The organism is Ruegeria sp. BHSC026 (genome assembly GCF_059613065.1).
The window spans coordinates 503,230-544,650 of record NZ_JBXWRV010000001.1; the positions used below are offsets into that span (position 1 = coordinate 503,230).

General features: G+C 61.4%; 44 protein-coding genes, 1 tRNA gene and 1 pseudogene (1 of these 46 only partly in view). 25 read left to right on the forward strand and 21 right to left on the reverse strand.

Going from position 1 to position 41,421, the window contains the following annotated elements:
- The 3 genes from AC2FME_RS02525 to AC2FME_RS02535 all read left to right on the forward strand — a co-directional run.
- Window positions 1-1,107, forward strand: partial view of a glutamine synthetase family protein gene (locus AC2FME_RS02525; protein WP_496688905.1) — the 3' portion only. The gene continues 252 nt to the left of window position 1, outside the view; only the last 1,107 of its 1,359 coding nucleotides appear in the window; its start codon lies beyond the left edge, outside the window; it ends in the stop codon at window positions 1,105-1,107.
- Between the two features lie 12 nt (window positions 1,108-1,119).
- Window positions 1,120-2,424 carry an NAD(P)/FAD-dependent oxidoreductase gene (locus AC2FME_RS02530; RefSeq protein ID WP_496799525.1) on the forward strand — a complete coding sequence of 435 codons (1,305 nt, stop codon included), beginning with the start codon at window positions 1,120-1,122 and terminating at the stop codon, window positions 2,422-2,424.
- A 111-nt stretch (window positions 2,425-2,535) separates the two neighbouring features.
- The gene (locus tag AC2FME_RS02535) at window positions 2,536-3,750 is read left to right on the forward strand and encodes a DegT/DnrJ/EryC1/StrS family aminotransferase (protein WP_496799526.1); all 1,215 of its coding nucleotides are present in this window, start codon (window positions 2,536-2,538) and stop codon (window positions 3,748-3,750) included.
- Between the two features lie 48 nt (window positions 3,751-3,798).
- Here AC2FME_RS02535 and phaR read toward each other — a convergent pair whose 3' ends face one another.
- From phaR to AC2FME_RS02550, 3 genes are all read right to left on the reverse strand, one after another.
- The gene (gene phaR / locus AC2FME_RS02540) at window positions 3,799-4,353 is read right to left on the reverse strand and encodes a polyhydroxyalkanoate synthesis repressor PhaR (protein WP_496680260.1); all 555 of its coding nucleotides are present in this window, start codon (window positions 4,351-4,353) and stop codon (window positions 3,799-3,801) included.
- Window positions 4,354-4,488: 135 nt separating this feature from the next.
- Window positions 4,489-4,935 carry a phasin, PhaP gene (locus AC2FME_RS02545; RefSeq protein WP_490361999.1) on the reverse strand — a complete coding sequence of 149 codons (447 nt, stop codon included), beginning with the start codon at window positions 4,933-4,935 and terminating at the stop codon, window positions 4,489-4,491.
- A 130-nt stretch (window positions 4,936-5,065) separates the two neighbouring features.
- On the reverse strand, window positions 5,066-6,868 hold the full coding sequence (locus AC2FME_RS02550) for a PHA/PHB synthase family protein (RefSeq protein ID WP_496711869.1): 1,803 nt from the start codon (window positions 6,866-6,868) through the stop codon (window positions 5,066-5,068).
- A 111-nt stretch (window positions 6,869-6,979) separates the two neighbouring features.
- Here AC2FME_RS02550 and phaZ point away from each other — a divergent pair, with 111 nt between their 5' ends.
- Both phaZ and AC2FME_RS02560 read left to right on the forward strand, forming a co-directional pair.
- A complete protein-coding gene (phaZ, locus tag AC2FME_RS02555) occupies window positions 6,980-8,251 on the forward strand; it encodes a polyhydroxyalkanoate depolymerase (RefSeq protein WP_496688913.1) in 1,272 nt (423 codons plus the stop codon).
- The gene (locus AC2FME_RS02560) at window positions 8,248-8,835 is read left to right on the forward strand and encodes a DUF6151 family protein (RefSeq protein WP_496799527.1); all 588 of its coding nucleotides are present in this window, start codon (window positions 8,248-8,250) and stop codon (window positions 8,833-8,835) included. Before phaZ ends, AC2FME_RS02560 begins: the two co-directional genes overlap by 4 nt.
- Here AC2FME_RS02560 and AC2FME_RS02565 read toward each other — a convergent pair.
- The 4 genes from AC2FME_RS02565 to AC2FME_RS02580 form a co-directional block, all read right to left on the reverse strand.
- Window positions 8,832-9,542, reverse strand: coding sequence for an alpha/beta fold hydrolase (locus AC2FME_RS02565; protein WP_496688917.1), 711 nt, complete (start codon window positions 9,540-9,542; stop codon window positions 8,832-8,834). The two genes, AC2FME_RS02560 and AC2FME_RS02565, sit on opposite strands and share 4 nt — an antisense overlap.
- Window positions 9,543-9,623: 81 nt before the next feature.
- On the reverse strand, window positions 9,624-10,256 hold the full coding sequence (locus tag AC2FME_RS02570; protein ID WP_496799528.1) for a hypothetical protein: 633 nt from the start codon (window positions 10,254-10,256) through the stop codon (window positions 9,624-9,626).
- Between the two features lie 28 nt (window positions 10,257-10,284).
- Complete coding sequence (locus AC2FME_RS02575) at window positions 10,285-11,277, reverse strand: alpha/beta hydrolase (protein WP_496711872.1); 993 nt, start codon at window positions 11,275-11,277, stop codon at window positions 10,285-10,287.
- Complete coding sequence (locus AC2FME_RS02580) at window positions 11,277-12,026, reverse strand: alpha/beta fold hydrolase (protein ID WP_496799529.1); 750 nt, start codon at window positions 12,024-12,026, stop codon at window positions 11,277-11,279. The genes AC2FME_RS02575 and AC2FME_RS02580 overlap by 1 nt, the downstream gene beginning before the upstream one ends.
- A 220-nt stretch (window positions 12,027-12,246) precedes the next feature.
- Here AC2FME_RS02580 and thrS point away from each other — a divergent pair, with 220 nt between their 5' ends.
- From thrS to AC2FME_RS02605, 5 genes are all read left to right on the forward strand, one after another.
- On the forward strand, window positions 12,247-14,205 hold the full coding sequence (gene thrS / locus AC2FME_RS02585) for a threonine--tRNA ligase (RefSeq protein WP_496799530.1): 1,959 nt from the start codon (window positions 12,247-12,249) through the stop codon (window positions 14,203-14,205).
- 222 nt (window positions 14,206-14,427) lie between these two features.
- Complete coding sequence (locus AC2FME_RS02590) at window positions 14,428-14,730, forward strand: BufA1 family periplasmic bufferin-type metallophore (RefSeq protein WP_496680247.1); 303 nt, start codon at window positions 14,428-14,430, stop codon at window positions 14,728-14,730.
- A 77-nt stretch (window positions 14,731-14,807) separates the two neighbouring features.
- The gene (bufB, locus tag AC2FME_RS02595; protein ID WP_496799551.1) at window positions 14,808-15,662 is read left to right on the forward strand and encodes an MNIO family bufferin maturase; all 855 of its coding nucleotides are present in this window, start codon (window positions 14,808-14,810) and stop codon (window positions 15,660-15,662) included.
- Window positions 15,659-16,423, forward strand: coding sequence for an HvfC/BufC family peptide modification chaperone (locus AC2FME_RS02600; protein ID WP_496799531.1), 765 nt, complete (start codon window positions 15,659-15,661; stop codon window positions 16,421-16,423). The genes bufB and AC2FME_RS02600 overlap by 4 nt, the downstream gene beginning before the upstream one ends.
- The gene (locus AC2FME_RS02605; RefSeq protein ID WP_496711876.1) at window positions 16,420-16,947 is read left to right on the forward strand and encodes a DoxX family protein; all 528 of its coding nucleotides are present in this window, start codon (window positions 16,420-16,422) and stop codon (window positions 16,945-16,947) included. Before AC2FME_RS02600 ends, AC2FME_RS02605 begins: the two co-directional genes overlap by 4 nt.
- A gap of 1 nt (window position 16,948) precedes the next feature.
- Here the strand turns inward: AC2FME_RS02605 and AC2FME_RS02610 are convergent, their stop codons facing one another.
- Window positions 16,949-17,317 carry a hypothetical protein gene (locus AC2FME_RS02610; protein WP_496680243.1) on the reverse strand — a complete coding sequence of 123 codons (369 nt, stop codon included), beginning with the start codon at window positions 17,315-17,317 and terminating at the stop codon, window positions 16,949-16,951.
- A gap of 42 nt (window positions 17,318-17,359) precedes the next feature.
- Window positions 17,360-17,677, reverse strand: coding sequence for an ArsC/Spx/MgsR family protein (locus tag AC2FME_RS02615; RefSeq protein ID WP_496688930.1), 318 nt, complete (start codon window positions 17,675-17,677; stop codon window positions 17,360-17,362).
- A gap of 214 nt (window positions 17,678-17,891) precedes the next feature.
- Between AC2FME_RS02615 and AC2FME_RS02620 the strand changes: the two genes are divergently transcribed.
- Entirely contained in the window at window positions 17,892-18,098 is a 207-nt protein-coding gene (locus tag AC2FME_RS02620) for a cold-shock protein (protein WP_496680240.1), read from the forward strand.
- 157 nt (window positions 18,099-18,255) lie between these two features.
- On the opposite strand, the gene thyX is transcribed toward AC2FME_RS02620, so the two are convergent.
- A complete protein-coding gene (thyX, locus tag AC2FME_RS02625) occupies window positions 18,256-19,167 on the reverse strand; it encodes an FAD-dependent thymidylate synthase (protein ID WP_496680239.1) in 912 nt (303 codons plus the stop codon).
- Window positions 19,168-19,342: 175 nt separating this feature from the next.
- On the opposite strand from thyX, the gene AC2FME_RS02630 reads away from it, so the two are divergent.
- From AC2FME_RS02630 to AC2FME_RS02640, 3 genes are read left to right on the forward strand one after another with little or no spacing between them, the layout of a single operon-like run.
- Window positions 19,343-19,771, forward strand: coding sequence for a VOC family protein (locus AC2FME_RS02630; protein WP_496799532.1), 429 nt, complete (start codon window positions 19,343-19,345; stop codon window positions 19,769-19,771).
- Window positions 19,768-20,469, forward strand: coding sequence for a DUF1194 domain-containing protein (locus AC2FME_RS02635; RefSeq protein ID WP_496680236.1), 702 nt, complete (start codon window positions 19,768-19,770; stop codon window positions 20,467-20,469). The genes AC2FME_RS02630 and AC2FME_RS02635 overlap by 4 nt, the downstream gene beginning before the upstream one ends.
- The gene (locus AC2FME_RS02640) at window positions 20,466-21,191 is read left to right on the forward strand and encodes a DUF1194 domain-containing protein (protein WP_496799533.1); all 726 of its coding nucleotides are present in this window, start codon (window positions 20,466-20,468) and stop codon (window positions 21,189-21,191) included. Before AC2FME_RS02635 ends, AC2FME_RS02640 begins: the two co-directional genes overlap by 4 nt.
- On the opposite strand, the gene AC2FME_RS02645 is transcribed toward AC2FME_RS02640, so the two are convergent.
- The 3 genes from AC2FME_RS02645 to AC2FME_RS02655 form a co-directional block, all read right to left on the reverse strand.
- Complete coding sequence (locus tag AC2FME_RS02645; protein ID WP_496742067.1) at window positions 21,185-21,682, reverse strand: MarR family winged helix-turn-helix transcriptional regulator; 498 nt, start codon at window positions 21,680-21,682, stop codon at window positions 21,185-21,187. The two genes, AC2FME_RS02640 and AC2FME_RS02645, sit on opposite strands and share 7 nt — an antisense overlap.
- A gap of 78 nt (window positions 21,683-21,760) precedes the next feature.
- A complete protein-coding gene (locus tag AC2FME_RS02650; RefSeq protein WP_496680230.1) occupies window positions 21,761-22,018 on the reverse strand; it encodes a succinate dehydrogenase assembly factor 2 in 258 nt (85 codons plus the stop codon).
- Window positions 22,015-22,404, reverse strand: coding sequence for a helix-turn-helix domain-containing protein (locus tag AC2FME_RS02655; RefSeq protein WP_496680228.1), 390 nt, complete (start codon window positions 22,402-22,404; stop codon window positions 22,015-22,017). Before AC2FME_RS02655 ends, AC2FME_RS02650 begins: the two co-directional genes overlap by 4 nt.
- A gap of 91 nt (window positions 22,405-22,495) precedes the next feature.
- Between AC2FME_RS02655 and AC2FME_RS02660 the strand changes: the two genes are divergently transcribed.
- Both AC2FME_RS02660 and AC2FME_RS02665 read left to right on the forward strand, forming a co-directional pair.
- Entirely contained in the window at window positions 22,496-23,698 is a 1,203-nt protein-coding gene (locus tag AC2FME_RS02660; RefSeq protein WP_496688940.1) for a pyridoxal phosphate-dependent aminotransferase, read from the forward strand.
- A 13-nt stretch (window positions 23,699-23,711) separates the two neighbouring features.
- On the forward strand, window positions 23,712-24,113 hold the full coding sequence (locus tag AC2FME_RS02665) for a hypothetical protein (RefSeq protein ID WP_496680225.1): 402 nt from the start codon (window positions 23,712-23,714) through the stop codon (window positions 24,111-24,113).
- Between the two features lie 4 nt (window positions 24,114-24,117).
- On the opposite strand, the gene AC2FME_RS02670 is transcribed toward AC2FME_RS02665, so the two are convergent.
- Both AC2FME_RS02670 and ppk2 read right to left on the reverse strand, forming a co-directional pair.
- On the reverse strand, window positions 24,118-25,470 hold the full coding sequence (locus tag AC2FME_RS02670) for an MATE family efflux transporter (protein WP_496799534.1): 1,353 nt from the start codon (window positions 25,468-25,470) through the stop codon (window positions 24,118-24,120).
- 92 nt (window positions 25,471-25,562) lie between these two features.
- Entirely contained in the window at window positions 25,563-26,492 is a 930-nt protein-coding gene (gene ppk2 / locus AC2FME_RS02675) for a polyphosphate kinase 2 (RefSeq protein WP_496680221.1), read from the reverse strand.
- Window positions 26,493-26,625: 133 nt separating this feature from the next.
- Between ppk2 and AC2FME_RS02680 the strand changes: the two genes are divergently transcribed.
- Both AC2FME_RS02680 and parE read left to right on the forward strand, forming a co-directional pair.
- Complete coding sequence (locus AC2FME_RS02680) at window positions 26,626-27,504, forward strand: alpha/beta fold hydrolase (protein ID WP_496799535.1); 879 nt, start codon at window positions 26,626-26,628, stop codon at window positions 27,502-27,504.
- 166 nt (window positions 27,505-27,670) lie between these two features.
- Window positions 27,671-29,629: a DNA topoisomerase IV subunit B gene (gene parE / locus AC2FME_RS02685; protein ID WP_496799536.1), complete on the forward strand. Its 1,959-nt coding sequence runs from the start codon at window positions 27,671-27,673 to the stop codon at window positions 29,627-29,629.
- Between the two features lie 50 nt (window positions 29,630-29,679).
- Here the strand turns inward: parE and AC2FME_RS02690 are convergent, their stop codons facing one another.
- A complete protein-coding gene (locus tag AC2FME_RS02690) occupies window positions 29,680-30,663 on the reverse strand; it encodes a hypothetical protein (protein WP_496799537.1) in 984 nt (327 codons plus the stop codon).
- A gap of 256 nt (window positions 30,664-30,919) precedes the next feature.
- Here AC2FME_RS02690 and AC2FME_RS02695 point away from each other — a divergent pair, with 256 nt between their 5' ends.
- From AC2FME_RS02695 to AC2FME_RS02705, 3 genes are all read left to right on the forward strand, one after another.
- Window positions 30,920-31,693, forward strand: a complete 774-nt coding sequence (locus AC2FME_RS02695; RefSeq protein WP_496799538.1) for a hypothetical protein — start codon at window positions 30,920-30,922, stop codon at window positions 31,691-31,693.
- A gap of 87 nt (window positions 31,694-31,780) precedes the next feature.
- On the forward strand, window positions 31,781-32,518 hold the full coding sequence (gene ygfZ, locus AC2FME_RS02700; RefSeq protein ID WP_496799539.1) for a CAF17-like 4Fe-4S cluster assembly/insertion protein YgfZ: 738 nt from the start codon (window positions 31,781-31,783) through the stop codon (window positions 32,516-32,518).
- A 106-nt stretch (window positions 32,519-32,624) separates the two neighbouring features.
- A complete protein-coding gene (locus AC2FME_RS02705) occupies window positions 32,625-33,569 on the forward strand; it encodes an ABC transporter transmembrane domain-containing protein (RefSeq protein WP_496799540.1) in 945 nt (314 codons plus the stop codon).
- A 55-nt stretch (window positions 33,570-33,624) separates the two neighbouring features.
- On the opposite strand, the gene efp is transcribed toward AC2FME_RS02705, so the two are convergent.
- Complete coding sequence (gene efp, locus AC2FME_RS02710) at window positions 33,625-34,188, reverse strand: elongation factor P (protein ID WP_490361604.1); 564 nt, start codon at window positions 34,186-34,188, stop codon at window positions 33,625-33,627.
- Between the two features lie 216 nt (window positions 34,189-34,404).
- On the opposite strand from efp, the gene AC2FME_RS02715 reads away from it, so the two are divergent.
- A complete protein-coding gene (locus AC2FME_RS02715) occupies window positions 34,405-34,725 on the forward strand; it encodes a DUF6280 family protein (protein ID WP_005982071.1) in 321 nt (106 codons plus the stop codon).
- A 155-nt stretch (window positions 34,726-34,880) separates the two neighbouring features.
- Window positions 34,881-36,338 carry a cobyric acid synthase gene (locus tag AC2FME_RS02720; protein ID WP_496799541.1) on the forward strand — a complete coding sequence of 486 codons (1,458 nt, stop codon included), beginning with the start codon at window positions 34,881-34,883 and terminating at the stop codon, window positions 36,336-36,338.
- A gap of 3 nt (window positions 36,339-36,341) precedes the next feature.
- Here AC2FME_RS02720 and AC2FME_RS02725 read toward each other — a convergent pair whose 3' ends face one another.
- The 3 genes from AC2FME_RS02725 to AC2FME_RS02735 form a co-directional block, all read right to left on the reverse strand.
- On the reverse strand, window positions 36,342-36,923 hold the full coding sequence (locus AC2FME_RS02725; protein WP_496799542.1) for a hypothetical protein: 582 nt from the start codon (window positions 36,921-36,923) through the stop codon (window positions 36,342-36,344).
- Window positions 36,924-37,225: 302 nt separating this feature from the next.
- A complete protein-coding gene (locus AC2FME_RS02730) occupies window positions 37,226-38,644 on the reverse strand; it encodes a TolC family outer membrane protein (RefSeq protein ID WP_496688960.1) in 1,419 nt (472 codons plus the stop codon).
- A 95-nt stretch (window positions 38,645-38,739) separates the two neighbouring features.
- On the reverse strand, window positions 38,740-39,393 hold the full coding sequence (locus AC2FME_RS02735; protein WP_496799543.1) for a protein-L-isoaspartate O-methyltransferase family protein: 654 nt from the start codon (window positions 39,391-39,393) through the stop codon (window positions 38,740-38,742).
- A gap of 226 nt (window positions 39,394-39,619) precedes the next feature.
- Here AC2FME_RS02735 and AC2FME_RS02740 point away from each other — a divergent pair.
- Together AC2FME_RS02740 and AC2FME_RS02745 are read left to right on the forward strand one after the other, a co-directional pair.
- Window positions 39,620-39,693, forward strand: a tRNA-Cys gene (locus AC2FME_RS02740).
- Between the two features lie 162 nt (window positions 39,694-39,855).
- Window positions 39,856-41,271 carry a tyrosine-type recombinase/integrase gene (locus AC2FME_RS02745; RefSeq protein WP_496799544.1) on the forward strand — a complete coding sequence of 472 codons (1,416 nt, stop codon included), beginning with the start codon at window positions 39,856-39,858 and terminating at the stop codon, window positions 41,269-41,271.
- A 51-nt stretch (window positions 41,272-41,322) separates the two neighbouring features.
- Here AC2FME_RS02745 and AC2FME_RS02750 read toward each other — a convergent pair.
- Window positions 41,323-41,421 (reverse strand): annotated as a pseudogene (locus AC2FME_RS02750) (IS5/IS1182 family transposase); the annotation flags it as partial.

The following is a 41,421-nucleotide window of genomic DNA, read 5'->3' on the forward strand; positions in this document are numbered from 1 at the left end:
GATTTTTCCACCGCCACCGCGGCACCGTGGACGGGCGACTGGACGTTGCAGGTGATCCATGACGCCTACGACCGCGACGGCGATCCGATTCCGTTCAGCCCGCGCAACGTGCTGAAACGCGTGGTCCAGCTGTACAAGGACAAAGGGTGGAAACCGGTTGTCGCGCCCGAGATGGAGTTCTTCCTAGTTGCCCGCAACGTGGACCCGGCCAAAGGGATCGAGCCGATGATGGGCCGCTCGGGCCGCCCGGCGGCCGCGCGGCAGGCCTATTCCATGACCGCGGTCGATGAATTCGGCCCCGTGATCGACGACATCTACGATTTCGCCGAGGCGCAAGGGTTCGAGATCGACGGCATCACCCAGGAGGGCGGCGCTGGTCAGCTTGAGATCAACCTGCGCCACGGCGACCCGGTCAAGCTGGCCGACGAGGTGTTCTATTTCAAACGCCTCATCCGCGAGGCTGCGCTGCGCCACAACTGCTTTGCCACCTTCATGGCCAAACCGATCGAGGATGAGCCGGGATCGGCCATGCATATCCATCACTCGATCATCGACATGGAGACGGGCAAGAACCTGTTCTCGGGGCCTCAGGGCGGCGAGACGGACGCGTTCTACAACTTCATCGCCGGTCTGCAACTGCACCTGCCCGCCGGGCTGGCGGTGATGGCACCCTACGTCAACTCGTACCGACGCTACGTCAAGGACCACGCCGCCCCGATCAACCTGGAATGGGCGCGCGACAACCGCACCACGGGGATCCGCGTGCCGCTGTCGGGTCCCGACAGCCGCCGGGTGGAAAACCGCATTGCCGGGATGGACTGCAACCCCTATCTGGGCATCGCCGTGTCGCTGGCCTGCGGCTATCTTGGCCTTGTCAATCAGGACCGGCCGCGCCGTCAGTTCTATGGCGACGCCTACGAAGGTGACGGCGACATCCCGCAGGTCATGGGCAACGCGCTGGATCTGTTCGACGAGGCCGAAGCCTTGCATCAGGTTCTGGGCCCCGAGTTCGCCCGCGTCTACAGCATCGTGAAACGCGCCGAGTACGAGGAATTCCTGCAGGTGATTTCGCCGTGGGAGCGTGAACACCTGCTGCTGAACGTCTGAGCCATGTGCGCCATGAATCTGCTGTACAGCAATGACAAACGCGGCACTTACCCACCCAGTTGGTATGCCGCCACCGCGCACCCGCGAACCCCAACCGAGTCGCTGCGCGGCGATGTCACAGCCGACGTGTGCATCGTCGGTGGAGGGTATACGGGTCTGTCGACCGCGCTGCATCTGGCCGAGGCCGGGTTCAGGGTGGTCTTGCTTGAGGCGCATCGCGTGGGTTTCGGCGCCTCGGGGCGCAACGGCGGGCAACTGGGCAGCGCCCAGCGCATGGATCAGGAAGATCTGGAAAAACTGGTCGGGCGCGACGACGCGGCCAAGCTGTGGGATCTGGCCGAAGACGCCAAGACGCTGGTCAAATCCTTGATCGAACGCCACTGCATCGATTGCGACCTGAAACCGGGCATCGCCACGCTAGGCTTCAGCGACGGCGAACGGGGCGAATTGCACACTCACGCCAAGCACCTGAAAACCGCCTATGGCTATGACCAGATCGAGCTTCTGGATGCCGAAGCTGGGCGCGCGCTCTGCCCCTCGCCGGCCTATGCGGGCGGCTATCTGGACAGGGGCGCGGCCCATCTGCACCCGCTGAACTTTGCGCTTGGCCTGGCCGAGGCCGCCTTGGCCGCCGGTCTGATGCTGCACGAAAACACCGAGGTTCTGGGCATCGAAGAAGGCCCGCGCGTCACCGTTCGCACCGAACAGGGTTCGGTCACGGCCGACCATCTGGTTCTGGCCTGCAATGGCTATCTGGGCAACCTGAACCGCAAGGTCGCGGCGCGGGTCATGCCGATCAACAATTTCATCGCCGCAACAGAGCCCCTGGGCGCCGAGGCTGCAAAGGTTCTGACGCAGGACGTAGCGGTTGCCGACACGAAATTCGTGGTGAACTATTTCCGGCTCAGCGCCGATGGGCGGCTGTTGTTCGGCGGTGGCGAGAGCTATGGCTATCGCTTTCCATCCGACATCGCCGCCAAAGTCCGCAAACCGATGACCGAGATCTTTCCGCATCTGCGCGACGTTCGGATCGACTATGCCTGGGGCGGCACGCTGGCCATCACAATGCGGCGGATGCCCTACCTGACACGCTTGGCGCCGAACATCCTGTCTGCCTCGGGCTATTCCGGTCACGGGGTCGGCACTGCAACCCATGCCGGTCAGTTGATGGCGCTGGCCATCCAGGGTCAGGCCGAAGGGTTCGACACGATGGCCCGCGTGCCCGCTCTGCCTTTTCCCGGCGGCTCGGCCCTGCGCAGCCCTCTGCTGGTGCTGGCAATGACATGGTATGCCCTGCGTGATCGGCTGGCCCTTTGACCCGAGACTTGTGACAGTTCGGTGAAATTTCGCCCAACAGGCGAATGAAAGCTTGGTTTGCGCGATCTTTCATTTTATCTTTTCCACAGATAACCTTTGGAATTTTCAAATATGACGCTGCCACCCAACGTCCACGACGCCGAACCCATCCCTGCCGCTGCCAAAGACGCGATCGAATCCCTGATGCAATCCGGGGACCTGTTCCGCTATACCGCGCCGCAGGACGCGCCGGTTGCCCTGCTCGAGTCAGAGTTCGCCGAATTGCTCGGCAGCAAATACGCGCTGGCGGTGTCTTCCTGTTCGGCCGCACTGTTCCTGTCGCTCAAGGCGCTGGGGCTGCCGCGGGACGCGCGGGTGCTGATCCCCGGCTTTACCTTTGCGGCGGTGCCCTCGTCGGTGGTGCATGCCGACTGCGTTCCGGTCCTGTGCGAGGTGGGTGAAAATTACCGCATCGACATCGACGATTTCGCGACCAAGCTCGACGGCGTTCAGGCGGTTATCATCAGCCACATGCGCGGCCATACCTCGGACATGGACGCGATCATGGCGCTGTGCGACATGCGCGACATCCCGGTGATAGAGGACGCAGCCCACTCGCTGGGCACGACCTGGCATGGCCGCAACATCGGCACAATCGGCAAGGTGGGCTGTTTCTCGTTCCAGTCCTACAAGATGATCAACGCGGGCGAAGGCGGCATCCTTGTCACCGACGACGCCGACCTCGTCGCCCGCGCCGTGATCATGTCGGGCGCCTACGAGCACAATTGGAAGAAACACAAAGGCCCGCATGGCCAGAATACGCCCGACCTAGAGCAGGCTTTTGCCCGATGGCAGAACAAGCTACCGCTTTACAATCTGCGTATGAGCAACCTCAGCGCGGCAGTGATTCGGCCGCAGTTGCCCGAATTGGCGCGGCGGGTGCGCGACGGGCTGGCCAACCACGACTATGTGGCGCAGCGCCTGAACAGCTCGCCGCATATTCACGTACCCGACCCGCTGACACCGGAACGACGTGCGCCGGATTCGATCCAATTCAACCTGGTCGACCTGAACAAAGACCAGATCAAGGCATTTGCCGCTGCAGCCGAGGGCCGTGGCGTCAAGGTGCAGGTCTTTGGTCTGAGCGAGGACAATGCCCGCGCCTTCTGGAATTGGCAGTTTCTGCCCGAGCAGGTCGAGCTGCCTCGAACGCGCGCAATGCTGATGTCGGCCTGTGATGTGCGCCTTCCCGTGCGCCTGACCCGCGCGGAACTGAATGTAATCGCCGACATCATCCTGGCCTCGGTCGGCGAGGTTACCGCGCCCGAAGTGGCCTTCGGTACCTGAGATCAACGCCAGAGACAAAAGGCGCGGGTCATCCGGGCCTGTCTGGTATCAGCTGAGCTTGGACAGTTTCTGCTGCAGCTCGGCCAGTTGTTTCTTGATGTCGTCCAAGTCCTCTTTGGATTCGGGCTTGGCGTTCTCGTCCTTTTCAGGCCCCGACCATCCGCCTGACAAACCGCCTGTCATGGCCTTCAGAAACGCCTGCTGCTGCGCCTGAAGCGCCTCGAACCCCGGCATGTTGCTCATGGGGTTCATGGCGTTCATGTTCTCCATCATCTTGGTCTGACTTTCGCGAAGCATCTCAAAGCTGGATTGCAGGAATTGCGGCATCATGCCCCCGCCCGGCAGCATGTAGCTGCGCACCAGATCGTTCAGCACGTTCACCGGCAGCACGTTTTCGCCGCGGCTTTCATGTTCGGCAATGATCTGAAGCAGATACTGGCGGGTCAGGTCATCCCCGGTCTTCAGGTCGATGATCTGCACCTCGCGCCCGTCGCGGATAAATCCCGCGATGTCCTCGAGCGTGACATAGTCACTGGTCTCGGTGTTATACAGCCGACGGCTGGCATAGCGCTTGATCAGCAGAGGTTTTTCTTTGTCCGACACCGTTTGCCCTCCCCAAGGATGATGCGTTGCAGCAGAGGTTATGCGACCGCAGCACAAAAAGAAAGGGCAGGTCACAGGACCTGCCCCTAGCGATTGCACCGGTTGGGAGGGATGGGTGCGTTTCGCGGGTCTTGCTTACTTGGCGGCCGTTGCTTTCTTAGCGGCAGCGGTCACTTCGTTGGTGGCTTTCTTGACGGCCGCGGTGGTTTCTTCCGCAGCTTCCTTGCCGGCAGCCATCAGAAGCTCGACGGTTTCCGACTGCAGCTTCTTGGCGATTTCAGCGAAAGCGGCCAGGTTCTCAGCCGCGACTTCGGCCGAAGCGCTGGCGAAGTCGGTTGCGGCTTTTGCGTAGTCAGCCGGCTCGGCCTTGGCTTTCGACATCTCGGCCAGCTTGGCCAGGGTGTCCTTGGTCCACTTGCTCGAGATCTCGGCCGATTTCTCGGCGGCTTCCAGCGCAACGCCGGACAGTTTCTCGTTCAGGGTCGCGGTCGATTTGAACGCGTTTTCCATTGCGGTGGTATCCACCGGGAAAGCACCCATCATTTCCTTCAGGGTCGCGGTAAAGTCTTGGGTCTTTGCCATTGGTCTAATCCTTTCAGCCAGTCCGGGCCCACCCCGGGTTCTTCAGCTTGAGGACAATATGAATGCCGCAACGCAGCATTTCAAGCATTTTTTGCTGCGTCGCAGAAATATTTTAGGTTTCAGAATGAAATCAGACCTTTGGCTTGGCCACGACATAGGTGCCGGGCGCCGGGGCCAGCGGTGGATGGTCCGAATCAGCAGGCGTACGCGCGGGAACCTGCTTGCCTGAACGCTTTTTCAACCACGCCTCCCAGCGCGGCCACCACGAGCCCTCGTGGAAGGAGGCTTCTTTCATCCAAGTGTCGGCATCCGCCTTCAGGTCGTCATTGGTGTAGTGACCGTATTTCTTCTTGCTGGGCGGGTTCACGATGCCCGCGATATGGCCGGATTCGGACACCACGAAGCTCTTCGACCGAGACCCCATCTGCTGGACCCCCCGGTAGCAATCCTTCCAAGCGGCGATGTGGTCGGTCTCGCAGGTGATTGCCATCAGCGGCACATCCACGTCGCGCACATGCAGCTTGTGGCCCATCAACTCGAACCCGTCGGTGACGAACTCGTTGCGCTGACACAGGCCCCGCAGATACTGCACCACCATCTTGGCCGGCAGGTTGGCCCCATCGCCGTTCCAATACAGCAGGTCGAATGCCGGCGGCGTTTCCCCCATCATGTAACTGCGCACCGCAGGGGCATAGACCAGATCACGCGCCCGCAGAAAGGACATGGTCCGCGCCATGATCCATGACCGCAAAACGCCGATGCGGTTCACCTCCTCTTCGATCTCTTCAATGAAGTCCTCCTGCAGGAACGGCGTGAACTCGCCCTGATCGGAAAAATCCGTCAGCGCGGTAAAGAAGGTTGCGGATTTTATCGATTTGTCACCCCGCTGTTTCAGCAGCGACAAAGTCAGGCCCAGCGTGGTGCCCGCAATGCAATAGCCGACAGCGTTCACTTGCTTGACCTTGCAGATCTTCTTAGCCTCTTCGATCGCGGTCAGGTAGCCGTCCTGAATATAGTCCTCCATGCCGGTTTCGGCATAGCTGGCATCGGGATTGACCCAACTAACCACGAACAGGGTATAACCCTGCTCGGTGATCCATTTGATCAGGCTGTTTTCGGGTTTCATGTCCAGGATGTAGAACTTGTTGATCCACGGCGGGAACAGAACGATCGGGATCTCATGCACCGTTTCGGTGGCTGGCGCATATTGGATCAACTCCATCATCCGGTTGCGATACACTACCTGGCCCGGTGTGGTTGCCAGGTTGCCCCCCACCTCGAATGCTTTTTCGTCGGCCAATTTCACCACCAGCGCGCCGTCATTGGCCTCGAGATCGGCCACCAGGTTCTCAAGCCCCTGAATCAACGACTGGCCGTCGGTCTCGATCGCCTTTTGCAGGGCGTCTGGGTTGGTCGGCAGGAAATTGGTGGGCGACATCATGTCGACGATCTGCTGCGCCATGAAGCGCAGGCGTCGCTTGTCTTTTTCGTCCAGATCCTCGACGGAATCGACGGCCTGTGCGATCGCCTCGGCATTGGTCAGGTATTGCTGAAGCACCAGACGGAAATAGGGGTTCTTGTCCCACAGCGGATTCGCAAACCGCTTGTCGCGCGGCGCGCCGGTTTCCACGTCGTCGTCTCCGTTCAGCAGCGCTTGCTGCGCTGCAGCAAAATTCAAAACGGACTTGCCCCAGTATTCGATCTGCTGTTCCAGCAGCTTGGCCGGGTTCTGCAGCGCCTCGGTCCAGTAAGCCGTTGCCGCCTTTGCCAAAACTTCGTGATTCGGGACATCCAGTGCGGGATTGTGAGGTTTTCTGGACGCCATAACCTCGACCAGTCGCTTCGACAGCGCCTCGACTTTCATCATGTTTTCTTGAAGCCGTTCAAGGTGTTCGTCGGTCATTTCCGGCATCTTGCCTTCGCTTGTTGTCATTTAAACAAATCCCCCCTAACCTCGCTGCTGTGCAGAATATCGTCGTGGGAACCGGGGGGCAAAGCGGCGAATGGTCCGAACTTTCAGGCTGACATTCAGGAGGCCAAATCCATGCGCTATATGATGACCTACGACCTGATGGAGTCGATGCGGAACACCAATCAATGGCTTGGTGCAACCGCAAGCACATTTGCCTCCTACCCCGCCTTTGCGATGGTTCCCAATCCGGTGTTCAACTGGATGGCAGCCTGGGGTGAAGTCACGGAACGCACCTTCAAACGCATGGTCGCCAAGCCCGACTGGGGCATCCGAACATTTACCTGCGAGGACGGCAAAGATCATCTGGTGGAAGTCACCTCCGTGCTTGAACGCCCCTTCGGCGATCTCATCCACTTTCGCGTGAATGGCCGCGAAGAGCAACCGCGCAAGGTGCTTTTGGTTGCGCCGATGTCGGGGCACTACGCCACGCTGCTGCGCTCGACCGTCAAAAGCCTGCTGGTCAATTGCGAAGTCTACATCACCGATTGGCATAACGCGCGCGACATCCCCGTGTCCGAAGGCAAGTTCGATATCGAGGACTACACCCTCTACCTTGTCGATTTCATGAAGGAGCTCGGGCCCGACACCCATGTGGTGGCCGTCTGCCAACCCGCGCCGCTGACCTTGGCCGCCACCGCCTACCTCGCCGAGAAGGACCCCAAGGCGCAGCCCAGCACCCTGACCTTGATCGGCGGCCCCGTCGATCCTGACGCCACGCCGACCGAAGTCACCGATTTCGGCCGCCGCGTGACCATGGGCCAGCTTGAGGAAACGATGATCCAGCGCGTGGGCTTTAAATACAAAGGCGTCGGCCGGATGGTTTATCCCGGCCTGTTGCAGCTGGCATCTTTCATGTCGATGAATGCCGAGCGCCATGGCAAGGCTTTCTCGGACCAGATCCACCGCGTGATGCGTGACGAAGCATCGGACCACGACGCCCACAACCGGTTTTATGATGAATATCTCGCCGTGATGGACATGACCGCCGAATTCTACCTTTCCACAGTCGAGCGTGTTTTCAAGAACCGCGAAATCGCGCGGAACGAGTTCGTCGTGGATGGCCACAAGGTGGATATCGGCAAAATCACCGATGTAGCGGTCAAAACGGTGGAAGGCGCCAATGACGACATCTCGGCGCCCGGCCAGTGCATCGCGGCGCTGGATCTGTGCACCGGCCTGCCCGACAGCAAGAAGGCCAGCCATGTCGAACCCGGCGCCGGGCATTACGGCATCTTCGCCGGGCGCAGCTGGCGCGACAACATCCGCCCGCTGGTCATTGAGTTCATGAACGAAAACAGCCGCAAGCCGAAACGCCGCGCCGCCAACAGCAACAAGGTCGCGTGATACCCGGCGCCACAGCCACGTCGCTGACCTTCGCCTGCACCTGCGGCGGGCTGAGAGGCGAGGTCAGCGCCAAAGGCTTGGCCACGGGCACCCATGTCGTCTGCTATTGCCCCGATTGCCGGGCCGGGCAGCTGTATTTCGGCCAGCCCGATCCCGCGCCCGGCCCGGTGGACATATTCCAGATGTCTCCAGAATACATACACATCTCCATGGGAGCCGAGAACCTGGCGGTGATGCGCCTTGGCCCCAAGGGGTTGTTTCGCTGGTACGCTAAATGCTGCAACGCCCCGCTGGCTACCACCACCAGCAGCCCGAAACTTCCGTTTGCCGGCTTTGACGTGGCCCGGTTTGCCGACCCTGAACCGCTGGGTCCGGTAAAGACCCGCGCTTATGTTCCGCAGAGCAACGGCAAGTGGAAACATGAAAAACCGGGCCCGGCCGTTCTGGGCATGATCCGGCGCGTGCTGGGCGCGCGCCTATCCGGTCGTTGGCGGCAGACCCCGTTTTTCGATACCGAGACAGGCGAACCGGTCGCGCTGCCGCATGTGATCACCCGCGAAGAACGCGCGGCCCTCTACGGCTAGAAAATCCGCAACGGAATATTCAACCAGTCGATCAGCGCGGCAGTCGTTTCCTCGGGCGCCTCAAGCGTGGGCAGATGCCCGGCGTCATTCACAACGTGCAAGACGGCTTCGGGGATCAGTTCGGCCATAAAGCTGTGCTTGCGTACCGGCGTCAGCGTGTCATGCGCCCCGCACAAAACCAGCGTCGGCACCTTGATCCGGCGCAGGGTACCCTGCTGATCCGGGCGCCGTTGAAGCGCGCGCATCTGGCGCACGAACAGGTCCGGCCCCAGTTCGGTCGCCATCTGCAGCATGTCGTCCAGTATGGGAAGGCGCTGCGGCCCCGGCGCCAAGATGTTTGTTCCGATGACCTTGCGCATCACTTCCTGCAGGCGTCCGGCCTGCGCCCCAACGATCAACTCTTCGCGGTTCGCGGCGATCTGGGGGGTGTCGGCCTGCGCATCGGTGGCCATCAAGCACAGCCGCGTCACCCGGTCGGGCGCCCGCCGCACCAATTCCAGCGCGACAACGCCGCCCATGCTCAGCCCGGCTAGCGCAAAGCGGTGAGGCAACTGGTCCAGTAACCCCGAGGCGATTTCCTCGATCCGATCCCCGCCGCCGATGGGCGCGACCGTCACCGCCCGATCCCGCGACAACTGGGCGATCTGCGGCTGAAACAGTCGGGCATCACACATCAGACCGGGCAAAAGCACCAGCGGCTCGATCACGCGGGGCCTCCTTTTGTCTGCCGAATGCGTCGGCGTTTTCGTCAGGATGAAAGGTTGCGCATCGCCGGGCAAGGCCAAAAATCACGGGTAGCAGATACCCCGGAACGGCGGGAAATCGGCATACCGCGCACGCCGTGCGTCGGGTGGCTCGTCCGGCTCCGCTCCGGTCCGCAACAGGCTGCCGCGCGGAGCGATGTAACTGTCGATCCGGCGCAGCGGAACGGGCCGCCACACGAGGTTGAACGCGCAAAGCTTGGGAAAGAACCAGATCTCGGAATAATCCAGATGATCGTGCATCCACCACGCCAGATCGCGCCAATCGCGGCCCTGCGCGTACCGGTCCGCGAACCATGGGATCACTACCGACGCCCCCGCGATCCGCGCATCCCCCCGTCCCCGGTCCCAGATGTGGCATTCCAACGGATGATCGTTGCGGGCGCAGTTCAGCTTGTTCTCGTTGCCGAAGCGGTTCAGCGAGGGCGAGCGATAGCCCGAGCGCACGGCAACCCGGCCAAAGGTCTCCTCGAGCGGGTCCAGCAAGGTTTCGCACAACGCCCGCCCCGTTTCGATTGCAAGGTCGGGATCCTCGGGAATGTTCGGCCGGGCGTGAAAATTCCCGATTTCGGAATACAGGAAATCGCGCAAGAAGAAATGCCGCGACAGCCGCACCCGGCCCAGCGTCTCAAGGCTCCACGTGCTGCCCGGCTTGCGCATTCTCCACCTCTGTCCGCTGGCCAATGGCCTATTCGACCCCGAGCGCCCCGAGCCAGTCCAGAATACCCTGCACCGTGGCCGCGTCCTGCCCGGGCGAGGTCAGCCGCCCCGCAACCACATGCGAATAGGGGTCGTCACCCGGCCCCATTGTCACTGTGTGCACGGTTGCAGGCACGCCCCATGCGGCGGCGACTTTGCGCGTTAGGTCCGGGCGCACGATCTTGTCCTCATCCGAAAACCAGAACAGCGCCGGCACCAACGCCCTGGAGAAATCCAGCGCCCGCACCCGGTCGACCAGCACCGACATCGGTACCACGGCCTCCCACGGATAGACCAACGTCCAGTACGTGTTCCGTTCGGCATCGTCGCCCGACACGTCGCGGGTTTCCCCCATCAGCAACGGCAGCCAACTGCGCGCCCAAGGCAGTGACGGTATCCAGGATCCGGCCGCCTGCACCCCGAAATTGGGCGATATGAACACCATCCCGACCACGTCCTTGCTCAGCTCGGGGTCCAACGCCGCGGCTGCCGCCAGGGTCCCCCCGGTCGAGGTCGAGATCACGATGACCTCCTCGCCCACGGCGCGGGCGGCGGCCAGACCTTCGGCCATGTCCCGCATCCAGCCCGAGGCCGTCCCCTCGGCCATCGCATCCGACCCGCGCCCGTGCCCCTGCAGGCGCGTATAGACCAGATTGGCCCCCAGCGCGTCGGCGATCCTGTCGGGCACCGGGCGGATTTCCTCGGACGAGGCCGAGAACCCGTGCACATAGAGCACCGAATAAGGCGTGCGCCGTTCCTTGAATCCGTCCTGCCAGATGACCCGCTTTTCGACACCCGGCACGATATCGTCATAGGCGGACTCGATGCTTTCGAAATAGACCTGAACCCCCTCGCCGAACTTGCGCGGATCGAACCGCGGGTGCAGATCTACCTCTTCGCGCGGGCCGAACCAGTAGATCAGCCCGCCGACCACCACCAACGCCAGCAAGGCCCGCCCGAGAAACCGCCCCAGCCGCCACATCAATTGGCCCCCATCACGTCGCGAACCGCATCCTCGATCAGCCCCAGGCACGGCCCGTCCGAGAACCGGTGATCCGCATCCTTGACCAGCAACAGCCGCATGTCCGGCCCGCTGGCATGGTCGAGCAGCCGTACAGCGGTGTCGACCGAAACCGCCGTATCAGCCGTGCCCTGCAGGAACCGCACAGGAAAAGGCAGGTTCAATGGCGACCGCAACACCAGCCGCGTCCGGCCATCCTCGATCATCCGCTTGGTGATGATGTAGGGCTCCATGTAATCCGAGGGCAACTCAACATGCCCCACCGTCTCCAGCGCCTGTTTCTGTTCGTCGCTGAACGAGGCCCAATAACCGTCCTCGGTGAAATCCGGCGCCGCCGCGATCGTGACCATACCCGCGATCCGCTCGGGCATGGCCTTGGCCAGCAATAGCGCCTGCCACCCGCCCATGGACGAACCCACTACGATCAGTGGCCCCTTGGTCAGCGCTGAAACCGCCGCAACCGTGTCCTCGTGCCAATCCCCGATGCAACCTTCCTCGAACCGGCCGGAACTTTCGCCATGCCCGGAGTAGTCGAACCGCAGATAGGCCTGCCCACGCGCCCGCGCCCAGTCCTCCAGATGCACCGCCTTGGTGCCCTCCATGTCCGACTTCAGACCACCCAGAAAAACGACCGTGGGCCCCACCCCTTCGCTCTTGTGATAGGCCAGCCGCCGCCCCTGCGGCGTTTCCAGAAATGTCGTCGCTGCCATGAAACCCTCACTTGCTTTTCCAGCATCATGCACGCGCCGCGCCCAAGTGCAATTCCCCGCCCCCCTCTTCATCTGGCATCAAATATCCCGGGGAGCGCGAGGGGCAGCGCCCCTCGCCCCTCACCCTTGACACAGACACCACCACCTGCCACACGGGCCCGACACCATAACCCGCAACCGGGCGTTCTGTGGGCGCCAAACCGACGAGGAGAGCCAGATCATGGCCCTGGATACGAAATCCGTCTCTCTTACCTTCCCAGATGGCAATTCCCGATCCTACGCGGCAGGCGTGACGCCGGCCGAGGTCGCTGCCGACATCTCCACCTCGCTGGCGAAAAAGGCCATCTCGGCCACCGTCAACGGCCAGCACTGGGACCTGCAGTGGCCCATCGAACAGGATGCCGAAATCGCCATCCACACGATGAAGGACGAGGCCCAGGCCAACGAACTGATCCGCCACGACTTTGCCCACGTGATGGCCCGCGCGGTGCAGGAAATCTGGCCCGCCACCAAGGTCACAATCGGCCCGGTCATCGAAAACGGCTGGTACTACGACTTCGACCGCGAAGAGCCGTTCACGCCCGAAGATCTCGGCCTCATCGAGAAAAAGATGAAAGAGATCATCAACAAGCGCGACCCGGTCACCACCGAGATCTGGGAGCGCGAGCGCGCCATCGAATTCTACAAGGCCAACAACGAGCCCTACAAGGTCGAGCTGGTCGAGGCGATCCCTGGTGACGAACCGGTGCGCATGTACTGGCACGGCCACTGGCAGGACCTCTGCCGCGGCCCGCACCTGCAGCATACCGGCCAACTGCCCGGCGACGCGTTCAAGCTGATGTCCATCGCCGGCGCCTACTGGCGCGGCGACAGCAACCGCCCGATGCTGCAGCGTATCTATGGCGTGGCCTTCACCGGCAAGGAAAAGCTCAAGGCGCACCTGCACATGCTGGAAGAGGCCGCCAAACGCGACCACCGCAAGCTGGGCCGCGAGATGGACCTGTTCCACATGCAGGAAGAGGCCCCGGGCCAGATCTTCTGGCACCCCAACGGCTGGACGATCTACACCCAGCTGCAGGACTACATGCGCCGCCAGCAGCGACGCGGCGGCTATGTCGAGGTCAACACCCCGCAGGTGGTGGACCGCAAGCTGTGGGAACGCTCGGGCCACTGGGACAAGTACCAGGAGAACATGTTCATCGTCGAAGTCGACGAGGAACACGCCCGCGAAAAGGCCGTGAACGCGCTCAAACCGATGAACTGTCCCTGCCACGTGGAAATCTTCAAGCAGGGTCTGAAATCCTATCGCGACCTGCCGCTGCGCATGGCCGAGTTCGGATCCTGCGCACGCTACGAACCCTCGGGCGCGTTGCATGGCATCATGCGGGTCCGCGGGTTTGCCCAGGACGACGCCCATATCTTCGCGACCGAGGACCAGATTGGCGACGAATGTGCCCGCTTTATCGGATTTCTAACCGATGTCTACAAGGATCTGGGCTTTGACAGTTTCAAGGTCAAATTCTCGGATCGCCCCGAACAGCGCGCCGGCTCGGACGAGGTCTGGGACAAGGCCGAAGAGGCCCTTCTGACCGCCACGCGCGCCGCAGGGGTCGAGCCGGAACTGAACCCCGGCGAAGGTGCCTTCTATGGGCCGAAGCTGGAATTCGTGCTGACCGACGCGATCGGGCGTGACTGGCAATGCGGCACCTTCCAGGTTGATTTCGTCCTGCCCGAACGGCTGGACGCCACCTATATCGGCGCTGATGGGGCCAAACACCGTCCGGTGATGCTGCACCGCGCCTGTTTGGGTTCGTTCGAACGGTTCATCGGCATCCTGATCGAAGAACACGCCGGCAAGCTGCCTTTCTGGCTGGCGCCGCGTCAGGTCGTCGTGGCCTCGATCACCTCCGAGGCCGATGACTACGTTCTGGAAGTGGTCAAAACGCTCAAGGCCGCCGGTGTCCGCGCCGAGGCCGACATCCGCAACGAGAAGATCAACTACAAGGTCCGCGAGCATTCGGTCGGCAAGGTCCCGGTGATCCTGGCCGTGGGCCACCGCGAGGTCGAAGAGCGTACCGTCAGCGTCCGCCGCCTGGGCGAGAAGCAGACCCGTGTCCAGTCGCTCGAGGATGTAACAAAAGAGCTGGCGCGCGCGGCCACGCCGCCCGATCTTCTGTAACAATCGGCTCCGCCTTGCAGAAAATCCGGCCCCCAGCACGGGGCCGGAATGAAACATTTTTGGATTTCCTAATTTATTACAGTGCGTTAACTTGCAAGGGGCATTAACGTTCCCTGACACAGCCGTGAGACACGGGCTCGTGAATTCAACAGAGAGGTGTCAGCCGTTACCTTTGTCAATGTCACAAGCAGACATACGCAATCACGAAAAGGATTATCTGAGATGTCGAACACCGCCAAAACCCTCGTAATCGCAAGCGCCGTTGCAGCAGCCGTTGCCGGCACTGCCACCACCGCAGCCGCACAGGCCAAGGAAAAGTGCTATGGCATCTCGAAGGCCGGTCAGAATGACTGTGCCGCTGGTCCGGGCACCACTTGCGCCGGCACCTCGACCGTCGATTACCAGGGCAATGCCTGGACGCTGGTCGATGCAGGCACCTGCACCGATATCGAACTGCCCAAAGCTGCGGACGGAACACCCCGCAAGGGCTCACTGGAACCGCTCGAGCGTGACCTGCCCGCATAAGACTGCCTGACGGTTTACAAGGGCGGGCGTTTTCAAATTGCCCGCCCTCTTTTTTGCCGGAAAGGATCAGGCCCTTGTTGGATGACGCCCGTAAAGTAAACCATTTGCCCGCCGCGCCCGGTGTTGGCTACAAGCCTCAGCACTTTGCCGACCTTCTGGCGCAGCCCGGTCCAGTCGGCTGGCTGGAAATTCACGCCGAAAACTACATGGGCGACGGCGGTCGCCCCCTGGCGCAACTGCGTCACCTTGCCGAACGGTTTCCCATCTCGGTGCATGGCGTGGGCCTGTCGATCGGCGGCGAAGGACCGCTGGACGCCGAGCACCTGGAGCGATTGAAACACCTTGTGGGCTGGCTGAACCCGGCCAGCTTTTCAGAACATCTGGCATGGTCCACCCATGACAGCCAGTTCCTGAACGATCTGCTGCCCCTGCCCTATACAGACGCCACACTGGCGCGCATCTGCGATCATATCGATCAGGTACAAGAGACGGTGGGCCGGCAGATGCTGCTGGAAAACCCGTCCAGCTATCTCGCATTTGCCGAAAGCACGTGGTCTGAACCCGACTTCTTGCGCGAGGTCGCACGCCGGACCGGATGCGGCATGCTGCTGGACGTCAACAATGTTTTCGTCTCGGCCACCAATCTGAATTACAGCCCGCAGGCCTATATCGACGCCTACCCTGTGGACCAGGTTGGCGAGATCCACCTAGGTGGCCATGACGAGGACGAGGACGACCACGGCCAACCCCTGCTGATCGACAGCCACGGCCGCGCCGTCGTCGACCCGGTTTGGGCTTTGCTGGATTATGTGCTCGACCAATCAGGCCCCAAACCCGTGCTGATCGAATGGGACAATGACGTGCCCGACTGGCCCACCCTGCGCTCCGAGGCTGAACGCGCCCAATCCGCGCTGGACCGGATCCCGGCATGAGCGTTTCGCAATCGGAATTCCGGGCGGCCTTGCTGGACCCGGCAGCCCCCGTGCCCGACGAGTTGGTGGACGACCAAGCCCGCCCTGCCGGACGCCGCTTCAGCGTCTATCGCAACAACGTAGCCGTGTCGCTGACCGAAGCCATGCACCAGGCATTTCCGGTCATAACCAAGCTGCTGGGTCCGCAGAACATGGACGGTCTGGCCGGGATCTATCTGCGTCAGCACCCGCCGACCTCCCCGCTGATGATGTTCTATGGCGAGAGCTTCCCCGAATTTCTCGCCGACACCAAGCAACTGGCGCATCTGGGCTATCTGCCTGACGTGGCGCGGCTGGAGCTCGCCCTGCGCCGGTCGTACCACGCCGCCGACAGCCAGCCGATCGCACCCGACGTGCTGGCCACCCTGCCGCCCCAGGACTTGATGCAGGCCCGGCTGGGCATTGCCCAGGCCATGCAGCTGATCCGGTCCGACTGGCCCATTTACGCCATCTGGTTGTTCAACACCGAAGACGGCGCGCCAAAGCCCGAGCCCGGTGCGCAGGACGTGCTGATCACGCGCGCTGAATTCGACCCGTCGCCGCACCTGCTGCCCCCCGGCGGGCTCGACTGGATCACCGCCATTCAGGCCGGCCGGACCATTGGCCAGGCCTTCGAGGCAACCACCGCTCGGACGCCCGCATTCGACCTGGGTGCCACCCTGGCACTGCTGCTGCAGGGCAATGCGATCACTTCTGTCACCATCGAAAGGCCGGAAACATGACTGCCCTGATTTCTCTGCACAATTCCGCATTCGGTAAGCTGGACCACGCCTCGAACTGGCTGACGCCGACAGTGGCGCGGCTGACCTTTGCTGCGGTTCTTCTGGTCTATTACTGGAACTCGGCCATGACCAAGCTGGGCAGCGGCTTTTTTGGGTTCCTGTTCCCTTCGGACGGGGCCTATGTGCAGATCTTCCCCAAGGCGATGGAGGCCGTCGGCTATGACAGCTCGCAGCTTGGGTTCTTTACCTGGCCCGTTGCCGTCGCCGGCACGTGGGCCGAGTTCATCCTGCCAGCATTGCTGCTGGTGGGGCTGTTCACTCGCCTTGCCGCCCTGGGCATGATCGGGTTCGTCTGGGTGCAGACATTCACCGATGTCACCGGGCATGGGGTCAAGCTGGGCAGTCTGTTCGACAACACCATCACCCTGATGGATCAGCGGGTTATGTGGACCTTCCTGTTCGTGGTTATCGTGATCAACGGCGCGGGCCCGCTCTCGCTCGATCGGGTTCTGCGCCTGAAATGACCTAGAAATGCGCCTTGGGTTCGTCCGGCTTGCCCGCGGCGATCCCAAGCAGCCCCGCGACGCCGGCGAAGGCAATGGGGAACATGGTAAACACGCCAAAGCCAAAGGCGTAGTACATTCCCGCCGCGGAAATCAGCAGCAAGACCCCCGCCACCAAAGCCCGGGCATGCGCCATCGCACCCCCGGCAATCGCCAGCATCGGCGCAAAGATCGAGGCCGTCTTGATCAGTTCCGGGTTCTCCACCTGCTCGGCCAGACCTTCAATCTCGCCATAGCGATCCACCAATTCGACGAACCCGTACCCGAAAAATCCGACGATCATTCCGACCAGCCCGGCGATGACCCCCAGGATCATGGCTGCGTTTCGCATGCTGTCTTCCTTGCTGTTGCGTCGTGACAGATAGGCACCCTTTCAGACAATGCCAAGGCCGGCTTGGGTCTGCGGGGTCCAGCCCAGATACATCTCGGCCCCGTTTTCGATCAGCGGCCGCTTCATCAGCGTGGGGTGGTCAGCCAGCAGTTCCAGAACCGGACGCGCGCGCGCGGCCGCGTCCAATCCGCGCCAGGTCGTTGAACGGGTGTTGAGCAAGGTGTCGCCGAAACGCGCAAATGCCCGCGCCAGTACATCGGCCGGCACGCCTTGCGAGCGCACATCTACAAACTCGGCATCCGGAAGCGATTTCAACGCCTTGCGGCAAGTGTCACAGGTCTTGAGACCATAAAGGCGCATGGCCGGTCCTCTTTGGTTTTTGATCCAATTTCGGGCAAAACGCAGTGCCTGGCCCAGTATTCCTTGATTTTTTACCGCACCGTGCAATGTTGAAAAAGGCGAAACACATAATTTACGCCGTCTCGTTCGCTCGGAACTGCGTCGATTGGTGGTCGCTTTGACTATGCCCTGTCATTTCGCAGGGTGACGCGCAAGGAGAAGGAGACACGGAATTATGCCTACCGGCACCGTGAAGTGGTTCAATACGACCAAAGGCTATGGTTTTATTGCCCCTGATGAGGGTGGCAAGGATGTGTTTGTTCATATCTCGGCCGTAGAACGATCCGGCCTGACCGGACTCGCCGACAATCAGAAAGTCTCGTACGAGTTGCAGGACGGACGCGACGGCCGCCAAATGGCGGGTGATTTGAAGCCCATGTAATCGGTCCGCCCGTCCGGGCGGCGCCCTGAAACAAGGTCGACGGCCAATTTGCGGGCCGTTGACCGCTCCTCTACCGCCCCCTATGCCCTGCGCCGGTTTTTTGACCGGGTCGGCTGTTTGAGAAGCGGTCATGACGTTGCCCAGACAGGCTGCGTGGCTAGGTGTTGCGGATCACCGCCTCGAACTCCCGCCACTCGCGCGCGGTCATGCCCGAGTTCTCCTGTGTCACCGCCTCACCTTGCAGCATGCGCCGCAGTGCTTCGACCATCTGCGCTGACAAGTTGACCGCACCCAGGCGGTAGTCCTCGAACGCCTTGTAGGCGAACGGAACCCAGTCAGCCACGATTTTGCACATGGTTTCGGCATAGACCCGGATTTCGTATTGCGCATGCGGGTCGGCCCGCAACCGCAGGAAATGGAACAAGTTATGCAAGTCCACCTTCCAGTACCACTGCGTGTAGATGTTGGCCGGCAGGTTCATCCGCGCCAGTTCGCGCGCCAGCCCCTGCTGGCCGTCCTGGCTGATCATCGCTTCGTAATTGTCGTAGCAGCGGGCGCTGTCGGCCTTGAGAATGTCCAGCACGCGGGCAGCTTCTTCACCCTGCAACGCCTCTCCCCGGCCCTGATTGTTGACCGCCGACTGCGCCGCCAATTGATCCGGCGCGGGAATGTAGAATTCCCGGTCAAGGATCGAATAGCGGGCGGAGTATTCATTTACATTCGCCGTGCGGTGCCGGATCCACTGTCGTGCTACGAAGACCGGCAGTTTGACATGCAGCTTGACCTCGCACATCTCGAACGGGGTCGAGTGCCAGTGCCGCATCAGATAGCGGATCAACCCCTCGTCATTCTGCACCGATTTGGTGCCCTTGCCGTACGAGACCCGCGCCGCCTGGCAGATCGCCGCGTCGTCACCCATATAGTCGATCACCCGCACGAAACCGTGGTCCAGAACCGGGTGTGCGGTGTACAGATGCTCTTCCATGCCGGGCGCCACGACTCGACGGGTCGGCTGCGTCTGGGTGCGTTGTTCTTCGATTTCGGCCAGTTGTTCGGCAGACAGCGGCATGAAATTTCCCTCTCCAGCATTGAGTCGTCTAACACTATATATCGGCAGCACTGGCATCGAAACCGCGATATGTACGGCGCTTTGTGCATTTTTCGGATGGAGCCCTGCCCGCCCCTCGACACCCACCGACAGCGCGCTAAGCTGACGCAGATTATCTTGAAAAAAGGAAAACACGATGGGGCTGAAATACCTCCACACGATGGTTCGGGTGAAGGACCTGGACAAATCCATGGCGTTCTACAAGCTGCTGGGGTTGCAGGAAACCCGCCGTTATGACAGCGAAGAGGGGCGGTTCTCGTTGATCTTCATGGCGCCTCCGGGGCAGGAGGACGCACCGATTGAACTGACCTACAACTGGGACGGCGATGATGGTCTGCCCAGCGACAGCCGCCATTTCGGGCACATCGCCTATGGCGTCGACAATATCTATGAAACCTGCCAGCACCTCGCCGACAAAGGCGTCGTCATCAACCGCCCGCCGCGCGACGGGCGCATGGCCTTTGTGCGCTCGCCGGACAACATCTCGATCGAACTGTTGCAGAACGGCGAACCGCTGCCCCCGGCCGAGCCCTGGGTCAGCATGGAAAACACCGGCCACTGGTGATCCGCTGGTTGACAGCCCTGGGGTTGGCCGCCTTGGCCGGCCCCGTTCAGGCCGAGCAATGCCGCCTGGCACTGCTGCTTGCACTCGACATCTCGGTATCGGTCGATGCAACCGAGGACGCGCTGCAGCGTCAGGGCCTGGCCGCCGCTCTGGTCGCGCCCGAGGTCGAACGGGCGTTCTTTTCGTCGCCCATGCCCGTGGCCTTAGCCGCCTATGAGTGGAGCGGGCGAAACACGCAGCATGTCATCCTGCCCTGGCAGATGATCGAAACCCGGGCCGATCTGCTCGATGTGGCCCGGCGCATCGGTCGTTCCACCCGCTCCGATGCCGGGTCCGCCACAGCCATGGGCCACGCGCTGGGGTACGGTGCAACCTTGATGCGCCAAGCCCCGCCCTGCCTGTTCCAGACCATTGATCTGTCGGGGGACGGATCGAACAATGACGGCTACGGCCCGCAGATCGCCTATCGCCATTTCCCCTTTGAAAACGTCACGGTCAACGGGTTGGTCATCAACGCCGCAGATTTCGAAGGCGAGCTGTTCCTGATTCCGTTCTTTGAAAACAACGTCCTGCACGGCCCCGGAGCCTTTCTGGAAATCGCCCAGGGATTCGAGGACTTCGAACGCGCCATGCGCCGCAAACTGGAGCGCGAGTTGACCAGCCTGCAGATCGGCGCGCTGGAGAGGGCCGTCCGATGATCGTCCGAGCGCTGGCGTTGTTGATGTGCCTGGTCGCGACCCCGCTTGCCGCCCAATGCCGACAGGCACTGGCGCTGGGGCTGGATGTTTCGGGCTCGGTCGACAGCCGTGAGTACCGATTGCAACTGGACGGGCTGGCGGCAGCCCTGCAGCGGCCCGAAGTGCAAGACCTCATCCTGTCGGACCCGAGCACACCGATCCGGCTTGCCGTCTTCGAATGGAGCGAAACCAGCTTTCAACGCGTGCTCATCGACTGGACCACTCTGCGCAGTTCGTCCGACCTGCAGGCCATCGCCAAACGCCTGAAAGCCACCCGCCGCTCGTCGGCGCCACAAGGCACCGCGGTGGGGGCTGCGATGCAGTTCGGCGCCGGGCTTCTGGCTGGGCAAGCGGATTGCTGGAAGCGCACGCTTGATCTGTCGGGGGACGGCAAGCACAATGTCGGCCCACATCCGCGAACGGCCAAGTCAGCGCTGCGCAGCGCTGGCCTCACGATCAACGGTTTGGTGATCGGCGCCGACGATCCCGGCAACGGCGACGCTCGCTTTGTCCAGATCGGAGAGCTTTCAGCCTATTACAATGCCTGGGTCATCCTGGGCCCCGGCGCGTTCGTAGAAACGGCGTTGGGGTTCGAAGCCTACGAGGACGCCATGACCCGAAAGCTGATCCGCGAGCTTGACGCGCTGGTGTTGTCGCAGGGCCTGCCCGCCACCAATCAGTAGATATAGCGGATCTGGTCCGTCCAGTACCGCTCAACCCGGCGCAGCGCGCTGGTGATGTCTTCGATTCCGTCCGCGCCCAAGACACCTTTGCTCTGCAGCCCGTCCGCGTGGCGTGCAAACAGGTCGGCCACGATATCGCGAATCTCGCGCCCGCGTTCGGTCAGCCGAACCCGGACCGAGCGCCGATCGATCTCGCAACGCTGATGGTGCATATACCCCATCTCGACCAGTTTCTTGAGGTTGTAGCTGACATTGCTGCCTTGGTAATAGCCGCGGCTTTTGAGTTCACCCGCCGTCACCTCGTGATCGCCGATGTTGAACAACAGTAGAGCCTGTACGGCGTTGATCTCCAGCACACCGACCCGCTCGAACTCGTCCTTGATGACATCCAGCAGCAGCCGATGCAGGCGTTCGACCAGGGCCAGCGCCTCCAGATAGCTGGACATGAACCCCTTGGTCCCCGGCGCGGAGACCTGCATTTCCAAACTCATCCGATCCTCCGATTCAGTCGCGCTGTTCTCGAAACTTTGGCGCGAAATCCCGAATAATCGGTTAAATCCGGATTTTCCTCATTTTTGAAAGGTTTGCGCGATTTCCGAGATCAAATCCTCAAACGGAGCGGGCGGCGCAACCTGTCCGGTGACCCACTGGTAGAGATCCTGATCGTTCTCATGCAACAGCGCGTCGTACCGGTCCAGCCCAGCATCGTCCATCGCATCCAGATTGCGCTCGGCATAGGCCTGCAGGATGATGTCCATCTCTTTGATGCCACGTCGCATCGACCGCATCTTCATCCGTTTGATCCGGGTTTCGCGCGTTTCGGTCATTCGCCTTTCTCCAGCTTCAAACGCAAGGCCTTTTCCACCCGCGCTAGCCGCTCGGAACTGGCGCGCATCTCACCGCGGATCGCACGCAGCTCGGCAACCAGCGGAGCCAGCTCGGCATCTCCTTCTACAAGATCGGGCACGCCCGCGCCCTCGCCTTCGCCGGTCAGCAACCACATGATCGACACGTTCAGCATTCCCGCCATCATCGACAGCTTGTTTGCCCGCGGCTCGGACATGTCGTTTTCCCACCCGACCACGGTGGCCTTCTTGACACCCAATCGCCGCGCCAGTTGGGCTTGGGTCATGCCGGCGGCTTCGCGTGCGCCGGCCAGACGATCTCCGAACGTCGCCGCCTCGGGTCCGAACCAGTCGGTTTCGTCGCTCATCAAACTCTCCAGTTCTGCAAATGCATATCGCTTGATCGTGTTTCGGGCGCACCCTATGACAGTCGGGACCAACATACAAACGGGGCCGTCCATGAGCTTTCTGTCTGCGACACTGTCGCGTGTCAAACCTTCGCCCACCATCGCCATGACGGCCAAGGCCGCCGAGTTGCGGGCCGCCGGGCGCGACGTCATCGGCCTGAGCGCGGGCGAGCCCGATTTCGACACCCCGCAGAACATCAAGGACGCCGCCGTCGCCGCCATCGCCGCGGGCAAGACCAAATACACCGCCCCCGACGGCATCCCCGAGTTGAAACAGGCCATCTGCGCCAAATTCAAGCGCGACAATGGGCTGGACTACACGCCCGCGCAGGTCTCGGTCGGCACGGGCGGCAAGCAGACGCTCTACAACGCGCTGATGGCAACGCTGAACCCGGGCGACGAGGTGATCATCCCCGCCCCCTACTGGGTCAGCTATCCCGACATGGTGCTGCTGGCCGGGGGCACCCCGGTGCCGGTGGAAACCACGCTGGAAAACCGCTTCAAGCTGACCGCCGAACAGCTCGAGGCCGCGATCACGCCCAAGACCAAGTGGTTCATCTTCAACTCGCCCTCGAACCCCACCGGCGCGGGCTATTCGTGGGACGAGCTCAAGGCCCTGACTGATGTTCTGATGCGTCACCCCCATGTCTGGGTCATGTCCGACGACATGTACGAACATCTGGCCTATGACGGGTTTCAGTTCTGCACGCCCGCGCAGGTCGAACCGGGGCTCTATGACCGCACGCTCACCTGCAATGGGGTCTCTAAGGCCTATGCCATGACCGGCTGGCGCATCGGCTATGCCGCGGGCCCCGTCGAGCTGATCGCGGCGATGCGCAAGATCCAGTCGCAATCGACCTCGAACCCCTGCTCGATCAGCCAGTGGGCCGCGGTCGAGGCACTGAACGGCACGCAGGAATTTCTTGCGCCGAATAACGGGATGTTCAAACGCCGCCGCGATCTGGTCGTGGACATGCTGAACCAGATCGAGGGCATCACCTGCCCCACCCCCGAGGGCGCGTTCTACGTCTACCCCTCGATCGCCGGGCTGATCGGCAAGACCACGCCCGCCGGGACGGTCATCGACAGCGACGAGGCCTTTGCCACGGCCTTGCTGGAAGAGGCCGATGTGGCCGTGGTGTTTGGCGCGGCTTTCGGCCTGTCGCCGAATTTCCGCGTCAGCTACGCGACCTCGGACGAGGCCTTGACCGAGGCCTGCACCCGCATCCAGCGGTTCTGCGCTTCCCTGAAATAACCCCGAGACCCCCATGTCCGCGACCCTACCCGAATACTATTTCCGCGTCCGCGAGAACGGCGCCGCAGTCTATCGGATCGACACGGAAAACCGACAGCGCCGGATCGAGATGGATCAGATCGCGGTCGTCAACATCCGCAATGGCGAGGTCAAGCCACACGGCCAGCGCACTCTGACCGAGGCCGACAAGGCCGAGATCGCCCGCTGGATGGAGGACCGCAAGGCGCTGTTGGCGCAGCGTGACATCGACGACATCCACCGAACCATCGACCATCTGAACCTGACGGCGCAATGGGCCCAGTCCAAGGCGACTGACAACCAGTTGGAACAGGTCACCGACCGGCTGCTGCTGGCGATGCATGACTTGCGTTCGGTCTTGGTGCGCAAGAAGGCCGACCGCCAGCCCAAGAGCTGAGAGGCTATTCGGCCGGCACGCCCACCGCCTTGACCGAGCGCGTCCAGAACCGTGTCATCAGCAGGACGGCGGCCGAAGCCAGCCCCAGCACCAGCCCCAACCAGACTCCGATACCGTCCATCCCGCGGATGAAGCCGAAATAGTACGAAGCCGGGATCCCCACGACCCAATAGCTGAGCCCGGCCATCACCATCGGCACCTTGGCGTCCTGCAGCCCGCGCAGCAGGCCCAGCGCGATTACCTGCGCTCCATCCACCAGTTGGAACAGCGCGGCCATAGCCAACAGCCCGGCCCCGATCGCCAGGATCTGCGGGCGCTGCGGGTCGTCCGATTCGACGAATACCGAGATCAGCGGCTCGGCGCAGGTCAGGAACAGGATGATCGTCATCACCGAAACCACCAGCGACATGCCCGTGACCGCGATTGCGCCTTTTTCCAGATGCGCGCGGTCCTTCCGGCCCAGCGCATTGCCGGCGCGGATCGTCGCCGCGTTGGACAGGCCCAGATGCACCATAAAGGTGGCCGAGGCCAGGTTCAGCGCGATCCCATGCGCCGCCAGCGGCACCTGCCCGATCCAGCCCATCATGAAGGCCGAGGTGGCAAACAGCGACACCTCTGCCAGAAGGGTCAGGCCAATCGGTACGCCAAGCTTCAGCACGCTGAAGAACATCTCCCAGTCCGGGCGCCAGAACCGCTGGAACAGACTGTGTTCCGGCAGGACCTTCACCGCGTAGATGATGACCGCCACCAGGGACACGGTCTGGGTCACCACCGAGGCGATCGCCGCCCCCATCACGCCCAGCTCCGGCGCGCCCCAGTTGCCGAAGATCAGCGCATAGTTGGTCAGGCCGTTGACCACTGCCGCCGCGACGGTGATCCACAGCACGATCTGCGTGCGCTCGAGCGCGGCCAGATAGGATTTCAGCACCATCACCACCAGCGCCGGAAACAGACCCCAGCCGGCGACCCTCAGATACTCGGACGCGGTCTGCGCCACTTGCGGATCCTGATCCGTGGCGATCAGAATCGGGTAGGACCACCACAGCAGCGGCATCACCAGCATGCCATACAGCAGCGACAACCACAGACCCATGCGGGTGCTGCGGCGAATGCTGGTTTCATCCTCCTCGGCAGCCGAGGTGGCAACCATCGGCATCACCGCCAAGCCGAATCCGCCCCCGAACAGGAACAGCACGAAATAGAAACTGCCGGCCAGCGTCACCGCGGCCAGCGCCTCGACATCGTACCGGCCCAACATGATCGTATCGGTCAGGCCGATGGCAAACTGGGCCAGATGACCACCGATCAAGGGCAGCCCCAGCACCGCAATCGCCCGGACATGGGCAGGATAAGTCATCACCTTGCTCATCCCGCCAGCCTTATGCCCGGCCCCGACACGGGGCAAGGGCTCATCTGGAAAATCTCGATCCGAGACCAGCTGCCCGCCGATCAGCTCGCCCGGGCATCAGGATGCAGGGCCGTGCCCAGGATGTGATCCGACCGGTGGACCACATGATGCGCCTGACCCACGATCAACGGATCGGGCTGGCCCACGACGTCATGATCCTTGTCCGGATAATCCAGCGTCGACAGGAAATGCCGCATGCAGTTCAGCCGGGCGCGTTTCTTGTCGTTCGACTTGACGATGGTCCAGGGCGCGTCGGCGGTGTCGGTATAGAAGAACATTGCCTCTTTCGCCTCGGTGTAGTCGTCCCATTTGTCCAGACTGGCCTTGTCGATGGGCGACAGCTTCCACTGCTTCAGCGGGTCGGTCTCGCGGCTCTTGAAACGGCGAAGCTGTTCGTCCCGCGTGACCGAGAACCAATACTTGTAAAGTTGGATCCCGGACCGCACCAACATGCGCTCCAACTCGGGCGTCTGGCGCATGAACTCGAGGTATTCGTTGGGGGTGCAGAACCCCATCACCCGCTCGACTCCAGCCCGGTTGTACCAGGATCGATCGTAGAACACCATTTCGCCGACCGTGGGCAATTCCTGAATGTAGCGCTGATAATACCACTGGCCCTTCTCCTCCCAGGTCGGTTTGTTCAGCGCGACCACGCGGGCCTGACGTGGGTTCAGATGCTCCATGAACCGCTTGATCGTGCCGCCCTTTCCAGCGGCATCACGACCCTCGAACAGCAGAACGAACTTCTGCCCGGTCTCCTGTGCCCACAGCTGCACCTTCAGCAACTCGGCCTGCAATTGGGCCTTTTGCTTTTCATAGACCGAGCGGGACAGCTTGGTGCGATAGGGGTATTCGCCGCTTTCGAAAGCCTGCCGGATCTTTTCGCGGGTCGGCGCCTCCGGATCCGCCTTCGGCTTGGCCGCGGCGGCCTCGGGCGTTGAGTTCGGTTTCTGCTGGGTCACTGCATCCATGCGATCACTCCGGTTTTGCTGTTCACCGAAACACCTAGCAAATTTGTATCTTTTTCGCGTTGATCCGTATCAAGTTGACTTCGCTCTCAGGTCCGAAAATGCTGGGCCAAGCGGCATCACCCAGGAATTGTGCATGAAAACCGAATATCTCGACCTGAACGGCCAGCCGTTCTTCGTCCGTCGCTGGGGCAATGCAGACCTTCCACCATTGCTGATGCTGCACGGCTTCCCGGAATACGGGGGTGCCTGGTCCGACCTTGCCCCGCACCTGGCGGACCATTTCCACTGCATCGCCCCCGACCAGCGCGGCTATGGCCAAAGCTGGGCGCCCGAAGGCACCGAGCATTACGTCCTCTCACAGCTCGTCTCGGACATGGCCGCCCTGATCGAACAGATCGGCGCGCCGATCACCGTTCTGGGCCACGACTGGGGGGCATCGGTGGCATACGGCCTCGCAATGTTCCGCCCTGGACTTGTCAGCCGCCTGATCATCGCCAATGGCGTCCACCCCTGCCCCTTCCAGCGCGAGATGGCCAAGGGCGGCGCGCAATCCCAAGCCTCGCAATACATCAACCAGCTCCGCGCGCCCAACTCGGCCGACTGGCTGTCCGTGGACAATTTCGCCAAGCTCGAACAGTTCTTCCGGCACGGCATGGGCACCGACTGGCTGACGCCCGACCAGATGCAATCCTATCGCACGGAATGGGCCCGCCCCGGCCGCCTCGACGCCATGCTGAACTGGTACCGCGCCTCGCCCCTGCAGGTCGCCGACCTCGGCAAGCCATTGGCCGACCCGCCGCAACTGCCGACCGAGCGGCTGCGCGTAACCTGCCCGCACCTGCTGATCTGGGGCCCCGAGGACAAGGCCCTGCTGCCGGAAACCACCGAAGGGCTCGAGGTTTTCGCCCCCGACCTCACCCGCGTCACCATCCCCGGCGCCGACCACTGGCTGCACCACCAGCACCCCCAGAAGGTCGCGCAAGCCATCCTCGACTGGACCGACAAGACCTGACCCGACCCTTCATCTGGCCTCAAATATCCCGGGGAGCGCGAGGGGCAGCGCCCCTCGCTCGCACAACGCCCGCCCCCGACTTTACCCACAACACCTCGCCCCCCTCTTTCCCAGACCCACATCACCTGCCATAATGGGCCCAAACCCAAGAACAAGAGCAGCCCCCATGCCCGACGACCTGTTGACGCCCGAATCCGCCGCCACCTACGACGCCTCCTCTATCGAGGTCCTCGAAGGTCTGGAGCCCGTCCGCAAGCGACCGGGCATGTATATCGGCGGCACCGACGAACGGGCGCTGCACCACATGGTGGCCGAGATCCTCGACAACTCGATGGACGAGGCCGTCGCCGGCCACGCCAACCGTATCGAGGTGGAACTGCACGAGGATTACGCGGTCACCATCCGCGACAACGGCCGCGGCATCCCGATCGACCCGCACCCGAAATTCCCCGACAAATCCGCGCTCGAGGTGATCCTGTGCACCCTGCACGCGGGCGGCAAGTTCTCGGGCAAGGCCTACCAGACCTCGGGCGGCCTGCACGGCGTGGGCGCCTCGGTGGTCAACGCGCTGTCGGATTCGATGGTCGTTCAGGTGGCCCGCAACAAGGAACTGTATGAACAGCGATTCTCGCGCGGCATCCCGCTGGGCCCGGTCGAGAAAGTCGGTGCCGCCCCCAACCGGCGCGGCACCACCGTCACCTTCCACGCCGACGACCAAATCTTCGGCCACCACCGGTTCAAACCCGCGCGCCTGTTCAAGTCGATCCGCTCCAAGGCCTACCTGTTCTCGGGCGTCGAGATTCGCTGGAAATCCGCCATCGACGACGGCGAAACCCCCACCGAGGCCACCTTCCACTTCCCCGGCGGCCTGTCGGACTACCTCAAGGAGACGATGAACGGCTCCTCGACCTATGCCGACCAGCCATTCGCCGGAACCGTCGATTTCAACGAGAAGTTCGGCACCCCGGGCAAGGTGGAATGGGCGATCAACTGGACGCCCTCGCGCGACGGCTTCATCCAGTCCTACTGTAACACCGTTCCCACGCCCGAGGGTGGCACCCATGTCGCAGGCTTCTGGGCCGCGATCCTCAAGGGTATCAAGGCTTACGGCGAGCTGATCAACAACAAGAAGGCCGCCCAGATCACCCGCGAAGACCTCATCACCGGGGGCTGCGCGCTGGTCTCGTGCTTCATTCGCGAGCCGGAATTCGTCGGCCAGACAAAGGACCGCCTGGCCACGGTCGAGGCGCAGCGGCTGGTGGAGAACTCGGTCCGCGACCATTTCGACAACTGGCTGGCCGCCGACACCAAATCCGCCGGCGCCATCCTCGACTTCCTGATCCTGCGGGCCGAGGAACGCCTGCGCCGTCGGCAGGAAAAGGAAACCGCCCGCAAGACCGCCACCAAGAAACTGCGCCTGCCCGGCAAGCTGGTCGATTGCTCGGCCACCAACCGCGAGGGCACCGAGCTGTTCATCGTCGAGGGCGACTCGGCCGGCGGTTCGGCCAAGATGGCCCGCGACCGCAAGACCCAGGCCCTGCTGCCCCTGCGCGGCAAGATCCTGAACGTGCTGGGCGCGGCCTCATCGAAACTGGGCTCGAACGCCGAGATCAACGACCTGACGCAGGCGCTTGGCGTGGGGCTGGGCAGCAAGTTCAACCTCGACGACCTGCGCTATGACAAGGTCATCATCATGACCGACGCCGACGTGGACGGCGCGCATATCGCCTCGCTGTTGATGACCTTCTTCTTCACCCAGATGCGCCCGATGATCGACGCGGGCCACCTGTATCTCGCCTGCCCGCCGCTCTACCGCCTGACCCAAGGCGCCAAGCGCGTCTATTGCCTGGACGAGGCCGAGCGCGACATGTGGCTGGAAAAGGGCCTGGGCGGCAAGGGCAAGATCGACGTCAGCCGCTTCAAGGGTCTGGGCGAGATGGACGCCAAGGACCTCAAGGAAACCACGATGGACCCCAAGTCACGCAAACTGATCCGCGTGACCATCGACGAGGACGAACCCGGCGAGACCGGCGACCTGGTCGAGCGCCTGATGGGCAAGAAACCCGAACTGCGGTTCCAGTACATCCAGGAGAACGCACGGTTCGTGGAGGAGTTGGATGTTTGAGTGAGATTTATCGTCGTCGAGTGTTTGGGTCCATAAAGGCCAAAGCTGTTTTAATTTCCACCCCACCACTCAGGCGAACTAATTTCAGGAAATTGTTGAGATGTACGCCAGTGCGCGCGGCCAAGTTGATCAAGCCAACCATCGTTACCGTGCAGACTGGACCCCGTAATATCTCGCACTTGACCATCAAAGAAACTTAGGTATGGCTCGTCTTTCAACATAGGATAAGCTGACAAATATAACTTTGCTGTATCGAGCCATCGGATGTCTTCGTTTTCATCCTGTGCCCAAACCAAGGCCTTAATATAGCAATTCATGTTCTCGTAAATTGGAGATGTTTCGCTTCCACAAAAAGACAAAGCATACTCTTGAAAAGTCGGATCAATAAATATTGGTTGTAACTCCCAAGGCTCAAACAACCTCTTTGGAATAGCTGCCGAAATTATTGAAAGATCACGAGAAGCCGTTTCAAATACCTGATCTTCTACCCATTTTGGAACGCGCATCTCTTCTAAATACGATCTAATATTATTTCGAGAACCACGAAGCGTCTCCTCGTATTCGTTGAATGAGTAAATGTTTGACGCCAAGTATGACCTGTGCAGACCAACCGAGCCGAAGCGCATTACCCCTCCAAACCAGACCAATGCACACGCTGAAGCGCATGTGCAATTGCCTTGAGCTTCATGAAGCTCTCCATATGCATCTTGGCAAGAAAAGTCTTGCAAAAGAAAATTCGGCGCGGAAACAGCCAGACGGTACTTTCGCACCATTCTTCCAATCGCAATTGCCTCCGAAACAGAACCGCCACGAGACCGAAGCACAATTTGCTGAGGTGCTTCGTTTTTGGCCGCAAGCGAATATAGAAAATCAGCGCTATCTCCTTCTACAATGTCCCCAACAAAATACATCTTGTTCTTGTGCCAAAAAAACTCGGCCGCCAAAGATTGATTCGTTAAGAACCCTGAGAATGCTGCAACAAACAACACATAAACAGAAAAGTTGAAAACTCGATGCGCTCTGACCTTAAACATGTGAGCCCCTCTTCTTTGAGTCAAACCGAGACTATTGGGGAATGTCCATATTATCAACGGCATAGAAGCAACCCGTAGGGTAGGTTTCCAACCCACCTCCACCCCGACAATTCCCATCGCAACGGTGGGGTAAAACCCCACGCTACCCCAACCACAAACCCCGCGCTGCCGATGGGCGTGCCCCACCCCAACTCACCCCACCCTACATCTTCGTGAGCCCCATTGCCTGCGCCCCCCGGCCCCGTAGACTCGCCGCATGAGTTTCATCACCGATAACCAGCTTCTGTTGCTGTTGCTGTTCTTTGCCGCCGGGCTGGTGGGCACCGCCTTTCTATTCCGCAAACCGGCCGGGCACCGGGCGTGGAAGCTGGCCGATCTGGTCTGGGTCGTGCTGGGCGGGTTGGGCGCGCTGGTGGCGGTGCTGGCGGGGCTCTATACCGCCGACAGTTCGCGCCTGGATCGGCAGATCGACGTGGCCTATGCCGCCTCTAGGGCCTTTGACCGCGACGCCGCGCGGTTCCGGCTGCGCTTCTGCGACCCGGCCTATGACCCCGACACCGCCGTGCTATGCGACAAGGTCGAATTCCTGTCGGCCTCGACCGCCAACAATGCCGACCTGCCCCTGTTCATCGCGGTCACCAACGAGGTCGCGCCGCTGCAGGGCCTGCACTTTCTGCTGGGCGGCCGCAGTCGCGCGCAGATGGACGAGATGCACGAAAAGGCCGCCCGGGCCGATGCCTTCGACATCGAGCAGTTCCTCATCTTCGCCACGCTTGACGACAAAACTCAGGAGGCGATCGACAACATGCGCCGCAAGGTTCCGGCCATCGCCGGCGACTACATCATTCTGGCCCAAAGCTATGACGACCTGATCGAACAGGTGGGGAAGCTGAAGGATGAATGGGAATACCTGCAGGCCAACGCGCATATTCTGGTTCTGCAGATCATCGCGCTGTGCCTTGTCAGTTTTGCCGCCCCGTTCCGTCTGGGAAAAGCGGTGGTAGAGCTGCGCAGCAGCCTGGGTGCCTGACCGCATGCGCCTCGGTGGCGAAACCTCTGGCCTTGCCGGTCCATTCGCTTATATGAACAGCCGCACCGATTGCACGAGGACCCAAAGATGAGCACCCGCCGCATTGTGCGCCTGACCGGCGCGGATACCGACAGCTTTCTGCAAGGTCTGGTCACCAATGACATCCGCGGGCTGGACCACGGGCTGGTCTATGCCGCGTTGCTGACGCCGCAGGGAAAATACATCGCGGACTTTTTCCTGAAACGCGATGGCGACGGCGTGCTGCTGGACGTGGCCGAGGATCTGGCAGACATGCTGATCAAACGGCTGAGCATGTACAAACTGCGCGCGGACGTGACGCTCGGCGAAACCGAGCTGCATCTGCAGCGCGGAACCGGCCCGGCGCCCCAAGGCGCCCTGTCCGACCCGCGTCATCCGGATTTGGGATGGCGCGCCTATTCGCCCGCCGCCGAGGCCGATGACGGAACCGACTGGGACGCGATCCGGGTCGCCCATTGCATTCCCGAAAGCGGGATCGAACTAACGCCCGACACCTATATCCTCGAGGCCGGGTTCGAGCGGCTGCACGGGGTGGATTTCAAAAAAGGCTGCTATGTCGGGCAGGAAGTCACCGCCCGCATGAAGCACAAGACCCAGCTGCGCAAGGGATTGCAGGTGGTTGGAATCGAAGGCGCCGCCCCGGTCGGCACCCAGATCACGTCCGAAGGCAAACCAGCGGGCACCCTGTTCACTCAATCGGGGGGCAAGGCCATCGCTCATCTGCGGCTGGACCGCGCCGGCGCGGACATGCAGGCCGCGGATGCGCGGCTGTGGCTGATCGACTGACCTCTGTTGCTCAACCGGCACGACCCTGAACGGGGCTTGCGCAGGGCATTCCTCCGGTGCGGTACCCGGAGTAGAACAGGCAGGCACGAATTGAACGGGCCGAGGGATGCTGAGACTGTACGCAACCATCTGGCGCGCCAGCGCCAAGCGGCAGGTCATACTGATCCTGCTGTCTCTTGCAGTTGCTGCGCTGGCCGCTGCGCCGCTGGAATTTCAGCGTGACATCATCAACCACCTGACCTCGGATGCGGTCGAAAAGGCCCAACTGATCTGGATGAGTTCCGGCATGATGGGCGTCATCCTGCTGAGCCTCGCCCTGAAATGGTTGCTTGGATATCGCGCTGGCACGCTGGGCGAGGACATGATCCGCCGGATCCGCCGATTGCTTCTGGCGCGCGCAAAAGATGTTGACGAGGCCGACGAGGATGTCGGGAAAGGCACGCTGACAACGGCCATTTCCGCCGAGGCCGAAGAGCTTGGCAAATTTGCCGGCGGCGCTTTCACCGATCCGGTCGTGCAGATCGGCACATTGGTCAGTGTGATCGCCTACATCTCGTCCACCCAGCCCTGGCTGGGTCTGATCGCCTTGTCGATGATCGCACCGCAGATCGCCATCGTGCTGATTTCCCAGCGCAAGGTGAACCGGTTCGTCGCCGAGCGGGTGCGCATCCTGCGCAGCGCCACAGATCATCTGACCACCGACGACCTGGAACGGGTCACCCAGGACATCCATGACCAGTTCGACGCCATCTACGAGACCCGGCGCCGAATGTTCCTGTGGAAGCTGTCCGCCAAATTCGCCCTGAGTGCGATCAACGGCGCTGGTACGGTGGCCGTATTGATGCTGGGGGGATGGCTTGTCCTGAACGGCAAGACCGACGTGGGCACCGTGGTCGCGGCCACCAGCGGGTTGGCGCGTATCCAAGGCCCCACCGCGTTCCTGATCGCCTTCTACCGGCAGGTCAGCGCCAATCGCATCAAGTTCGAGCTGATGCTGGAACTGTTCGGCCCTGACCGCGAACGATACCGCCGACCCGACGCGCGGGCATGAAAAGGGCCGCCCCGGGTCTTCCGGCGCGGCCCTGATCCGTATCCGTGACGCGACGTTACGCGCGCTCGGAATATTCCATGGTTTCGGTATTCACCACGATCATCTCGTCCTGCGCGATGAAGGGCGGCACCATGACCTTGACGCCATTGTCCAGAACCGCCGGCTTGAACGAGTTCGCGGCGGTCTGTCCTTTGACGACCGGCTCGGTCTCGACGACCTTGCAGGTGACCTTTTGCGGCAGTGTGGCGTTCAACGCCTCGTTTTCATAGAACTCGACGACGATGGTCATGCCGTCCTGCAGGAACGGGCGGCGCTCGCCCAGCAAATCGGCAGGCAATTCAATCTGTTCATAGGTTTCCGCATCCATGAATACCAGCATGCCGTCGTTCTCGTACAGGAATTGCTGGTCCTTCTGCTCCAGCCGCACCCGCTCGACCTTGTCCGCCGAGCGGAATCGTTCGTTCAGCTTGGTGCCGTTGCGCAGGTTGCGCAGTTCGACCTGAGCAAAGGCGCCGCCCTTGCCGGGTTTGACATGCTCGACCTTGACCGCTGCCCACAAGCCGCCGTTGTGCTCCAGCACGTTGCCCGGACGAATTTCGTTCCCGTTGATCTTGGGCATGAGATAAATCCTTCACACAAGGTTGATGCGTTCGTTGCCGTCCCTATATCTGGCGGGAACAATCCATGCAAGACAACGAAACCTAGTGCTGCACCCGCAGAGAGCTATGCAAATGACGCAACGCAACCATGCAAATTAGGTGTATCCGAATCGCACTAAATCGGTCATAAGGACCGCCACGCCGAAAATTACAAGAGCAAGAACAAGGAAGACGAGATGAGAGATTTCGTTGACGGCACCGCCTTTAACAATGAACAAGGCAACCGTGCCCGCAAACTTTTCGCGGCTGTTGTACTGGCTGCCCTGGATGACGCCATTGCCGATGACAAGAAATACGGCAACGGCCCGGAACAGATTGCCCGCTGGGCCCGCTCGCGCGATGGGCGCGAGGTGCTGACCTGTGCCGGCATCGACCCGAACGAACGCGTCGTCAAAGGCCTGATGGAATTCGTGGGCCGCGGTGTGCGGACCTCGGTTGCCCTGTCGCGCGAAGAAAGCGAGCGTCGGAACGCCGCACAGCAGGCCGAAGCCGCCTGAGGCTTTGCCGTATTTCAAAAAGGCGCGCCCGCGATTGCGGCGCGCTTTTTTGTTGCCCGGACATCCGATGTCGGAATCAGGGCGCCATTCGCCCGTTCCGCGCTTTCCTTGGCCGCTCAAATAGGCTCATCTGCCACCAACCGCAGGAGGCATGAATGGTGCGCGCGATCATGATTCAAGGCACCGGCAGCAATGTCGGGAAATCGGTACTGGTGGCCGGCATGGCGCGGGCCTTTGCCCGGCGCGGCCTGCGGGTGGCGCCGTTCAAGCCCCAGAACATGTCGAACAACGCGGCCGTCACCGAAGATGGCGGCGAAATCGGGCGTGCGCAGGCGCTTCAGGCCCGCGCCGCAGGCCGTGCCCCGCATACCGACATGAACCCGATCCTGCTGAAGCCGGAAACCGACACCGGCGCCCAGGTCATCGTACAGGGCCAGCGCGCCGGAACCATGCGGGCCAAGGATTATCGCAAGGACAAGTCCCGCCTGCTGGCCGCCGCGCTGGAGAGCTTTGACAGATTGTGCGCCAATGCCGATCTGGTTCTGGTGGAAGGCGCCGGCAGCCCGGCCGAGACCAATCTGCGCAAGGGCGACATCGCCAATATGGGCTTTGCCTGTGCCGCCGGTGTTCCCGTGATCTTGGTGGGCGACATCCACCGGGGCGGCGTGATCGCGCAGATCGTGGGAACACAGGCGGTTCTGGAGGCGGGCGATCTGGCGATGATCCGGGGCTTTGCGGTCAATCGCTTCAAGGGGGATGTCAGCCTGTTCGATGATGGCCGCGACGACATCGCGGCCCGCACTGGGTGGCCCTGCCTGGGCGTGGTGCCCTGGTTCGACGACGCGTGGAAACTGCCTGCCGAGGACATGATGGACATCCGTTCAGCCCCGGGCGGAGCGGTCAAAGTGGCCGTGCCACAGCTTGAGCGGATGGCGAATTTCGACGATCTCGATCCGCTGTCGGCCGAACCCGGCGTCACGGTCGAAATCATTCCCGCCGGCCGCGCCCTGCCCGGCGATGCCGATCTGGTGCTGCTGCCGGGCAGCAAGTCCACCATCGGCGATCTTGCATTCCTGCGCCGTCAGGGTTGGGATATCGACCTGTACGCGCATGTGCGCCGCGGTGGTCATGTTCTGGGTCTGTGCGGCGGATATCAGATGCTGGGCAAAACCATCTCGGACCCCGACGGCGTCGACGGGCGGCCGGGTGCGGTCCAAGGCCTGGGCCTGCTGGATGTCGAAACGGTCATGGCCGGGGACAAGCAGGTCCGCCTGCGCACGGCCAAAGCACTGCCCGGCGGCGAACCCGTCAGCGGATATGAAATCCACATGGGGCGCACCGACGGCCCCGATTGCGCCCGCGCCTGGCTCGAGGTCGAGGGACGTGCCGAAGGCGCCGCCAACGCCAGCGGCCGGGTCCGGGGCAGCTATCTCCACGGGGTTTTTTCCTCAGACGCCTTTCGGGCGCGCTATCTGCGGCAGTTGGGCGTCAAATCCGACCTGGCCTATGAGGACGGCGTCGAACAGACCCTCGATGCCCTGGCCGATCACCTTGAAGAGCACATGGATCTGGATCTTCTGCTGTCCATGGCGGCGAAACCGCAGCGCGGCTGAGGACTACTCGAGCTCTCTTGCATCCAATGCGCGGTTGATTTCGCGCCGGACCAGCTTGCGAATGTTTCGGGTGATCCGCTCGCCCAGTGCGCCTTGCAGTTCTTCGCGCACGACCTGGGCGATCAACGCCTTCAGTTCTTCGACCTCCATCGTCGCGGTGGCCTCTACATCGGTCGCGACGGTCTCGACCGCCCCGCGATCCCGCACGAATTGCGCTGTCGTCTGCGGCTGCTGCGCTTGCAAAGACTCGTCGCGTTCGGTCTCGGCTGCCGTTGTGGCGCCCCCGCCGGCTTCGAAATCCCAGTGGATGCGCCGAGTGCGGGTTCCCGCATATTCGTCGCCACTGTTTCCATCGGGTTCCCATTGATCTTCTGTCCGAGCGATTGCCGCCTCCAAGGCTTCAATCTTGGCACTCAGACTGCCGGCAAGATCCCGTGGACCGGTCTGATTCTCTTTTGGCAGAGCACCAGCCTTTTCTGCCGTCGTTTCGGTGGCGGTCGGATAGACCCGGTCGGACGCACTGAGAACCATCGGCTCGGGCTTCTGGTTTGCGGGATGAATGCTCGCGAACTCGGCGTCCTTCATCAGAAAGGCGTCAACCGAGAAGTCCCGTGCAAGGCTCGACAACCCGGTCCCACTCTGCGAAGGCGGATCGGGTGCGTCCGAGACTCGCAGCGACTGGGACAAAACCAGCCGCCCCGGTTTCGGCCGGGAGCCGGCGCCTGGCTCAGCCTTGCGCCCCTGATCGCCGACAAGTCGCTTGATCGACGCTAAAACGTCCTCGACACCTGCTGTGACACTGCTATCCGACATGGCTCTCTACCGATCTGGCCTTTTGATCGACTGTAACCAAACAATCGGTGCGGAACAACAGATAGTGCGCGCGATCACTCGCGACGCAACGCCTTGAGCACACGATCCAGATCCCGGCTTTGCTTGCTGATCTGCGCCGGCGCTTTCTTGACCAGGTTGTAGTATAGCGTCGGGTCATAGATCTGGACGGCCAAACCAAGACGTTCGGCGGTCAAAAGCCCCTGCGCCTGAAGCAACTGGTAGGCCGCCAGCGAGCGTTCGGTCCGCGATGCGATCTCGGCCAGTTGCGCATCCAGCAGGTCTTGCTGTGCGGTCAGAACATCCAGCGTGGTGCGCGCGCCTAAGGTGGCCTCTTCGCGGATGCCGTCAAAGGCGACCTGAGAGGCCCGGACCCGCTCTTCGGACGCGCGCAGGCTGGCCGTCGCGGTCTGGAAGCGGACATAGGCGTTGGTCACCCCCTGCGTGATGTCTTTCTGCACGTTCAGCAGATTGGCCCGCGCGGCATCCCGCTGCGCCATGGCGCGGCGAACGTTTGCCGCCAGACGGCCGCCCGCATAGATGGGCTGGTTCAGATTCAGAGAGATCGACGCGTCGTTGGTGTAGTCGTCGTTGTCGTAGCTCTCGGTAATCCCGACATCGGCATTCAGGCTGACATTCGGGCCAAGACCCGCGCGTTGCTGCTGAACCACCAGATCGAGGGCGCGCACCTGATGCTGTGCGGACAGGATGGCCGGGTGGTTCCGCATGGCCAGGCTGATCGCCTCGTCCGCAGATCGCGGCAGTGCCGGCAGACTGGGCTGCCCCGCCGTGCGACCCGGAGTCTTGCCCACCGCATTCACATATTCAGCCTGCGCCGTGCTGAGGTTGCCGCGCGCATCGGCGAGATCGGCCTGCGAGCTGGCCAGTTGCGACTCGGACAGGGCCACGTCCGTGCGGGTCACTTCACCCACCTCGAAGCGGTCCTGGGTCGCGCGAAGCTCCTCACCCGACAGGTTCACGTTGTTTTGGCGGATTCGGACCCGCTCTTCTTCCAGCAAAACACCCAGATAGGCCGTTGCGGCCCGGAACAGCACCTGCTGCTCGATATCGATCAGCGCCTGCCGGGTCGCCAGAACGGTTTCCTGCGCCGACTGCTTGCCCAGCAAGGATGCGCCGCCGTCGTACAGCAGTTGGCTGAGCGTTATCCCCGAAAAGAATCGCGAGGGTTCGACCGATGTTACCGTCGTTCTGATCCGGTTCTTGGTGTAATCCTGACTGACCCGAACGGTCCAGTTGATGATCGGGCGCAGGGCCGAAAGCGCGATCGCGACGTCTTCATCAGCGGCCCGCAACAGCGCGCGGTTCTGCTCCAGCAGGCCGCTGGAGTTGTAGGCCCCGATGAACGCATCGGTCAGGTTGTCTGCCCAAGCCGTCCGCTCGGACGCTACATTCAGTGCAAGGCAGGCTGAAAACACCAACCCCTTGATCAGTTTCGCTGCTGATGTCCCACGCATAATCCAACCCCGTAAACCAAAATTTGTTCTGATTTCGGAACAGTTTGCGGCCAGATTCTCAACTAATCAATAGGGAACGGAAAAGTGTTTCCGAACTATAGCGAAAATGCCCGTTCTTTAGCAAATCCCGGCAAGACCGGCGCCGCGGCATTGAACGCGTGGCGCCAAGTCACGCGCCCGCCGACCTTGCGACCGATCCGGACGGTGCCCAGATTGCCATTAACGAACAGGCAGGCAATGCGGCCATGTTCCTTGAGCTGTTCCAGCAACGCGTCCGGAACCCGTTCAACCCCGCCCTGAACCATGATCACGTCATAGGGGCCATGCTCGGCGGCCCCTTGCGCCAATGGGCCGACATGGATGATCGCATTGTCGATATCGGCCTGGCTGAGATTGGCCTGCGCCTCGGCGGCCATTGCCTCGTCTTCCTCGACGCCCACCACCAGTTGCGCCATGCGCGCGGCGACGGCTATCGAATAGCCATAGGCCGGACCGATATCCAACACGACCTCGTCATTGGAAATATTAAGCGCGTCCAGCATTTTGGCCAGGGTCCGCGGCTCCAGCAGGCACCGACCGCCCCCCAGATCGATCAAATCGCCGACATAGGCCACCTCGCGCTGGGAATCCGGCACGAAATCTTCCCGCCGGATTTTCAGCATGGCATCGATAATCGGAAACTTTGTGACATCGGACGGCCGAATCTGGGTATCGACCATCGTTTGGCGTCGGGCTGCGAAATCCGTCATGTGACCGCTCAATCATTTCCCTGGTTCGGATGGCTTTTGCCACAATGCACGCGCCCCGGCAACGGCCCTTGCACGCAAATTCCGGCCCGCGACAATTGGCGTTGCGTCTCGAATACCGGTGACGGCCATTTCCCGTGCAGATTCTTTGCGCGCCCTCTGGACGCCGCGCGGGAAAGCTGCTAGAACCGCTGCTGCACCACGGCAAGTAATTGATATTGCTTGAAAAGGCGAGTTGGCGGAGTGGTGACGCAGCGGATTGCAAATCCGTGTACACCGGTTCGATTCCGGTACTCGCCTCCAATATCTAGTATTTTTCCTCAAATAATCCACGAAAAACCACTAGATTTAGCTTTCAGAAATTCGTGCACAATTCGTACACAGTCCGCGTGCAGATTCGAATGCAATTTGAGACCTTTTGCCGTATACTGAGAAAAAACAGGCAACTAGGCGAAGCAGCACGCGATGAGCTACGGCGTTACCACTGTAAATGTGCACAAAAAACTGAAGCTGGATAAGCGCCAGGGCAGCGAAAATTGGTACGTGCGGCTGACTTTGGACAACGGCAAACGTGTTGTTAAAAGCACAAAGACAGACGACTTAGAGGAAGCAAAAGAACGCGCAATTGAATTGTACCACGAGACCAAAGCGCGCATCAAAAACCACCTCCCCGCTCAAACCCGCAAATTCAAGCATGTTGCTGAATACGCGATGGCGCGAATGCAGCGCGAGCTTGATGAGGGTGGCGGCAAACAAGCTTACAAAGACTACATCTCTGCGCTACGCATTTGGCTCATCCCGTATTTTGGCAACACGGATGTAGCAAAGATAGATTTGGCTGCACTGACGGCTTTTGACACGTGGCGCACTGAGACGAACAAAAAGCCGTTCTCACAAAGCGGCATCAATAATCACAATGCAGCACTGAACAGAGTACTGGACGAAGCAGAACTGCACGGCTGGATCGTAAAATCCATGCGCCCCACCCTTCTTAACAAAGGCGTTAAAAGCGAAAGCAGAGGCAGCTTCACTGACGCAGAATACAAGAAGATTTATACGGCGCTACGTGCTTGGCACAAAAAGACGAAAGACAAGAAGGCGATTGCGACGCGCGAGGTACTGCGAAACTACGTGCTGTTTCTCGCAAACACTGGCGTGAGGCATGGCACAGAGGCATTGCGGCTGCGTTGGCGCAACATTGAATGGCAGGAAAATGACGGCGAGCGCTATTTGGTGGTGAATGTAGACGGGAAAACACGAAAGAGAAGCGCAGTGGCGCGAGACACTGTGGAAGGCTACTTGGACAGACAAAGTAAGCTGAACCCCAATCTCAGCTACGACAGCTTCGCTCAGCTCATCGCAGCCAAATCCAACGAACATGTATTCACGACGCGCTTAGGCAGTGTTGCAAACATCGCGAGCTTAAACCGCGCATTTAATGCGCTACTGGACGACTTGGGATTGAAGTTTAGCGCGGATGGCAAATCCCGCACTTTGTACAGCTTGCGGCACTACTATGCGACGCGGGACTTGAAGCGCGGCATCAGCACCCACGCCTTGAGCAAACAAATGGGCAATAGCACTGCGATGCTGGACAAGCACTACAGCAAATACAGTCCATTGCTTAATGCTGAAATGCACAGCGGACGAGACATGCGAAAAAGCCAGAAGAAGGAAACGGCGGCAAATGTAGGGGGCGTGGTGGATACAGCGTTCAATATGCTTGCGGCGGGCAAGCTAGATGAAGCAGGACTGCTGGCGGCTTTGGGCGTTGAACGACAGAACTACGTGGTGACAGAAGAAATTGCGATGAAGGCGCTGACGGCAAAAAATGATGACTTGATAGAGGGCGAAACTTTGCTGCGGATACTGAACGGCTGACAAGCTGCCTGCTCACTCAAGCTGCCCGCGCACATCGTCTAGGGTCAGGACTCATAACCAGTATATGACGAGAGCGGCAAGGGCGATGGCGGACAGGAAGACTTTCGGGCATCTGTCGTAGCGGGTTGCCACCCGCCGCCAATCCTTGAG

Coding starts and splice junctions, on each gene's coding strand:
- AC2FME_RS02530 (WP_496799525.1), top strand. CDS start 1,120: ATGAATCTGCTGTACAGCAATGACAAACGCGGCACTTACCCACCCAGT.
- AC2FME_RS02535 (WP_496799526.1), top strand. CDS start 2,536: ATGACGCTGCCACCCAACGTCCACGACGCCGAACCCATCCCTGCCGCT.
- AC2FME_RS02545 (WP_490361999.1), bottom strand. CDS start 4,935: ATGGCAAAGACCCAAGACTTTACCGCGACCCTGAAGGAAATGATGGGT.
- AC2FME_RS02550 (WP_496711869.1), bottom strand. CDS start 6,868: ATGACAACAAGCGAAGGCAAGATGCCGGAAATGACCGACGAACACCTT.
- phaZ (WP_496688913.1), top strand. CDS start 6,980: ATGCGCTATATGATGACCTACGACCTGATGGAGTCGATGCGGAACACC.
- AC2FME_RS02570 (WP_496799528.1), bottom strand. CDS start 10,256: ATGCGCAAGCCGGGCAGCACGTGGAGCCTTGAGACGCTGGGCCGGGTG.
- AC2FME_RS02575 (WP_496711872.1), bottom strand. CDS start 11,277: ATGTGGCGGCTGGGGCGGTTTCTCGGGCGGGCCTTGCTGGCGTTGGTG.
- AC2FME_RS02580 (WP_496799529.1), bottom strand. CDS start 12,026: ATGGCAGCGACGACATTTCTGGAAACGCCGCAGGGGCGGCGGCTGGCC.
- thrS (WP_496799530.1), top strand. CDS start 12,247: ATGGCCCTGGATACGAAATCCGTCTCTCTTACCTTCCCAGATGGCAAT.
- AC2FME_RS02590 (WP_496680247.1), top strand. CDS start 14,428: ATGTCGAACACCGCCAAAACCCTCGTAATCGCAAGCGCCGTTGCAGCA.
- AC2FME_RS02600 (WP_496799531.1), top strand. CDS start 15,659: ATGAGCGTTTCGCAATCGGAATTCCGGGCGGCCTTGCTGGACCCGGCA.
- AC2FME_RS02605 (WP_496711876.1), top strand. CDS start 16,420: ATGACTGCCCTGATTTCTCTGCACAATTCCGCATTCGGTAAGCTGGAC.
- AC2FME_RS02610 (WP_496680243.1), bottom strand. CDS start 17,317: ATGCGAAACGCAGCCATGATCCTGGGGGTCATCGCCGGGCTGGTCGGA.
- AC2FME_RS02615 (WP_496688930.1), bottom strand. CDS start 17,677: ATGCGCCTTTATGGTCTCAAGACCTGTGACACTTGCCGCAAGGCGTTG.
- AC2FME_RS02620 (WP_496680240.1), top strand. CDS start 17,892: ATGCCTACCGGCACCGTGAAGTGGTTCAATACGACCAAAGGCTATGGT.
- thyX (WP_496680239.1), bottom strand. CDS start 19,167: ATGCCGCTGTCTGCCGAACAACTGGCCGAAATCGAAGAACAACGCACC.
- AC2FME_RS02630 (WP_496799532.1), top strand. CDS start 19,343: ATGGGGCTGAAATACCTCCACACGATGGTTCGGGTGAAGGACCTGGAC.
- AC2FME_RS02640 (WP_496799533.1), top strand. CDS start 20,466: ATGATCGTCCGAGCGCTGGCGTTGTTGATGTGCCTGGTCGCGACCCCG.
- AC2FME_RS02645 (WP_496742067.1), bottom strand. CDS start 21,682: ATGAGTTTGGAAATGCAGGTCTCCGCGCCGGGGACCAAGGGGTTCATG.
- AC2FME_RS02650 (WP_496680230.1), bottom strand. CDS start 22,018: ATGACCGAAACGCGCGAAACCCGGATCAAACGGATGAAGATGCGGTCG.
- AC2FME_RS02655 (WP_496680228.1), bottom strand. CDS start 22,404: ATGAGCGACGAAACCGACTGGTTCGGACCCGAGGCGGCGACGTTCGGA.
- AC2FME_RS02660 (WP_496688940.1), top strand. CDS start 22,496: ATGAGCTTTCTGTCTGCGACACTGTCGCGTGTCAAACCTTCGCCCACC.
- AC2FME_RS02665 (WP_496680225.1), top strand. CDS start 23,712: ATGTCCGCGACCCTACCCGAATACTATTTCCGCGTCCGCGAGAACGGC.
- AC2FME_RS02670 (WP_496799534.1), bottom strand. CDS start 25,470: ATGACTTATCCTGCCCATGTCCGGGCGATTGCGGTGCTGGGGCTGCCC.
- ppk2 (WP_496680221.1), bottom strand. CDS start 26,492: ATGGATGCAGTGACCCAGCAGAAACCGAACTCAACGCCCGAGGCCGCC.
- AC2FME_RS02680 (WP_496799535.1), top strand. CDS start 26,626: ATGAAAACCGAATATCTCGACCTGAACGGCCAGCCGTTCTTCGTCCGT.
- parE (WP_496799536.1), top strand. CDS start 27,671: ATGCCCGACGACCTGTTGACGCCCGAATCCGCCGCCACCTACGACGCC.
- AC2FME_RS02690 (WP_496799537.1), bottom strand. CDS start 30,663: ATGTTTAAGGTCAGAGCGCATCGAGTTTTCAACTTTTCTGTTTATGTG.
- AC2FME_RS02695 (WP_496799538.1), top strand. CDS start 30,920: ATGAGTTTCATCACCGATAACCAGCTTCTGTTGCTGTTGCTGTTCTTT.
- ygfZ (WP_496799539.1), top strand. CDS start 31,781: ATGAGCACCCGCCGCATTGTGCGCCTGACCGGCGCGGATACCGACAGC.
- AC2FME_RS02705 (WP_496799540.1), top strand. CDS start 32,625: ATGCTGAGACTGTACGCAACCATCTGGCGCGCCAGCGCCAAGCGGCAG.
- efp (WP_490361604.1), bottom strand. CDS start 34,188: ATGCCCAAGATCAACGGGAACGAAATTCGTCCGGGCAACGTGCTGGAG.
- AC2FME_RS02715 (WP_005982071.1), top strand. CDS start 34,405: ATGAGAGATTTCGTTGACGGCACCGCCTTTAACAATGAACAAGGCAAC.
- AC2FME_RS02720 (WP_496799541.1), top strand. CDS start 34,881: ATGGTGCGCGCGATCATGATTCAAGGCACCGGCAGCAATGTCGGGAAA.
- AC2FME_RS02725 (WP_496799542.1), bottom strand. CDS start 36,923: ATGAAGGACGCCGAGTTCGCGAGCATTCATCCCGCAAACCAGAAGCCC.
- AC2FME_RS02730 (WP_496688960.1), bottom strand. CDS start 38,644: ATGCGTGGGACATCAGCAGCGAAACTGATCAAGGGGTTGGTGTTTTCA.
- AC2FME_RS02735 (WP_496799543.1), bottom strand. CDS start 39,393: ATGACGGATTTCGCAGCCCGACGCCAAACGATGGTCGATACCCAGATT.
- AC2FME_RS02745 (WP_496799544.1), top strand. CDS start 39,856: ATGAGCTACGGCGTTACCACTGTAAATGTGCACAAAAAACTGAAGCTG.